The following is a 53198-nucleotide window of genomic DNA, read 5'->3' as shown; positions in this document are numbered from 1 at the left end:
GTGAACACCAGCAGGTTGGTGGTGGCCGTGCGGCCTTCGACTACACCGCCGTTGAGCGACAGGTTCACCGCCTCGCCGGTGGCCGTGTCGGTCAGCCCGGAAGGGCCGGCCGTCATGCCCAGCGCATAGGTCAGGGTGCCGGCGCCATCAGCACCAAACGCCGAGCTGAAGTTGGCGGTAAAGCTCTGGGTGGCGTCGGTTGTCAGCACCGTTTCGTCTACCGTCAATATTGGCTCGGTGCCGGTGGTGCTGATGCTTGGCCCATCGTCCTCGAACACCAGGTTCTGGCCGATGTTGAGGGTCGCCTGGGCACTGTCGCCGTCCTTGTCGGTGATGGTTGCCGTCAGGGTGACCAGGTTGTCCGCCGACAGCGTCGTCGCGTCATCGGGATTGGTGGCATCGGGATGCACCACAGCGCGCAGCTGGTCGAGGGTGACGTCACCATTGGCGGCGACGCTGACCGTGAACACCAGCAAGTTGGTGGTGGCCGTACGGCCTTCGACTACACCGCCGTTGAGCGACAGGTTGACCGCCTCGCCGGTGGCCGTGTCGGTCAGCCCCGAAGCTCCGGCCGTCATGCCCAGCGCATAGGTCAGGGTGCCGGCGCCATCAGCACCAAACGCCGAGCTGAAGTTGGCGGTAAAGCTCTGGGTGGCGTCGGTTGTCAGCACCGTTTCGTCTACCGTCAGTATGGGCTCGGTGCCGGTGGTGCTGATGCTCGGGCCGTCGTCCTCGAACACCAGGTTCTGGCCGATGTTGAGGGTCGCCTGGGCACTGTCGCCGTCCTTGTCGGTGATGGTCGCTGTCAGGGTGACCAGGTTGTCCGCCGACAGGCTCGTCGCATCATCGGGATTGGTCGCATCGGGATGCACCACGGCGCGCAGCTGGTCGAGGGTGACGTCGCCATTGGCGGCGACGCTGACCGTGAACACCAGCAGGTTGGTGGTGGCCGTGCGGCCTTCGACTACACCGCCGTTGAGCGACAGGTTGACCGCTTCGCCGGTGGCCGTGTCGGTCAGCCCGGAAGCTCCGGCCGTCATGCCCAGTGCATAGGTCAGCGTGCCGGCGCCATCAGCGCCAAACGCCGAGCTGAAGTTGGCGGTAAAGCTCTGGGTGGCGTCGGTCGCCAGTACCGTTTCGTCTACCGTCAGTATGGGCGCGGTGCCGGTGGTGCTGATGCTCGGGCCGTCGTCCTCGAACACCAGGTTCTGCCCGATGTTGAGGGTCGCCTGGGCACTGTCACCGTCCTTGTCGGTGATGGTTGCCGTCAGGGTGACCAGGTTGTCCGCCGACAGGCTCGTCGCGTCATCGGGATTGGTGGCATCGGGATGCACCACGGCGCGCAGCTGGTCGAGGGTGACGTCACCGTTGGCGGCGACGCTGACCGTGAACACCAGCAGGTTGGTGGTGGCCGTGCGACCTTCGACCACGGCGCCGTTGAGCGACAGGTTGACTGCCTCGCCGGTGGCCGTGTCGGTCAGCCCGGAAGCTCCGGCCGTCATGCCCAAGGCATAGGTCAGCGTGCCGGCGCCATCAGCGCCAAACGCCGAGCTGAAGTTGGCGGTAAAGCTCTGGGTGGCGTCGGTTGTCAGCACCGTTTCGTCTACCGTTAACGTTGGTTCCGTACCGGTGGCGCTGATGCTCGGGCCGTCGTCCTCGAATACCATCTTGGAGCCGATTTCGGCGATCGAAGTAGAAGCCTTTGTCAGCGTGAAGCCGCCGATATCAAAATCGGCATGGTCATTGCCCCTGGCGTCGACGGCCGCCCCGTTCTCGATGAGTACGCGGTTGTGATCAGCCGTTGTGGTGTATTCAATCTGGTAGCCGGCTTTAACGCCGGTGATGGTTGCAACCCCGGCAGCAGAAAAGCTGATGGTAATCGCCGGATCATTCACTGTTCCGTCTGAATTCTCGATCACCAGCCCGGTGCTGTTGTTGATGACGCGAACGTTGGTGATGGCAACCGGCGTATCGTTCGCATAGCCGTTGATGAAATTCACGCCAGGTTCAGCAGCAGTGCTGAATGCGCTGATTTTTACTACAGCACTCTTGCCGCTTTGCAGTTGCACGACGTCGAAATTGGCCGAGGTCGTATTGTAGACAGCGGTAAAGTCGATGTTGGACTCAACATCTGCTTCGGTCTGACTAAGGTGGGGAACGGTCACATCCTGCCTGGCGCCCGTGACAAACGAAAAGCGGATGCCTTCCTGTTCCACAATCATCTGGTTGTTGGTGCCGATGGTGGTCGGGCCACCCCCATGGCTGGTATTGATCGTATCGCCAGTGTTTATTTTGGCACCGCTTGACTGGTCCGCGGGGTCCTTGCCGGTGGCAATGATGGTGGGATCCGTGATCCGCACGACACCATTGATAGTTTCAGTTGCCGGGTTCAATTTCGTGAACATCAGGAACAGGTTCTGACCGGAGGGGGCATTGGCCAGACTGAAATCCAGGTCCTGAGTGGCGCCGATGAAAACCTTATCCAACAGATTGAGCGAATCATCCGGGTTAGTAGCATCTGGATGCTTGAGCGGTTGGTACTCCACGGTCCAGATCTTGCCGCCGGTGACCGGCGATCCGGTTTCTTCAATGTAGGCCGCGAACACGATCGCGCCATCTGCGCCCCCGGCTCGGCCCAGAAGGATGTTGTTGTTCGTGTCCGTATAGAGAAAGATGCTGGTGCCATCAAGGGTGTCCAGTCCGCTGTCAACGCCATTGAGGGGGGCGCCAGCGCTGTCGACGAAGCGGATATCGGTAATGCTTCCTCCGCCGGTGAAGGTGAACGCATTGGTGCCCGTGTTGCCCGCGGCACCGGTATAGCCACTCAGGGCCGCACCCGTTGCGGTACCGGCTCCAAGTGCGGTCAAGCGGGTAGAAAAGGATGCGGGCAGGGATGCCACCAGAATGTCGTTGTCGTCAGCGTCTCCTGCAGGGGTTGGCGTGGCGGTGGCGTTCTGTAACCCGGCCGTCTCGTCCAGTACAACGTCCTCGCCGGTGATTGCAATAGCCATGATTGTTCTCCCGAGCAATTGCGGTCATTGAGGTCTGACCATTGACCTCTACAACTATGACCAAGCGCCCGGAATTGCACATTGGCCGATACTCCCAAACGGGGTGGGAGTTTCGGCCTAGTGTCCTCGTCGGTAGTTTGTCGCAGGGTGCCCAGGTTGATGCGAGCGTGGGGATGTCCTATTGGAACTGCAAAAATGCGAGGGTGGTTTGTGCCACCCTCGCATCCTTTCACACGCGCGACGCCTCAGACGCTGCCAATAACGATGTCGCTAGTCAGAAGATCGACCCCCACCAAGGTGATGGTCGTGACCTGTCCGCCCGTTTCGGTAACCGTCACGATGCTGTCTGCGCCGCTTGTGTCGATCTGGACACCGGCGTTCTGATCACCGTTGAGCACCAGCGTGTCTCGCAGATTTGCATCTGCATCGAAGCCGGTGACCTGGTACTGGTTCTCGGTGAATGACAAGTCGACGTTGAAGGCATCCCGCTCACCGCCCGTGCCTACCAGCGTGTAGTCGAAGGTGCCGGTCAAGTCGTTGGCGAACAGGTTGGCGTCGAACGTACTCGTCGCCGAGTCCCCATCCCTGTCCGTTACCGTCGCGTTGAACGACAGCTGGATATCGCTGGCCAGGCTCTCGGTCTCCTGAATGAACTGGATCACCGGGATCTTGATGTCGCCTCGGCCCATCGTGAGCTGAACAGCGTCGATCAGCAGCGAGCCTTCTTGCTCAATGAGGAAGGACACCTGTCCGCCTGCCTCTGGAGTCAGGGTATTCACCTCGGTGAGGTTCGAAGTCGAGCCGTCCTCGTAGTAGATCCTGTAGTACAGGTCCTCGGTCGCTGTGTTGTAACCCGCCACGGAGTTGTCGATGAAAACCTTCATTCCCGTCAGCAGGGTCTCGGGATTGATGACGAAACTTTCATCGGTAGCGCCGATTGCCACCAGATTGTCTCCCTGGAGGACGTTATTGGCGACGCCGATACCGGACGTGCTGACGTTCATGGCCCTGGGGTCGATGTACGAGGGCAGGGGGTTGGTTTGTAGCTGGGCTTCGGTGGGGTCGGATGCTCCAAGCCCAATACCGGTCAGGATGTCCGAAGTCGACGCAAGCGCCTTCGCGGAAAAGAACACAACCTCCTCGGAAGCCGAAGGAATAGTCGGGTCATTCGTCTTCGGAATTAACAAGGTGCGCACTGGGTCCGGACCGCCGGCAGCGAGAGAGCCATCGGCAGTGCTGAGCACGACCGTCGAACTGAAGCCTTGCACCAGATCCAGTGTATAGCTGCCATTGGCATAGGCGGTCAGCGTGTAGTCGACGCTGGTATCCGCGGTTGCGGCGTTGTTGTCGAAATCACCGGTCAACGTCCCTGCAAAATGGTACGCGCCATTGCCGTCCGGTGAGGGTGACTGCTCGGTGAGCGTGCCGGTCCCGGTGGTGGTCGTGTTGTCTGGCCTGACGAGGGTGAACTGGTCATTCACCAACGAGATATCCAGACCGTTCGCATCCAGTCCGTCGGCGCCGGCCGAATGACTCCAGTACCCGATTTGTGGCAGAACGCTACCGGTGCCGATCAGGTTGCCAAAGGCGAGTGCAGGGCCGTCATCTTCGAAGATCATCTTGGAGCCGATTTCGGCGGTCGTAACAGCGGTTTGGAGCAGTGTGAAACCACCGATGTCAAAATCGGCGTGGGTATTGCCCTTGGCATCGAGGGCCGCTCCGTTCTCGATGAGGACGCGGTTGTGATCAGCCGTTGTGGTGTATTCAATCTGGTAGCCGGCTTTAACGCCGGTGATGGTTGCAACCCCATTAACATCAAAACTGATGGTAATAGCGGGATCATTCACTGATCCGTCTGAATTCTCGACCACCAGCCCAGTGCTGATGTTGGTGACGACCACATTGGTAATAGCGACCGTCGTATCGTTCGTATAGCCGTCGATGAAATTCACGCCAGATTCAGCAGTGGTGCTGAATGCGCTGATTTTTACCACAGCACTCTTGCCGCTTTGCAACTGCACGATGTCGAAATTGGCCTTCTTCGCATTGACGACGTCGGTAAAGTCGATGTTGGCTTCAACATCGGCTTCGTTCTGATCCAGGTTAGGAATGGTCACATCCTGCCTGGCACCGGTGACGAACGAAAAACGGATGCCTTCCTGTTCCGTAATCATCTGGCTGTTGGTGCCGAAGGTGGTCGGGCCACCCGCCTGGCTGGTATTGATCGTGTCGCCAGTCGTTATATTAACGCCAGTTGACTGATTCGCCGGGTCCTTGCCGGTGGCAATGATGGTGGGATCCGTGATCCGCAAAACACCACCGACATCGACAACTGTCGGGTTCTCCGTCGTGAACATCAGGAACAGGTTCTGACCGGAGGGCGCACCGGCCAGACTGAATTCCAGGTCCTGACTGGTTCCGACGAATACCTTATCCAGCAGATTGAGCGAATCATCGGGGTTCGTAGCATCTGGATGCTGGAGCGGTTGGTACTCCACGGTCCAGATCTTGCCGCCCGAAACCGGCGATCCGGTTTCTTCAATGTAGGCCGCGAACACGATCGCGCCAGTTGCGCTCCCGGCACGGCCTAGAACGATATTGTTGTTCTCTGTATCGGTATAGAGAAGGATGCTGGTGCCATCGAGGGTAAACAGTCCACTGTCCACGCCATCAAGCGGTGCGCCAGCGCTGTCGACGAAACTGATATCGGTAATGCCGGAAGCATCGGTGAGAGTGAATGCATTGCTGCCAGTATCGCCCACGGCGCCGGTGTAGCCACTCAAGGCCGCACCCGTTGCGGTACCTGCCGCAAGTGCGGTCAAACGGGTAGAGAAGTCCGAGGGCAGGGACGCCACCAGAATGTCGTTGTCGTCAGCGTCTCCCGGTGGGGTTGGCGTGGCGGTGGCGTTCTGCAATCCGGCCGTTTCGTCCAGTGAAACGTTCACGCCGGTGATTCCAATAGCCATGATCTTTCTCCAGAACAATTGCGGTCATCGAGGCCTGACCGTTGACCATTGGCCGCAACTATGGATAAGCGCTGGAGATTGCGCATCGGCCGATTCTCCCAAACGGGATGGGAGTTTCAGCCTAGTCGTCCCTGTCGATGGCCTGCCGCAGGATGAGCAGGTTGAAGCGATCCGTGCGGATCGCCTATTGGAAGTGCAAAAAAAGCGAGGGTGGTTTGCACCACCCTCGCATCCGCTTACGCGCGCTTCTCAGGCGCTGCCATAAACAATGTCGCTAATCAGAAGATGAACCCCGACCAAAGTGATGGTCGTGACATCTCCGCCCGTTTCGGCAACCGTCACGATGCTGTCTGTGCCGCTGTTGTCGATCTGGACACCGGCAGTCTGATCGCCGTTGAGCACCAGGGTGTCTCGCAGGTTGGCGCCCGCATCGAAGCCGGTAACCTGGTATTGGTTCTCAGCGAATGACAAATCGACGTTGAAGGCATCCCGTTCACCACCCGTGCCCACCAGCGTGAAGTCGAAGAGGGCGTTGGCCGCGTCATTGGCGAACAGGTTGGCGTCAAACGAACTTGATGCCGAGTCCCCATCCTTGTCCGTCAGCGTCGCGTTGAACGTCAGCTTGACATCGCTGGCCAGGTTCTCGGTTTCCTGCATGAACTGGATGACCGGGATCTTGACCACGCCCAGGCCCATCGTGAGCTGAACAGCGTCAATGAGCTTCGAGCCCTCTCTCTCGATAAGGAAGGACGCCTGTCCTCCAGCCTCCGAAGTCAGGTCAGCAGAAAGAACTTTCGTCGGTTGACCTGAAGTCGTGCCGTCCTGGTAGAAGATCGTGTAGTACAGCTCCTCGGTTGCCGGGGTGTAACCGCCCACTGAGTTGTCGATGAACACTTTCAGACCCGTCAACAACGTCTCGGGGTTAATGACAAAACTCTCGTCACCGGCATTAATGCCTGCCGTCCCGTTTCCATCCAGGTTGTTGTTGCCAATACCGATACCGGACGTGCTGACGTTCATGTTCGCGGCGCCGATGAATGCAAACCCGCCAGCTTCTATCTGCGCTTCGGTGAGGTCGTGCTCTCCCACCTCGATGGCGCTAAATATGGAGCTTGAGGTAGTGGTTGCGTTTACACCAAAAAAGACAATTTCCTCAGATGGCGAAGGAATAGTCGGCGGATTCTGCGTCGGGATCAACAATGTGCGGACGGCGTCAGGACCGCCGGCGCCGAGCGAGCCCTGGGCAGTGCTGAGCACGATCGTCGAACTGAAGCCTTGCACCAGATCCAGGGTATAGCTGCCATTGGCGTAGGCTGTCAGCGTGTAGTCGACGCTGGTATTCGCCGTGGAGGTATTGTTGTCGAAATCGCCGGTCAACTGCCCTGCGAAGTGGTACGCGCCGTTGCCATCCGGAGAGGGCGACTGCTCGGTGAGCGTGGCGGTCCCGGTGGTGGTCGTGTTGTCCGGCCTTACGAGGGTGAACTGGCTATTCACCGAGATATCCAGACCAGCCGCACCCAACCCGTCGGCGCCGGCCGAATTATCCCAGAACCCGTATTGCGGCAGGACGCTACCGGTGCCGATCAGGTTGCCGAACGCAAGTGATGGGCCATCGTCCTCGAACACCAGGTTCTGGCCGATGTTGAGCGTCGCCTGGGCGCTGTCACCGTCTCTATCGGTCTTGGTTGCCGTCAGCGTTATCAGATTGTCCGCCGACAGAGTCTTCGAATCATCGGGATTGCTGGCGTCGGGATGGACCACCGCGCGGAGCTGGTCGAGCGTGACGTCGCCATTGGCGGCCACGGTGGCCGTGAACACCAGCAGGTTGGAGGAGGCCGTGCGGCCTTCCACCACGCCACCGTTGAGTGACAGGTTCACCGCCTGGCCCGAGGCCGTGTCCACCAGCCCGGAGGCACCCGTCACCACGCCCAGTGCATAGGTCAGCGTGCCGGCGCCATCAGCGCCAAACGCCGAGCTGAAGTTGGCGGCAAAGTTCTTGGTGTCGTTGGTCGCCAGGACGGTCTCGTCCACCGTCAGCGTTGGCTCGGTGCCAGTGGTGCTGATGCTTGGCCCGTCGTCCTTGAACACCAGGTTCGACCCGATGTTGAGGGCGGCATGGGCACTGTCGCCGTCCTTGTCGGTTATGGTCGCTGTCAGCGTTACCAGATTGTCCGCCGTCAGGCTCTTCGAATCATCGGGATTGGTGGTGTTGGGATGCACCACCGCGCGGAGCTGGTCGAGCGTGACGTCGCCATTGGCGGCCACGCTGACCGTGAACACCAGCAGGTTGGTCGTGGCCGTACGGCCTTCCACCACTGTGCCGTTGAGCGACAGGTTCACTGCCTCATTCGTGGCCGTGTCCACCAGCCCGGAGGCACCCGCCACCACGCCCAGTGCATAGGTCAGCGTGCCGGCCCCATCGGCGCCAAACGATGAGTTGAAGTTGGCGGCAAAGTTCTGCGTGGCGTTGGTCGCCAGGACGGTCTCGTCCACCGTCAGTGTCGGCTCGGTGCCGGTGGTGCTGACGCTCGGTCCGTCGTCCTTGAACACCAGGTTCTGGCCGATGTTGAGGGCCGCCTGGGCGCTGTCGCCATCCCCATCGGTCTTGGTCGCCGTCAGCGTCACCAGGTTGTCCGCCGTCAGGCTCTTCGAATCATCGGGATTGCTGGCATCGGGATGCACCACCGCCCGTATCTGGTCGAGCGTGACGTCGCCATTGGCGGCCACGCTGACCGTGAACACCAACAGGTTGGTCGTGGCCGTACGGCCTTCCACCACTGTGCCGTTGAGCGACAGGTTCACTGCCTCATTCGTGGCCGTGTCCACCAGCCCGGAGGCACCCGCCACCACGCCGAGCGCATAGGTCAGCGTGCCGGCCCCATCGGCGCCAAACGCCGAGGTGAAGTTGGCGGCAAAGTTCTGGGTGGCATTGGTCGCCAGGACTGTCTCGTCCACTGTCAGCGTCGGCTCGGTGCCGGTGGTGCTGATGCTCGGCCCGTCGTCCTCGAACAGCATCTTGGAGCCGATTTCAGTTTTCGAAATAGAGGCTTGAACCAATGTGAAGCCACCCACATCAAAATCGGCGTGGTTATTACCCTTGGCGTCGAGGGCTGCCCCGTTCTCGACGAGCACGCGGTTGTGATCTGACGCTGTGGTGTATTCAATCTGGTACCCGGCCAAAACGCCGGTGATGGTAGCAACCCCACCGGATAAGGTGATACCAATGGCCGGATCATTCACCGATCCGTTTGAATTCTCGATCACCACCCCGGCGCTATTGAAGACGCGAACATTGGTGATGGCAATTGACGTATCGTTCGCATAGCCGTCGATGAAATTCACGCCAGATTCAGCAGCGGTGCTGAATGCGCTGATTTTTACCACAGCACTCTTGCCGCTTTGCAACTGCACGACGTCGAAATTGGCCGACTTCGCATTGAAAACGCCGGTAAAGTCGATATTGGCTTCAACATCTGCTTCGGTCTGATCCAGGTTGGGAATGGTCAGATCCTGCCTGGCACCGGTGACGAACGAATAACGGATGCCTTCCTGTTCCGTAATCATCTGGCTGTTGGTGCCGAAGGTGGTCGGACCACCCGCCTGGCTGGTATTGATCGTGTCGCCAGTCGATATATTGACGCCAGTGGACTGGTTTGCGGGGTCCTTGCCGGTGGCGATGATGGAAGGGTCCGTGATCCGCAAGACACCACCGTCGTCGACAACTGTCGGGTTCGCTTTCGTGAACATCAGGAAGAGGTTCTGACCGGAGGGCGCATTGGCCAGACTGAACTCCAGGTCCTGGCTGGCTCCGATGAACACCTTATTCAGCAGATTGAGCGAGTCATCGGCGTTCGAAGTATCTGGATGCTTAAGCGGTTGATACTCCACGGTCCAGATCTTGCCGCCCGAAACCGGCGATCCGGTTTCTTCGATATAGGCCGCGAACACGATCGCGCCGGTCGAGCCACCGGCTCGGCCCAGAACGATGTTGTCGTTGTTCGCATCCGTATAGAGCAAGATGCTGGTGCCATTGAGGGTATCCAGTCCACTGTCCAGGCCATTGAGCGGTGCACCAGCGCTGTCGACGAAGCTGATATTGGTAATGCTGGCTCCGGGGTCAGCGGTGACGGTGAACGCATTGCTGCCCGTGTTGCCCACGGCACCGGTATAGCCACTCAACGCTGCACCCGTTGCGGTACCGGCACCCAGTGCAGTCAAACGGGTAGAGAAGGTCGAGGGCAGGGAGGTCACCAGAATGTCGTTGTCGTCAGCGTCTCCCGCAGGGCTTGGCGTGGCGGCGGCGTTCTGCAACCCGGCCGTTTCGTCCAGCGTAACGTTCGCGCTGGTGGCCACGACGCTCAGACCGCTGTCCGTAAATGACGTTGTCGCCACTGTGTCGTCACTCGTACCGAACACACGATCGTCACCCGAAGAGGTTGCGGTGAGCAGAAACGTCGCACCAGCCGAGTCGTCTGGATTCACGTACCACGAGGTCGTGACGCTGCCGTTGACTTGGCCGTCAAGATCGCCGGCACCGCCGTCGGTCACGTACCAGGGCTCGTGTCCCTCGCCGGTGTCGGTATCGAGCACGTCGTCGGGCGTGCCCCATAGGTTATCCGCGCCGGCGCCGGTGGCGTGTTCCACATCGAGCTTCACTGTGCTGCCGGCGGCGAAGCCGCTGGCCGTAATGGTGGCGGTGCTGCCAGGCGCGTAGTCGCTCAGGTTGGTGGTGACGGTCGGAGTATATGGGGGGGCGTCGCTTGCGTTGACGTCATGGCTGATGGGTAACGAATCGGCACCGGTGTTATCGGCCTGGTTACTTGTTAGCGATGAGTTTTTCTTTTGATTAGCCATTATTTTCTCCAGAGCAACTAAGGCCATCGAGGCCTGACCGTAGACTTTGTACTGCTATGGCTTGCAACTATGTGTAAGCGCCGGGGATTGCGCATCGGCCGATACTCCCAGGCGGGGTGGGAGTTTCAGACTACTTGGAAGAGGAGCAACGGGATGAGGACGTACTACCGGTGCTCAAAACCGCCCGGGCTTTAACCTCCAGTGCGTCCAGCAGAATTTGAGCCGGCTCAGGCGGCGGGGTCGGGGGCAGCTTTTTTGATGGAGGTACACGACATCCTGCTTGCCGAAGCGCTCGTCCACTTGCTGTGCAACATCCCCGCCCGTCACCCACATGCAAACCCCGCCCGTCGAACCGGCACTAACCCGTGGTTGCGCGGTCAGTAAATGGCGCCTGTAGCGACGAGGATCGTCTCTGATAGCGGCACATCAGGTTGCGTTTAGTGTTTTCTCTAAAGCCTTAGGGCAAAAAACCAGCGATGGATTGCGTCTTGGACCGACTATTTCTTTTGCGGGCGTCACTCTATGGGTTTGCTTCTCGATCCGCGTCATGACATTGATGCCGCTTTATTAAGCTATCGCCGGGTGTTCTGGTCACTGGCCCTGTTCAGCGGGGTGATCAACCTGCTGGTGCTGGTGCCGTCGCTCTACATGATGCAGGTGTACGACAGGGTCCTCACCAGTCGCAACGAAACCACCTTGTTCATGCTCACCTTGATCGCCTTGGGACTGTTCATGTTCAGCGCCCTGATCGAGTGGGTACGGGGTGAGGTGATGATTCGCATGAGCGCGGGTCTGGACGATGCCTTGGGCGAGCGGATTTTCGACGCCGCCTTCGCCCGCAGTCTGCGCGAGCACAACGCCAACCCGGCGCAGGTGCTCACCGATCTGGCGACGTTGCGGCAGTTGATCACCGGCCAGGGCCTGATCGCCTTGCTCGATGCGCCGTGGTTGCCAATTTTCCTGCTGGTGGCGTTCATCTTTCATCCTTGGTTCGGCGTGCTGACGCTGGTTCTGGCCCTGGTGCTGATCGGTCTGGCGCTGTGGGGCGAGTTGGCGACTCGCACGCGTTTGGGCGAAGCCAATCGTCTGGGCGTGCAGTCGTCGATCTATGTAAACAGCACGTTACACAATGCCGAAGTCATCCAGGCCCTGGGCATGCTCGGGCCGTTGCGCCAGCGTTGGAGCCTGCTGCAGCAACGCATCATTGCTGCCCAGGCCCATGCCAGCGACCGCGGCGCGCGTATCACTTCGATGACCCGTTTCGTGCGCATCTCCGGACAGTCTCTGGCCCTGGGCCTGGGGGCGTTGCTGGTGCTCGAAGGCCAATTGTCGGCGGGCATGATGATTGCGATGTCGCTGCTGCTGGGGCGTGCCCTGGCACCCGTGGAAATCGCCATTGGCTCGTGGAAGCAATTCAACTCCGGCCGCCAGAGCTACCAGCGCCTGAGCCAACTGCTGGCCGAGCATCCGCGCGAGCGCCTGCGCATGCCTTTGCCACCGCCCACCGGCGCAGTGCGTTTGGAGCAGTTGTATGTCGGCCCGCCCGGCGCCTCGCAACCGATCCTGCGTGGCATCAATTTCAGCCTGGCCAAAGGTGATGTGCTCGCCGTCGTCGGCCCCAGCGCCAGTGGTAAATCAACGCTGGCCAGGGCGATGGTCGGGGTATGGCCGGCGTTGGGCGGGTCGGTGCGCCTGGACGACGCCGAGATCAGTCAATGGTCCCACGACGCCCTGGGCCCGCACCTTGGATACCTGCCCCAGGACATCGAGCTGTTCGACGGCAGTGTGGCCGACAACATTGCCCGCTTCGGCGAGCAGGATGCCGACAAGATCATCGCCGCCGGGCGTCACGCCGGCATTCACGAGATGATCCTGAGGTTCCCCAAGGGTTACGACACACCTCTGGGCCCCGGCGGGCTTGGCTTGTCCGGTGGACAAAAGCAACGCCTCGGGCTGGCTCGCGCACTCTATGGGCGCCCGTCGCTGATTGTGCTCGATGAGCCCAACTCAAACCTCGATGAAGCCGGAGAGCTGGCGCTGGTGCAGGCCATCACTGCGATCAAGGCTGCTGGCAGCACCGTGGTGCTGATTACCCACCGGCCTAATGTGCTGGCCGTGGTCGATTACATCCTGGTGCTCAAGGACGGCACTCAACAAGCATTCGGTTCACGGGACCAGGTGCTCAAGGCATTGATGCCGGGGCCAAGACCGGCCGCGGTCAAGGAGACTGGCGAAGATGCATGATCTGACCCCTGAGCAGAGGCTGAGCGTGCGCGGCGCCACAACATTGCCCTGCGCCAGTACCGACGCCGGAGGCGCGGCACGCTATGGTGTGGGTTTCCTGGTCCTGACGCTGGGCGGCTTCCTGCTATGGGCCTGCCTGGCGCCGCTCGACCAGGGTGTCGTGGGCAGCGGCACCGTGGTGGTGGCGGGCGAACGCAAGGCTGTGCAGTCGTTGGTCGGTGGGGTGGTGGAAAAGCTGCTGGTCAGCGATGGCGACCGCGTCAGCCAGGGGCAGTTGCTGGTGCAGCTCAATACGGTGCAGGCGCAATCGCAACGGGACGTGACGCTGGGCAAGTTGCTCAACGATCGCAGCGTCGAAGCGCGGTTGATTGCCGAGCGCCTGGGCTCGGCCGAGATCCAATGGCCCGCTGAACTGCTGGAACATGCCGACGAGCCGCGGGTCAAGGCCGCCATGGCCTTGCAGAGCCAGTTGTTTCTGACTCGCCGCGCAGAGCTGGGCAGCCGCTTGCAGATCATCGAACACGAAGCCGTGGCATTGCAGCAGCAATTGCTCGGCTACGAAGGCGTCAAGCGCAACTACGACACGCAGATGCGCTTCCAGCAGCAGGAGCTGGAAGGCCTGCGTGATTTGGCCCGTGAAGGCTACGTTCCGCGCAATAAACTTTTCGAGGCCGAGCGCAACGCAGCCCAATTGGCCGGGCAGATTGCTTCCGGGGTGGGCGATGTGGGCAGGACCCGCCAGGCGATCAACGAAAGTCGCCTCAAGGCCTTGCAGGCGCAGCAGGAATTTCGCCGCGATGCCGAAACCCAGCTCAGCGAGGTCTCTGCCGAGGCGGCAGGTTATGCCGATCAGATTCGTGCCTTGCAGTTTGAAGTCGACAACGGTGCGATCCGTGCGCCGGTGTCCGGGCAAGTCATGGACGTGAGCCTTCATACGGTCGGGGGCGTTGCGCAGGCCGGCCAAACCCTGATGCAGGTGGTGCCGCTGGATGCGCCGATGGCGATCACCGCGCGTTTCGAGCCGCTGATGGCCAATAAGTTGCGCCCGGGGCTGCCGGTGCATGTGCATTTCACCGCGCTGCAACGGGTGGATACGCCGACGGTCACCGGTACGGTGACTACGGTGTCGGCGGACCAGTTGATCAATGAACAGACGCACCAACCGTACTTTTCCGCCAAGGTCGAAATCCCCGCCGACACTGTCGCCTCGCTCCAGGCCGCCGGCCTGCTGGTGCGCCCCGGCATGCTCGCCGATGTCACGGTGGTGACGGGGGAGCGCACCTTGATGAATTACCTGATGAAACCTTTGCGTGAACGCTTGCTTGCAGCCTTCAAAGAGGAATGAGCATGACCGATCGTTGTCGCTATCGCTCCCGTGCATTGCTGGGTTTGTATATCAGTTGGGCCGCGATCAATCCCGTATGGGCCGCCGAAAAAGGCCTGAGCCTGACCGCGGCGTACGACGCCTCGCGCGCCAATGACCCGACCGTGCAATCAGCGACCCATGCCTTTGATGCTTCGAAGCAGGAGGAGGCGATTGGCCGCGGGGGCCTCTATCCGCAAGTGTCGTTGACGTCGCGCTACGGTTACGGTGGGCGTATCGATGGCGGCGACGACCGCAGCTACGTCAACAGTAATGATTACCAGGCAAACAACGTCACTCTGGCGGCGCAACAACCGCTGTATGACAAGGGGCGCTGGGCGGCGTATCAGGAGGGCAAGGCGCGGGGACAGTTGGGTAACCAGCTATTCGACGTTGCCGGCCAGAGCCTGTACGACCGGGTCGCCAAAGGCTACTTCGACGTCGCTCGGGCTGAAAACGAGATCAAGTTGATCAACCAGCAAAAGGCTGCCATCAGTGGATTGGTGACGCAGAGCAAAAAGCTTTATCAGGGCGGCCAAGGTGCGATCACCGATATTGATGAGGCCCAGGCGCGGCTCGATCTTGTCGAAGCCCAGGAGACTGAAGCCCAGGCCCGCCGCGTGGCTGCGTTGCGGGCATTGTCCGGTCGCGCCAGCGTGCCCATCGATGACATCCAGCCGATGCGCGAAGAACTCGCCGCCGGTAGCCCGATCCCGCCGGAGCAGGATTTGCCGTACTGGACGGCGGTTGCCCGTGACGCCAGCCCCGAGCTGGCAGCCCGGCTGGCAGCGGTGAAAGTTGCCGAGGCGCAAGCCGACAGTCAGCGCGCCGGGCATTATCCGACCTTGTCGCTGACCACCCAGCTAACCCGCCGGGAAACCCGCCAGTACCAGGAACTCGATCCGCGCCAGGACAGCTATTACGTGGGGGTGCAGCTGGATATTCCGTTGTATCGCGGCGGGGCGGTACGCGCCTCGGTGGCGAAGGCCGAAGCGCAATTGGCCGGTGCCCAGTCCGACTACGATGTGCAGCGTCAACAGTTGGCCGAGGACATCGAAGCCGATTATCTGGGCGTCGTGGCCGGGTTCACCAAGAGCAAGGCGATGCAGCGGGCGGTGGAGTCCAATCAGCGGGCCCTGACCTCGACGGAAAAAGGCTTTCAGGGTGGAGTGCGTTCCACGGTGGATATTCTTGATGCACAGCAGCGGGTGTTCCAGGCCCGCCGAGACCTGCTCAACACCAAACTCGACATGCTGCAAAGCTATGTCAGCCTGCACACCCACACCGGCCAGATGAGCCGCGGCGTCCTGGAGCAGGTGCAGAACCTGTTCTGAGCCGTAGGGTTGCGACCAGGTTCAAGACTGATGCCTATGTGGCGAGCAGGCCCACACACATTTGATCTGTGGCTGTCCTCGATTTTTGGGCTCTGCAAATCCCCTGTGGGAGCGGGCTTGCTCGCGAAAGCGGTGGATCAGCCTGCATCAATGCTGACTGTGCCGACGCCTTCGCGGGCAAGCCCGCTCCCACATTTGATCTGTGGTTGTCCTCGATTTTTGGGCACTGCAAATCCCCTGTGGGAGCGGGCTTGCTCGCGAAAGCGGTGGGTCAGCTTGTATCAGTGCTGAATGTGCCGCCTTCGCGAGCAAGCTCGCTCCCACATTTGATCTATGGTTGTCCTCGATTTTTCAGGCACAGTAAATCCCCTGTAGGAGTGAGCCTGCTCGCGATAGCGGTGGTTCAGCTTGCATCAGTCCTAGATGTGCCGCCGTCATCGCGAGCAGGCTCGCTCCCACATTTGATCTGTGGTTGTCCTCGATTTTTGTGGCACTGCAAATCCCCTGTGGGAGCGGGCTTGCTCGCGAAAGCGGTGGATCAGCCTGCATCAATGCTGACTGTGCCGACGCCTTCGCGGGCAAGCCCGCTCCCACATTTGATCTGTGGTTGTCCTCGATTTTTGTGGCACTGCAAATCCCCTGTGGGAGCGGGCTTGCTCGCGAAAGCGGTGGATCAGCCTGCATCAATGCTGACTGTGCCGACGCCTTCGCGGGCAAGCCCGCTCCCACATTTGATCTGTGGTTGTCCTCGATTTTTGTGGCACTGCAAGTCCCCTGTGGGAGCGGGCTTGCTCGCGAAAGCGGTGGGTCAGCTTGTATCAATGCTGAATGTGCCGCCGCATCGCGAGCAGGCTCGCACACGTCAGGCTGTAAAGTCGCTGGCGTGCAGCTCCTTGACGCCCACCAGTTCGAATTCGAACTCGGGGGTGGCGTCGGCGTTGACACTGCCGGAGAGAATGCCATCGGCAAAGCGCAGTTGGCCGGTGGCGTTGGCAGGGTCGAAGGCGTTGCTGCCGATGAACGTGAAGGCGTCGATATTGGCGGTCAGCGGGTTGGCGTCCAGGCCGGTGAAGTCCAGATGATCACCCTCGGTGGTCTTGAAACCGTTGACCACATCGCGCAAAGCCCCGACGCCCATGTCCGACAACGCACCAAACGCGTAAGTGTCCGCGCCAGTGCCGCCGGTGAGGTTGTCGGTGCCAGCACCACCGATCAGCCGGTCATCGCCCGAACCACCCACCAGCGTATCGTTGCCCGCACCACCGTTCAGAACGTTCGCGGCGCTGTTGCCCGACAGACTGTCGGCGTAGGCGCTTCCCGTCAGGTTTTCGAAGAATTTCAAGGTGTCGAGCCCGGAGCCCACGGTGTTTTGTTGCGCTGACGTCGAGAGGTTTACGGTAACCCCGGACAGGGCGCGTTCAAAAGACACTGTGTCGTTGCCATCGCGTCCGTCCAGCACGTTGTTGCCGGCTCCGGCGAACAGTGTGTTGTCCAGCGCGTTGCCCGTGCCATTGGCGGCGCCAGTGCTATCGATATACAGACGCTCGACGTTGTTGGCGAGAGTATGGGCCGCCAGGCTGCTGTGCACGCTGTCGATCCCTCCAGGCACTGCATTGCTGTTGGTCTCGATCACGATGTCGTCGGCGTTGTCGACATAGTAGGTGTCGTTGCCATCGCCGCCGCTCATGCTGTCGGCCCCTGCAGCACCATTGAGCACGTTATTGGCGGCATTGCCGGTGATGAAATTTTGCCGCTCATTGCCGGTACCGTTGATGTCCGACGTGCCGGTGAGCACCAGGTTCTCGAGATTGGCACCCAGGGTCCAGCTGACCGAGGCCTGCACCGTATCGATCTGCGAGGTCGAGGTGTTGGTTTCCACGACGCGGTCGGACGCGTTATCGACCACATAGATGTCGTTGCCATCGCCACCGGTCATGGTGTCGGCGCCCAGGTGACCATCGATCGTGTCGTTGCCCAAAGTGCCCACCAGGGTATCGGCCTGGTCGGTGCCGGAAATCATGTTATGAGCGTTGTCGAAAATGTCCTGCACGCTGTTGTTGTCGTTAGGGTTGCCCTGGAAGCCGAGGTCACCGGCAATATAGTCGGCCAGGCGCTGGCCGACGATCTCCGCTGACTCCTCGTGCAGGTGCCAGACGTCGTCGGGATACGCCTGCGGATCGACTTCGTGGCGCAAGGGGAGGTCGGTGTAGTCCACCGCCAGCTTGACGTCGGCACGCTCGGCAGCGATGGCTTCCTGGGCGGCGCGGACATAGCCAACCCCCTCGACGATGGAGGCAATCTTCTCCTCCGAATAACCACGGATACGCGCCGCGTCCTGCTCGTAGTGACCGGTTTCCATCAGGTACACGCTGAAGCTGCCGAACTGGGTATGCAGGTAATCAAACACCTTCAGGGTCGCGGCCTTGTAGGCCGCTGCTGCCGCCGCTTTGTCCGTGGCGCGGCCGATCTCCTGGGCGGCTTCCTCGCCCTGGCCCCAAATGATGCCCATGGTGACGTTGTCTATGGATTGCAGTTCGGTGAGCTGGTCCCGCAGCAGCGTCACGGCGCGCAACAACGCAGGCCCGGGTTGGTTGGTGTCGGTCAGCCACCAGCACAACTTGAGTTCCTCGGCGCTGAGTGTCGACAGGCCAGTGACCGTGCTGCCGCCCACCGCGATGTCGATGCCGTTGCCATCGGCGTCGTTGAACTGGCTGCGCACGTCATAGGTGGTGTAGCGGTCCAGGTCGTTGACCAGCATGGAGGTGCCGGATTGATTGTCGTCCTCCGTCATGCGCAGCAGGCGTGCGTTGGATTGGCCTAGGGTGGGCAGGTAGAGGATGTCCTGCTGGGCGCGCTCGCCGAACACGAAATCGCTGGCGGTCAGGGTGTTGAGGTAGTTGCCGCTGAGGGCGATTTCGAAGCGATTGCCATCGGCGTCGGTCTCGGCGGATTTGATGTAAGTCTTGTCGCCGGCCGCGTTGAGGGTCATGTACAACGTGCCATTGCTGCCATCGCCGAGGCCGAGAATGCCAAGGCCCGAAACATCGATCTTGTCGACGCCAACGGTGAAATCATAAATCGTGTCGGTGGCCGTGACACCGCCGGTGTCGTAGTCGCGATAGCTGTCGAGTACGTTGGTGTAGCGGAAGGTGTCGGCACCGTCGCCACCGTACATCGAATCACGTCCGGCGCCGCCATCGACGATGTCCGCGCCGGTGCCGGCCTTGATGGTGTCGTTGCCACCGAGGCCGAGGATCAGGTCCGCGCCCGCCGTGCCATTGAGGGTTTCGGCGTTGTTGGTGCCGGTGATGGTGTTGGCGGGCGCATCGGCCACCGCCAGGGCGAAGCTGTCGCTGACCGATGCACCGGCCGGGTCCGTGGCTTTGACCAGCACGTTGTAATTGCCGGAGGCGGTGCTGGTCGGCGTACCGGTGAAGGTCAGGTTGGTGGCATTGAAGCTCAGCCAGGCGGGCAGGGCGCTGCCATCGGCCAGGGTCGCGGTGTAGCTGAGGCTGTCGTTATCCGGATCGGTAAAACTGGTGGACGGCACCGCGTAGTTGAACGGGGTGTTTTCGGTCGCGTTCTGATCCAGCAACGCCGTTGCCACCACCGGCGCATGGTTGACCGTTGGCGACGTGGCGAAGACGAAATTGGCACTGGTCAGCTTGTTGAGGTAGTTGCCGTCCAGTGTCACTTCGAAGCGGTTGCCATTGGCGTCGGCGGTCAGGGACTTGATGTAAGTCTTGGTGCCGGTACTGTTGAGCACCACGTACACGGTGTTGTTCTTGCCATCCCCCAGGCCGGTGAATCCAATGGCCGAGAGGTCGATCTTGTCGGCGGTGATATCGAAATCGGTGATCACGTCGCTAAGATTGGCACCGCCGGTGTTGTAGTTGCGGTAACTGTCCAGGCGATTGGAGAACGCAAAGATGTCCGCGCCAGTGCCGCCGGTGAGGGAGTCCATGCCGGCACCGCCGTCGAGCTTGTCGTCACCCGCGCCGCCACTGAGGCTGTCGTTGCCCGCCAGGCCGAGCAGGGTGTCGGCCGAGTCGCTACCCAAAAGCGAGTCGCTGCCGCTGGTGCCGGTGATCACCCGATTGAAGATGAAATTGCTGGCGGTCAGGGTGCTGGCCAGGTTGCCCGAGAGAATCAACTCGAAGCGATTGCCGCTGGCGTCGGCATCGTAGTCCTTGATGTAGGTGCGGTCGTTGCTGGCGCTGTAGCTGACCTGCAGGGTGCCGCCACGGCCATTGCCCAGGCCGGTGAAACCGAGGCCGGCGAGGTCGATCTTGTCCTGGGTGACGTCGAAGTCGGTGATGGTGTCATCGAAGCTTGCAGTTGCGTTGCGGTAACTGTCGGACTGAGCGACGAACCGGAACGTATCGGCACCGGTACCGCCGGTGAGTTTGTCGATGCCCGCGCCGCCCACCAGAATGTCGCCACCGGCACCGCCATTGATGGTGTCGTTGCCGCCAACGCCGTAGAAAATCTCGCTGGCGGCACCGCCCAGCAGGGTGTCATTACCAGCCGTACCTTGCACGGTGGTCATCGGCACCGTGGCGCTGACGTAGCTGCCGTCGCCATAGACCAGCGTGGCACCGTTGCTGGTGTGGCTGATGGTGTTGCCGATGATGGCGTTGCGATCGGTGCCGTCTTCATTGCGCTCTGCAACACCGTAGGTCGACAGATTGCTGCCGGTGATGATGTTGCCCTGGATCGTGTTATCGCTGCCGTTGAAGTACTTGCCGGACACGCCCAGGGTGTCGTTGTAGGACTGGATGATGATTTCCGGTACGGGGTTGCCCAGGGAGTTGTTGCTGAGCGTGTTGTCGATGATCTCGACGTGGTTGCTGCCGTAGATGCGGATCCCGGCGCTGGTGTTGTCGTGGATATCAACGCCGCTGACCGTCACCTCACTGGACATTTTGATCAGCACCCCTTCGGCGCCGTTGCCGTACACCTCGCCACCGGTGATGGTGATGTTGCTGGGGGAGGGAATGTCCTCGCTGCCGCGCTGCACCACGATGCCATTGCCGCCGTTGTCGTAGGCGACGTTGTTGGTCATGGTGAAGTCGTGGGTGCTGGTAACGACATTGAAGCCGTGGCGGTCATTGTCATAAGCGACGTTGTTTTCGAAGGTGCTGTCGCTGAGGAAGTCCGCAACGAAGCCGTCCAGGCCATTGCCGTGGGACACGCTGTTCTTGATGACCATGTTGACGGTCTGCTCGTGGGGGTCGAAACCGTACCCGGAGCAATCCTTGATCTCGACGCTGTCGAGAGTGACGTTGGAGTCGTAGCCTGCCTGGCCGGGAATGTAGCCGTTGAACCAACCGTCGATCTTGCCCGTAGTGTGATCACGGTTGCCGTCGATGGTGAGGTTGCTGACGCCAAAGTCATGGGTTTCCTCGCCATAGGCGGAGCGGATGACCCCCGTGATCTTGGTGTCGGAGCCGTCAGCCACTTTGACAGTGGTTGCGCCCATGCCATCGCCGTACAGGTAGACGTTGCTCTTGAGCATCAGGCAGCCGTCCGAGGGTTCTACACCTCCCGAAACGATATAAGTTCCGGTCGGCATATACACCTGCCCCCCACCCGCGGCGGCCGCTGCATCAATGGCACTTTGTATCGCCGCCGTGTCGTCGGTGATGCCATCTCCTTTGGCGCCAAAATTTTGTACGTTAAAAATCATGAGCTTATCTCCGTATCAGCCTAAAACCTCGAAAGATGCCAATATTCCATCGACAGCCACCGTGTTATGACCTAGCGGAGCGCAAAAGTTGTGACCGCACATCGGGGAAGTGTCAAAAAACCGAACAAACTGATCAGTGGTTATGCGGTATTTCGAGAAAACAACGTTCTGTTGACGCTCATTCAGCTAGCGAACAATCCCGCTCCCGCAGGTTCCGCGATTACTGGCGTCGCGCTCGAAAGCCCGGCCGCCGCAAACAGAGTCAGAAAAAGTGAGCTGAAGCTTCAGGGTTGGTTTGTCTGGCAAGACTCGACCGTTGAGCGGTTGAAGGCGATAGCAGGTCAAGGCATCGACAGTCAGGCCGATAAAGCCTGTAGTCGTTGTACCGCCTGGAAGCCCTATGAAAAGCAAGCCACTTGCCCATCTGCCGCAGAAGCAAACCTCCAATCTTTCCCTGACCCGCATGTCTTTGATGGCCTTCTCTTGTCTGTTGTTGTCGATCTTCCTGTTGGCCAGCACCTTGATTGTTTACATCGCCTTCGAGCAAAACCAGGACGCCGAGCGCCGCAGTCGCTTCTATACGGAAAAGGCCGTGCAATCCCTGGAGAAGTCGGTTCTTTTGACGATCAAGGACTACGCATTCTGGGGCGATGCCTATGAGCACCTGCACAGGAAGGTGGATATCGACTGGGCATTTGTCCGCCAGAATGCCGGCTCGTCGCTGTTTAAGGACTTCGGGTTTGAGGGCGTGTTTGTGATCGATCCGACCGATCGTACGGTGTACTCGGTCATCAATGGGCAGCTGGAATCGGTCACCGCTGAAGACTGGCTGAAACAACCCATCACCGCGCTCATCGAACGTGCACGCATTGATGTCGAAGGCGAAACACCCATCAAGGCGTTTCTCGATGTTGACGGCACCCCGGTGTTGGTCGCTGCCGCGCCCCTGACGCCTGGCACCAACCTCCAGGTCGAAACGGATGACAGGCCAGCCTCAATACTGTTGTTCGTCTCCAGGCTCGATGCTGCCCGATTGAGCACCATGGCCAGTGATTTCGGGATTGCTCAATTGCGCGTGGCCCCAGGTGATAGTGCAGCGCTCGGCACATCGTTTTTGCGCCTGGGGGAAAGCGGTACGGCGGGCACCCTGCAGTGGACACCGGCGCAACCGGGGCATCGGTTGATGATCGTGGTGTTGCCGCTGATCGGTATCGCGGGGCTGATTATCGGACTGATGACCTGGCTTTTTCAGCGCCGTACCACGGCAGCTGCGCAAGTGATGGATGCCAGTTACACCTCCCTGCAGGTCAGTCGAACGGCGTTGGCGGCCAGTGAGGCGCGGTTTCGTGATGTCGCCGAGGCGTCCTCCGACTGGATTTGGGAAATCGATACCGGGTTGCGCTTCACCTACCTGTCAGAACGTTTCGAAACCGTGACGGGACTGCGCAGGGCCGAGTGCCTTGGTCGTCCTATCGATGACTTGCTGGTGTCTGATCAGGGCCCACTTTCCCAGTGGTTGAAAAACCACTCGCGACGGGCCAACGCCATCTTGCAATGCAGTTATCTGTCAGGGGATGGGCAAGCCAGGATTTTCCGTCTTTCCGTGCGAGAAATGGAGGGGCTGGGCTATCGCGGCACGGCCAGCGATATCACCGAAGAAGTGGCGGCCCGCCGACGGATCGAATACCTGTCGCAACACGATGCGCTGACGGGCCTGGCGAATCGCGCCCGTATGCAGGAATTCCTCGATGGCAAACTCAAGGCTGCGCCGACCCTGAGTGATCCGTTGGTCATGCTCAGCGTCGACCTGGATCGCTTCAAACCGGTGAATGATTTGCTCGGGCATGCCGCAGGCGATCAGGTGCTCAACGAGGTCTCCAAAAGGCTAGGGCAGTGCTTGCGCTCCGACGACCTGGTCGCGCGAATCGGTGGCGATGAGTTTGTGCTGGTGGTGGCGAATATGGTTTCTCAGGATGAGGTCGAGCACCTGTGCCAGCGCTTGATCGATTGCATCGAACAGCCGTTCCAGATTGATGAGCATGAGGTGTTTATCAGTGCCAGCATCGGCATTGCCATGGCACCGGCTGACGCCACCCTGGCCGACGAGTTGCTGCGCTATGCCGACATCGCGCTGTATGAAGCCAAGGATGCTGGACGCAACACCTGGCGTTTTTACGCGGGCGACATGAATGCTCGAATTCTCGATCGGCGTCAGTTGGAAAGCGATCTGCGTCACGCGATCAAACATGATGAGTTGCGTCTGCACTTTCAGCCGCGCTATCAGATTGCCGGCAGGGTCATGGCCGGTGCCGAAGCGCTGGTACGCTGGGAGCACCCGGTGAGAGGGCTGTTGTCGCCCGACGTTTTCATTCCCATTGCGGAAGAAACCGGGTTGATTCTGCCGCTGAGCAACTGGGTGCTGCACACCGCTTGCAGGGCCGCGTCGACCTGGCCCGAAGAGCTCTTTGTCTCGGTGAACCTGTCGCCGACAGAGTTTCAGCGTGGGCAGCTGGTGTCCAGGGTTCAGGCGGTGTTAACGCAGACCGGTTTGAATCCAGCCCGGCTGGAATTGGAACTGACGGAGAATGTCATGCTCGACGACGCCAAGGGCGCACTGCAGATCATGCACGACTTGAAAGCCTTGGGTGTTCGCCTGGCAATGGACGATTTCGGCACTGGGTACTCGTCATTGAGCTACCTGCGTTCATTTCCTTTCGACGGGTTGAAGATTGATCGCAGCTTTATCTCCGGGCTGGCCGCCAGCGGTGACGATCAGTCGATCATCGAGGCCATCGTCGGGCTGGGCAGGGCACTGTCGCTGACAGTCACGGCGGAGGGGGTGGAAACGATCGAGCAACTTCAGGCCTTGCAGGATGCCCGGTGTGATGAGGTTCAAGGGTATTTCTTGAGCCGGCCTATGGATGCGCAGGCGATTGGACACCTGATTGGCGTCCACGCGAAGCATTCAGGGCTGCGAACGCTGGCCGAAAGCGCTTACGCTGAAAGTTGACACGTCAGCGGCGCACGCTTTACTGCACCAGTTGCTCGACCAACTCTGGCGTCACGTAGTGCGGCCCGTCGAACAGGTAGAGCGGATATCCGCCGTAGGCCGCCAGTTGCGGCTTGAGCTCGGCAGCGGTCGCAGAGCGGAAGCCGCCACCAAAGTTGGGGCGGAAGGCTTCGACGATGATCCGCACACGATCTTTGCCCAGGCGCTGGCTCAGGGCGTCGGCGTAGGTTCGCGCGACCGGTGCCGTGCGGGCGTACACGCCGACACCGTCCTGGAAGAACACGCCGATGTCATCCGGCAGCCATTGCTTGAGCCATTCGGCGGTGGCGACGGGGCCGATATTGGCACCGTCATAAACGCTGATCCACAGCGGTCGCGGCAGCTTGGCCAGCAGCGCGGGCAGTTCTTTGGCACGGGTCCAGCTGGGGTCGACTTCAGCCGGGAAATACCAGCCGGTCACGTGTAACGGCGTAGGCAATTTGGCGATCCGTTCCGAGACGGCGGCCAGCTGTTCGATGTTGTCCCGTGAGCGGTTCTCGCTGAAATAACCCGCCAGTCCCAGGATCACATCCTGCGCCCAGGGTGCCTTGGCGATGCGCGCCCAATCGGGCAGCACCGGTACGGCGGGCAGGCCGGTACTGGGAATGAAGGCCTGATCGTCGACAACTGTCCATTGCACCAGCAGCTCACGCGCTCCCAGTTTTTCCCAGTGTCCGCTGATACCGACGGTCTTGTTGTCCGGCTGCCAGACGATGCCGACAATCCCCGGGGCCAGGGCCTTGGTTTTCGTCACGTAGAGCATGCTGGTGCCTGCGCCGACGGTGACGGCAAACAAAAGGGCCAAAACGGTCGCGCGACTGGCGGTGTAGCCGAAAATGTTCACGGAAGTGCCTTTTGGAGACGTTGATGCCATTGGCTCAGCGAGGTAACGCCTTTGGCGTTCCAGTTGGCTGCCGCATCAGGGCCAAGGTGGAACTGGCCCTCGTTGAATTGCCAGACGATCACTTGCGGCTTGTGTTCGGCAAAATCCGCCGACTCCAGGTATTGCAGCAGCGTAGCCCACGGACCGACGTCGCCGGGGTTCCAGGTCAATGCGACGGGACGGTCCAAGGCATTTGAGAGCTTCTGCGTAAACCCCAGGTAAGGCTGGACAAAGCTGTTGCCGATCACTTGGACCGGTGCCGGCGCATCGTCGATCAGCAAGTCGTTTTCGGCCTGATGGCGAACGGTGTAGATGTCGCGACCAATCGCCTTGCGCTTGATCGCGGGCAGAAAATTACTGGCCAGATCGCCGAACGCGCGTCTGTCGAACCATTGGCCCAGCGCCGCGCCACCACCGGGGTCACCTTGCAGGCGATAGCGCTCGGTAATCAGTTGCGCCGTGGCGTCTGCGGTGTTTTCGGCGCTCCAGGCTGTCCAGTGGTAGTCGGCGCGGTAAAACGCGGTCTGTTTGCCTTGCTCGGTCCGGTGCAGGATTGGCTTGATGTTCAGCGTGGTCAGGCCTGCTTGGGTCAAGTCGTTTTGCAGGTGGTCATAACGCTGCATCACGGCCACGCTCAAGGGTTGATCGACGGGCAGGCGCTGAGCATAAAACGGCGCTTTCATCGGCACCACCAGCACGACCAGCCCAATGTGTTCGCGTTGAAGTTGCTGCTGGAGTTCCCTGACCAGGGCAATGCTGCGGGCAGTACCGCTGTTGTCGACCTTGCTCAGGCTTTCCCAGGCCGGGAATAACCAGCCATCGTTGCCGGTGATCACCGCCGAGGCTGCTTGAACGCCGGTGCCTGGCAGGCTCGAAAGCAGGCCAGCGATCATGGCGGTCATCGACAATCGACGGATAAAACGTTCGGGTCTGGATTGAAGGTTCATGGGGCGGTCTGGTCGACAAGGCCAATCAGCCTTGGAGCCTGGCGGGAGCCGATCAGGAACAGGCTATAACGATCCCCGGCCTTGAAGGGCGCCAGCTTCAACGGCAGGCTCGCATTCTCATTGCAGCTGGCGACCAGCGTCGCCTGCACCGGGTTGATCGTGCGCTGGGCTTGTCCGTTGAACGGCAGCTGGTTGAACACAGGAGCACCGTTGGCGAGTTTGACCTCGGCCTTGTCGCAACCGTTGGCCAGGTTGTAGACATTCAGTTCGGCGCGCAGGTCTTTACCGCGCAGCGGCGGGTCGATGACCAGGCGTGGCGCCCGTGCCGGGTCGCTGTCGAGAATCAGCGTGACCCACGCACTTTTTGGTGCGCTGAGGCCTTTTATCTCGCGACCATTGACGGTCACGTGCAACGGCTGTCGCGAGTCCACGACCTGAAAGGGACTGGCCACTGCGGTCTGTGCGGCAAGGGCAAAACCCGGGCCTTGGCCCACCTGGACCTGCATGGCGGTATCACCGGGATTGACCACTCTCACCCAGGCGGAACCCTCGGGCAGTTTTGGCGCATACAGCTGCGCGATTTCAGGGGCGGCCTGTGCCCACATCGGGACCAGGCCAAGACCTAACCACAAACACATTCGAACGTTCATGCAAGTCCTCAATAGGAATAAGTCAGGCGAGCGAACACGCCTTCAGCGCGATCATCGCCCAGCACCTTCACGCGGTACTGCAAAGAAAAGTCCACATAGGAGCGGGGGGCGTTGTACGCATCTTCGCGGAACCAGTATCGGACGTTGTTGCCGATACCAACGCCGCCGGCCTTGCCCGATGATGAGTCCGTGCTGCCGTCGGTGTCCGTCTTGCTGTTCATCTTGGAGTCGTAGTCGAACGCGGCCACGACGTGGGGGAAACTCACCCAGCGCGAGCCTGCACCGCCGATGGCGTAGCTGCGACCCACCTGCCATTCGCTGTTGAAGTAGTCACGCGAGTCGTTGACGTAATGACCGGCTTCAGCGAACAACTGCGAGGTCCACCAGCTGGAGGCATCCACCCGCAGATCGGTGCCGATGCTTGAGCCGTAGCCCAGACGCACCAGCCAGTCACCGTCGACGTCCGACGATCCCAAGGGGAATGTACGCTCGACGGCGGCCATCACGTTCAGCGATGTAAAGGGTTTGATCCGGACGCCCACGGCGCCTTGCAGCGCATCGAAACCGGTATCCGAATCACCGTTCTTGCTCCACAGCGTGTCGGTGATGCGTCCGTAGAGTTCGACAAAACGTGCGTTGCGATAGCCCAAGGGACGCCAGGAAAGCTCGGTGCTGTTTTGCAGGCTGTCATTGCTGTTGCTGCCGCTACTCGGGGCTGAGCTCAGGCCACTGCTCGAACTGTTGCCGCGATAACTGGTGGTGTTGGTCAATCCCCAGGTGCGCGACACATCGGCCACCGCGCGACGGGTGTCGAACAGCTGCTGCGGGGACATGTCGAGTTCACCGGCATTTTTTGCGTCGATGACTCGCTTGAAGTAGGTGACGGCTTGTTCGTCGTCATTGACCCGCATGGCGGTGTACGCCGCATCCTGCGTTGCTGTCGGCGGGAGTCGGGTGTCGGCATCGGCCTTGCGGAAGGACGTGTGGGCACCGTCATCGTCGCCGGCCTGGACCGACAAATAAGCGATCTGCAGGTCGCTCATCGATTCCAGCTCGCCCGTGTCCCGCGCTTGTTGCAACCGTTCGCGCGCGGTTCGGCGCTGGCCGATGGCGGCATACAGACTGGCTTCTTCGTAGGCGGGAAGGCTGGCCAGTGCCAGTGCCTGGGTAAAGTCCCTGCGCGCCCCGGCATCGTCACCCGATTGCTGACGCAGACGGCCGCGCTGGGCGAGCAGACGAGCGTCATCGCCCGTGAACTTGAGACCTTCGCTGGCTGCCGCGATGGCTTCGGGCACACGTTTCTGATCACTCAGGGCGCTGACCAGCAGTCGGCGGTACGCCGGATTCTGTGGCGCGCGGACAATGGCTTGGTTGGCCAGAACCACCGCCGAAGCGGCGTCTTTGCGGGCCAGGGCCGCGTAGGCTTGGCCGGCCATGTCGGTTCCGCCATCACGCTGGTTGCCCGGCCAGATATCACAGACCAGGCCGAAAGCCGTTTCCTGACAGTTCAAGGCCGGAGCAGGGAAGTGGGCAATAACGTTCGCGCCGTTGTTTTTCTGCCGCAACGCCAAGCGGGCATTGGTGCGTCGGCGGGCCACTTCACCGCCTTCATCGTCGGCCAATGGCTGCAGATGATCGAGCGCTTGCTGAGGCTCGCCGTGGGCCAGTGCGGCATCGGCGGCGAAGAAGCGAATGTCGCGATTTTCCGCTTCCAGCAAACCATCGATGGCCAGGGCATGCTTCAGGTCAGCCTCGGCCGCCTGGGTTTTACCCTGACGATCACGAGCGTAGCTGCGCAAAATCCACGGAGCGATTTCCCCATCGTCTTGCGCCAAAGCGCCTGACGCGGCCTGTTCGGCCCCTGGATAATCCTTGGCCGCGAGCAGGGCACTGATCAGCAGTTGCTGATTGGCGCCGATTTCCGGAGCCCAGGCGACGGCTTTTCTGGCCTGGTCCACGGCCAGGGACACCTGGCCTTGCTCCAGGGCACGATAACCCTCAACCGCCAGCGGAGCGGCCAATTGACGACGAATCGCTTCGCGACGCATCAGCAAGGTATCGTCGTCCGGGAACACCACAAGCGCCTGGGTGGTGGCTTGATCCGCTTCCTGCAAGTGCTGCTGGCGCTGCAAAGACTCGATCAGCAGCAATCGGTAATCCATGCGTTTGGGCGCTTGGGCGATGGCTTTGCGTGATGCCTGGGCAGCCGTGCCGAAGTCATCGCGATCGTAGGCCTTGAACGCCTGGGCCGCGGCGCCGAAGCCGGGGGCCTGACGCGATTGGGGGTAGCGTTTGGGATGATCACGCAGTTCCTTGTCGCGCTGAGCCAGCACAATCAAGGTGTTCAAACGGGTGATGTCAGCCCGCTGACGCAAGGCCTCGCGGGCCTTGGCGATGGCCAGGTCGTAATCTTTGCGCGCGTAGGCGCTGTAGGCCTCGTTGGCGGTGACATAGGCCGGGCCAGTCAATGGCAGCGGCAACGTCTCGGCAAGAGCAAGCCCAGGTAACAGGCTTAGCCCCGTGGCCATGAGGGTCAGGAAGGGGCGTTTCATGCCGGAAGCTCCGCAGGGTAGTGGCTGTGCTGACGCGCCACGGCCTTTTCGATGGTGGCGCGGGGCAGCACGCCGCTGTCGACCAGATAGTCGCCGATGCGTCCGTGACGCTGCGGGCGGTACTGCAACATGGTGCGATTGAATACGTCGCGATCCAGCAGGCCCATTTCGATCAACAAGTCACCCAGCAGTGGCGCGCGAGCATCCGGCACGGACTGGCCTTCGCGCACGTTCAGTTGACGTAACTGCGCGACGATTTCGCTTTCCCGGGCAATCAGCTGCACCGGTTCGCTGCCCAGTACCTCGCTGACTTGTTGCAGACCTTCGGCCGGCAGCGGGCTGGCCACGGCAAGTTGTGCTCGGCCGTCGGCATTCAAGCCGACCGGCACCACGCGCCAGCGCAGAGCGAATTCATCGTCCAGGGTAAGGGTCGACGCCTGCGCCTTGTTGGCCACATTGAACACCCGCGGCAGATCGTTCTGGAAGGCGATGGCTTCCGCCAGTGTCTCGTCGTCCAGCCAGCCATTGCTGAGCAAGATCCGTCCCAATGGCATGTGCCGGGTTTTCTGTTCGTGGAGAGCGCTTTGCAGGTCGGTTTCGTTGATCGCCTGCCAGGACAGCAACACGCTGCCCAACTTGCGAGGTGCGAAGGCAACCAGGTCGGTCGACGGGAAGTCGTGCATGGTTTTGTCCCACACCAGTTTGCGGTTCATTACCTTGCCGACGATGAACATGCGCCAGGCGCGTGATGCAGCCATGAAGTTGACAAAGTTGCCCACCACCATGCGCGGGATGGACAGCAATCCATGCTGCCAGCCGTACAACACGGTGGTGAAATAGCAGCGGTGCGCGATACGCCAAGCCAGCGCGATACCGTTCGCCAGCAGCAGGTATTTGATGAAGCCGTTGGTTTCAAACGGCGTCGGGAAGCTCACATCCCACAGGCCACTCTGGCGCAGGATAACCAGGCCCAGCAGCTGCACCAGAATCACGTAGGCGATGATGCTGACGAACGCCGTCACCACGCCCTTGCGGTCACGAAACAGCAGATAACGGTTGGCCAGCGAGCCGTTCCAGCCCATTTGCTCCCAGCCTTGCAGCCCGATGCCCAGCGTCCAGCGGGCTTTCTGGCGGAATGCGGTGCGGAAAGTATCGGGAAAGAATTCCCGCACGCACAGCGGCATCTTCAGGGTCGATTCGTAAGGTTTGCGAAACCAGGATTTACGCAGCACGCGAAACTGCACCGGGAAGCGCACGAAGATCGCGTTCATGCCGACCTTGGCCAGGCGTGCGCCGACGTCATAGTCCTCGGTGAGGCTGTCCGTGTTGAACGGCTGGTTCTGGGTTTCCCCGGCCAGCACTCGCAGGGCTCGGTGGGAGAAACAGGTGCCAACCCCGGCAGACGGCACCGTGTCGGTCATGCTTTCACGCACGACCAAATCCTTGCCATGCCATTCGGCGAATTCGTCCATGTAGGTGCCCGCCACCCATTCGTACCAGTTGCGTTCCAGCGAAACCACGGGTAGCTGAATCATGTCCTTGCGCGGCAGCAAGTAATTGAACAACCGCAATTCCAGCGGGTGCAGTACGTCCTCGCTGTCGTGCAATACGACGCCGGCGAAGGTCATGCCGTGGGTTTTCTCGTGCAGGAAGATCGCCTGGATCACCCAGTTCAGGCAGTCGGCCTTGCAGGTTGGCCCGGCATGCGGGACTTCCACGCGATGCAGCTGCTTGTAGCGCCGACGCATGCGTTCCACTTCATCGATGGTGCGCTGGTCATTGATGTAGGTGCCGACGAAGACGACATAGTTCTGGTAATCCAGGGTCGACACCATGTTCTCGATCATCGGTGCGATGACGTCATATTCCAGCCAGGCCGGGACCATGATCGCCAACGGCTGTTCATCCCGGGCCATCAGTTGCTCGGCGGTCAGCGGCCGGTATTTGCGATCCACGGTGAACTTGCGAAACAGGCGGCGAGACCAGTACCACAGGTCAATGAACAAATCGTCCAGGCTGGAGATCAGGATCAGCACCGCGATCACGATGGTCGAGATTTCCAGGAAGCTGTAGTAGTGGGCCAGCCAATAGGGCCAATAGAGCGACGTCATCGGAAGGTTCCGTTACTGGCGATTGCGACGGGCGTTACGGCCGGCCAGCAACAGGATGAGGGCCAACAGGATTCCACCCGGAATCAGCCACAACAACGACGGCTTGCGCCAGGCGTCCAGGCCCTTGGGTTCTTCGTTGTCGATCAGTTGGCTGCCACTCGGGTCCTGAGTGTCGAAGGTGGTCAGTGCACCGTTGTCACCGAGGATGGCCACGTCGCCGCGGGTCAGCAGAATCTGCCTGGCAAAGCGGGGCGCGTCATTGCCCAGGGCGCGATAGACCAGACCGTGCTGGCCGCCGGCATCCACCACTTGCAACGAGGCCAGGTGGTTGAGGGGATGCACGTCCAGCAGCACCTGATCCTTGTGATTGATGCGCAGGCGACCCTGCTCATCGACCTGCACCGACTCTTTGCTGTCCTTGATCGGCAGCTCGAAGGCGAGGAAGGCTTTGTCCGGTGCGACCAAGGCTTTCGGGTCGGCACTGACGTTCAGTTGCGCCCGCAGCGGCGAAACACCGGCGGCGTCAGCCACCGAAATTACGTGTGGCAAGCTGCTCGCTGGATGCTCGAGGTAGGCCTGTGGCACGAGGATTTGCGCGTCCATGGCAAAGCGCGCGGCCATGCCGGAGAAGTCATCACCCAGGGCCGTTTTATCCAGCACGATGTGGCTGGTCGGCAGCACCGAGACCGGGAAGGCCTGTGGCGTTTCCAGGCAACGATCACTGACCGGCTGACGCTGGAACGACACGCGCAAAACGTTCTTCGAACCCAAGGCGTAACGAGGGATTCGTGCTTCGATGCGTTGCTGTTCACCGTTGGCCACGAGCTGTTGCGCGCCAATCAGGTAATCGTTGAGAAACAGCGAGGCCACCGGCGCGGTGTCCGAAGCACCGGGGGCGGCAGACACATCGACTACCGCCTTCACCGGCAGACGACCGTCGTAAGCCACGCTGCCAAGAGGGAACGAAGTGCTCCAGTCGGATTTGGCCAGCACGTCAATGGCGCCGGGGTTACCACCCAGGCGCGACAAGGCCACACGACCGTCGGCGCTCAAGGGCATTTGTGCTTCGCTGACGGTCAATTGGCGGCTGCGTGCCAGTGCGTTCCAGGCCGTGCTGAACAGGGCCAGCGCCTTACCGGTTGCTTGCGGCGCGATCATCAGCACCGGGCGGGTGCCCAGCAATGCCAGGCGCACGTTGTCAGTGCCGGTGGCGGCCAGACCTGCATTGATATGCCGCTCACGCCATTGCGTGAAGGCGTTGGCGGCTGTGGCGTCGAGACCTTGAACCTGGCTCTGCAGCGCGTCCAGCGATTCGTTGACGGCTTTGAGCAGTTGCGGGTCGTTGATTGCCAGATCCGCCTGGACGCTCGGCGTTTGCCCCAACATCAACAGCGCACCGATTTGCGCCGGGTTGGCCAGCACGAGCGGGCCTTTGCCATTGAGGCTGGCGAACGCTGGAATAGCCAGCAGTTCGGCCGGGATGCGCAGGCTGGTCAGGTCGACTGTGTCCTGTACGGCGGGGAAGGGCAGAACGCGGCTGTGCTTGCCAATCCGCTCCAGCGCGACACCGAGACGCCAGGCCGCATCGTAGCTGTCGGCGGACAAGGTGCCCGGCGCGACCATGATTCCCGGCTTGCCGGGCAATGCCGTCCAGGCGGCGCCGACGTCCTGTAACTGGCTGGCGTCGTAGCTGTAATTGAGGCGGGTGTCCGGTTCGATACGCAATACATTGCCGATCGCGCGTTCGTCTTCGCACAGCACACGGGACACGATTGACGACCAGGCAACTCCGAGGCGCAACGAGCCGTTTTCGCGTGCTTTCTTATCCACGCCGAGCGTGACGCTGGCGTCACCCTGGGGTTCGCTGAGCCCTTGCGCGCGCACCGGATAACCGTCCAGCGACAACAGCAGCGTGTTGCGACCGCCCTCGCCATTGAGGTAGCTGGCGTCGAAATTCAGTGTGGCATCCGTCAGCGGCACGCCCGCCGGCACGGGCAGATACAGCTCGCGTCGGGCGTCGGTGGAGCCGAGGATGATCGGTGCATCGATCCCCAGATCGCTCAAGCGGATCTCACGCTCTTGTCGCGTGTCGGCGTTGAGTCGGTTGATCGCCTGGGTGAGCGGGCTGTCCGCGGCCAGGGCGAAAGTCGGCATGAGCGCGAGCAGGCTCACGCCACAGGCAAGGGCGCTGAGCGTGCCCGTATGGATGGCAACGGAAGACTTCATTCAGGTAGATCTCGAGCTGATAAGGGGAGGAGCGGTTTGGTTTATAAAGATGTGAAAGCCGGGAGACTTTTCTCGGGTACAGCTAGCCCTGACGGGTGGTGCTGGAACTTGGGCAATCGCACCCCAGTGACGACGAAATCATCGACCGGGCGCCCCATCAGGGCATCGACGATGCGCGCACTGGCCTTGCCATCGCCGTAAGGGTTGGCCGCCTGGGAGCATCGACGCCACAGCAGGTCGTCATCGAACAGTGCGTTGACGCCAGCGATGATCGAGTCCGGCGAGGTACCGACCAGCCGAACGGTACCCGCGGCGACAGCTTCGGGGCGTTCAGTCACATCGCGCATGACCAGCACCGGTTTGCCCAGCGACGGCGCTTCTTCCTGCACGCCACCGGAGTCGGTGAGGATCACATGCGCACGTTGCATCAGGCGCACGAAGGCCAGGTAGTCCAGCGGCTTGATCAGGTGCACGTTGGGCAAATCGCCCAGCTGCTCGGTGACCGGGCCCATGACATTGGGGTTCAAGTGCACCGGATAGACGATCTGGATATCCGTGCGCCGGGCCAGATGGCTCAGGGCCTTGCAGATATCCAGGAAGCCTTCGCCGAAGTTTTCCCGGCGATGCCCGGTCACCAGCAGAACCTTGCGGCCGGCTTGCAGGAACGAGAACTGTTGGTCCAGGCTTGCCCGCAGGTCAGCGTCTTGCTCAATGCGCCGGGCCGTCATCTGCAAAGCGTCAATCACCGTATTGCCGGTCACGAAAGCGCGACCTTGAAGGCGTTCGTCGAGCAGGTTCTGGCGCGATTCGTGGGTCGGCGCAAACAGCATGTCCGCACTGAGGTCGATGCAGCGGCGGTTCATTTCTTCCGGCCATGGGCTGTAGATATCGCCGGTTCGCAGTCCGGCTTCGACGTGACCAACCGGGATGCGTCGATGGAACGCAGCCATTGAGGCAACCATGGCCGAAGTGGTGTCGCCGTGTACCAGCACCCGGTCCGGGCGGGTCATTTCCAGCACGGGGTCAATCGCCCCGTAAAGCGCCGCGGTCAACGAGTTGAGCGATTGGTGCGGCGTCATCACATCGAGGGTGTAATCGGCCTTGAGGTCGAACAGATCCAGCACCTGCTTAAGCATGCTTTGATGTTGGCCGGTGATGCATATCTGCGAATGAATGCCTGGTTCCGCAGCGAGGGCTTTGACTAAAGGCGCCATCTTGATGGCTTCTGGACGGGTACCAAAGATCGAAAGGATTTTAATCCTTGAATGATGGCGAGCGATGATGTCTTCCTTGCGCAGTTTTAGTGCGCAGCACAACAACGGCCCAAGTTTTATTGAACTTGAGCGCGCCATCGTTATTTGAATTGAGTAAAGACCGGGATAATCAGCGTGAGATCTGATGTTCACTTCATGTGAGGTGGTGCGCTGCCCAAGAACCCGGAACCGGCCGGATTATTAGCATTGATAGCGAATCTTTCAAAGCGTTATATGTGTAATTCGTTTTAATGATTAACGGTTGAAACTTTTATGTTTGTGATCGGTCTTGTTTAGTTTTTTCATGATTTCAAGAAGGTTTTTCCTGATTATCACTATTCATTTAACTCATTGCTTTTTATGACTATTATTTATTTTATCCCCGTTCGTCAACTTTAATGAATTATTCATTCGTTATAACGGTCGCGATCAATGCGCTAGCGGTCTGGCTTTCTAGCGTGAGGGTTATGATAGTCACTGAACTGACGCCTGTATATTGTCATGATGCAATAAGTGTTATTTCGGACTAATAAATGAACTTTCCCTCTGCCTTCAATTATTGATAAGCCCTGCGCCTATATTGGTCAGGCAGATAACTCGAAGAAGGGGATCTTTGAGACAGGCATTTTGTACCGGGATTGCGCATGGCGCCGGGGCGAGGATGCCGGTTACCTCGGCGCAAGGGTAGATTGGGTATTCCCAACCACCGGAGGATGCGCAAGCAAGTCTGGTCCTGCTCTGGGGTGGGGAAGGGCAATAAAAGCATCTCAGCCTGCCGGCAGGCAGCATATGGAGCTGCTAGTGTTAAATCCGCATGCCGTCAAAGTCTCTGCAGTCGGGTGGGTGTGAGCCGCAGTTTTGTTCGTGACCAAGTCCTGCCGCTGTTGGTCGTTGGCAACGGTGTAATCCAAGATCTTCCTGATCCATCGAATGGCACTTAATCGAGGAAAAAATCATGGCGAAGGTACTGGTTCTCTATTACTCAATGTACGGTCACCTCGAAACGATGGCTGGCGCAGTGGCCGAAGGCGCACGATCCGTCCCCGGCACCGACGTGACGCTCAAGCGTGTCGCCGAAACCATCCCGGCCGAACAGGCAGCAGCCATTGGCGTCAAACTTGACCAGAAGGCTCCGGTGGCGACACCTGACGAGCTGGGCAATTACGATGCCATCATCTTTGGTACACCGACGCGCTTTGGCAATATGGCGGGACAGATGCGCACGTTTCTCGACCAGACCGGCGGACTGTGGATGAGCGGCGCGCTGGTCGGGAAAATCGGCAGTGTCTTTGCGTCGACCGGCACCCAGCACGGTGGTCAGGAAACCACTATTACGTCGTTCCACAGCACACTCCTGCATCAGGGGATGGTCATCGTGGGTGTGCCTTACACCTGCGCAGGGCTGACCAACATGAGCGAGATCACCGGCGGTACGCCCTATGGCGCGACCACCCTGGCAGGCGCCGACGGTAAACGGCAACCGTCACAAAACGAACTGGATATTGCGCGTTTCCAAGGCAAACACGTCGCTGAGCTTGCAAAAAAGATCGCGGGTTAACGCAGCACATCAATGGGCACATGCTGCAGGACAGGGGTCCAGCTTCGCTGGCCTGCGTAATGCCGGGGCGGAGTTCACCACCGCGCTGCCGATGCTCGCGGTTGGCCTGGCGATTTCATTGAAGAAGACGTAAGCGTTTCTGGATTCAGCGGAGCGACGCTCTAACGAGGTCGCTCCTAATCCCGTCAGTCAAACTGACTTATTCGGCTTTTGCCTGATTGGGAAGGTTCGGTGGAGCAATCGCCATTGGCACTCCGCCATACTGGAATGACCTGGGTGATGTCAGCAATAGCTGCAAATCAGGTTAGAGTGTTCATCAATGTCTGTTCAGAAGGGCCCTCCACTCGATTCGCATAGTCGCGCCAAGCGGTTTCAGCGAACGAACCGGGCAAAAAAAACCGTATATCAATCGTTATGTGAAGAATGAATCCTCCGCTGTTTATTTCTCTAGATGGGCCCAAGGGAGCCGGCAAAACCACACTGTTGGAGGCCGTTACGAAAGCACTGAGGGCAGACAACAAAAAGGTGATCCGACTTTGCGAGAGTAAAAGCGATCCCTACAGGGGTGAAACAATGGCCCTCGTTAACAAACTCGTCAGAAATCCCACCCGGGATTTGGAGTTGGAGGTTTGTGAGCGTTTTGCTGATAGCCGTACCTGGATTTCCCAGCACGTGCTGGCTAAACAGCCACCAGGCAGCATCATCCTGATCGATCGCTGGTACCCGTCTGATGCCGCGTTTCGCCGGATAGTCCCGTTTACTGAGATTCTACAGTTGAACATTGATCGGAACGTGCGAGTGCCAGACCTGCATGTCGGGGTTGTCACTAATCCTGAAATTTCATGGGCAAGGGCAGCGGCACGACGGCGTGGGTTGAGCAGTACGGTGATCCATAAGCTGGAAGAACATGTCGCATGTACCCAAGCGTTCGAGCAAGCGATTGCAGATCACGGCTGGGTTTTATGCCGTAATGAAGGAACGCTCGAAGACGCAACGATGCAGGTGATTTCTGAGATCTATAGCGTCCTTTGATGCGCCACAGCGGTCGCGGGCTGACGCTTTGATCTGGGTGCCTGTCATCGATTGCTGGAGATGTAATGCCAAGAGGAAAGCGGACAGGACCTATGCGCAGCTATAGAGCAATACATGATTTAACATAATATACATTACACGTAACAAGATATTTCAAGATTAGCCCGGTTACGCACAGATTTTGAAGCATCAATTCGCCTCAGCCCTCATTTTCCCGTCAGCCTCTCAAACAGCTGCGAATGTTCGGGAAATTGCTCGCTAAGCTTTTGCCGACTGCCCAACTCCATATCTGCAAAATCAAACCCCGGTGAAACCGCTTCACTGATCAAACCGTATCCCGCCAATCCATTTGTAAGCTGCGAAGCTTTCCAGACGCCACCCGGCACATGTAGCTGCAGACATTGTCCGGCAATTATATCGCTGCCCATCACAACCGTTTTTAATGTGCCGTCCGGAAAAATCAGGCTGTACTGAATTGCATCTCCCACATGGTAGTAATGCACGATGTCCGATTGGTTCAGATGAAAATGACCTATTGGCGAATCCTTGGTCAGCAAGTAGTAAATGGATGTCATCAGGTAGCGCCGGCCACCAGTGGTCTCAACCATCGTGTGGTGATCGGTTTGAAAGGTTCTGCGGTAGAAGCCGCCTTCCATGTGGGGTTCCAGGTTCAGTGCTGCGATTACAGCCTCAGCGTTGGGAATGTGTTTATCAAAGGTGTTGGTCGTCATGTTGATTGAGCCCTCCAGCCTTTGAAATAGCGAGCCGTTAATGCGCTATCTCTATTATGATTATGAAAACAATTAATAATAACTATGCTAAATAGCTCTTTAGTAGAGCTAGCTAATAGAGCGTGAGCATACGAGTACTCACCCCTCGCCCGCTATTGTTGTTCACACTGCACTTGTGTTTGCGACCCGAGCCGTGCGAATAAACAAGGCGCGCACTTTCTCCCAGAAAAATAGATTCGATGGCGCTTAAAAAGCGTAGCAGTCATGTGCCCATTTGGACGGCTATGCTCCAGTGAACTTTGTTGGTCGGGACATGCGTAATGCATCCAGGTACAACCCTGCTGAAGTGGCCAGGCCGGCTCGTGCTGCTCGGCGTACTCGGCCTCAGTGGCTGCGTACGACTTGGGCCGGGCTTCCAGCCACCCGGCGAAGAATGGGTCAAACACTGGAACACCCCTGCCCTTGAGCAATCCAGCCAGCGGAGCCTGAACCCGGACATTCGTCAGTGGTGGCAAGTCTTTGCCGATCCGATCCTCAATCATTTGATTGCCCAGTCGGATACAGGTAACTCCAGTCTCAAAATCGCCGGCCTGCGCATCATGGAAGCCCGTGCCCAACTCGGCATTGCTCAAAGTGGTCTTTACCCGCAACTGCAGCAAGCCAGCGTCGACAGCCTTTACTTCAACCGCAGGCAATCCGGAGGGGCCAACCCGCAAGACAGCCATTTCTGGCAACACAGCGCGGGGTTCGACGTAGGTTGGGAGTTGGACTTCTGGGGCCGCTTCAGTCGCGCCATCGAGTCGTCCGATGCCAGCTACTTCGCCGCCCAGGCCAACTATGAAGACGTACTCGTACTGCTGCGCGCGCAAGTGGCCGATACTTATTTTTCGCTGCGCACCACCGAAGCTCGTTTGCGTGTCGCCCAGGAAAACGCCAAACAGCAAAAACGCAACTTCGAGATCACCGAAAAGCTCTTCAACAGTGGCCAAACTGCCGAACTCGACCTGCAACAAGCCAGAACCCAGTACCTGGGCACGTTGAGCACCATCCCCAATTTCGAAGACCAGTTGCAACGAACCCGCAATGCGTTGGCGGTGCTGATTGGTCAGCCGCCCGGCGCACTGCCACAACTGCTCGAGTACGAGGGATTGATCCCGCTGGTCGACCGTGCCGTGTTGCAAGATGTACCGGCCAACCTGCTCCTGCGTCGGCCCGACGTGCGCGCCGCCGAGCTTAACGTCGCCGCGCAGTCTGCGCTGATTGGCGTGGCCGAGAGCGATTTCTATCCGTCGCTGACCTTGCTGGGCAGCATCGTCTGGTCAACCGACACGCTCAGTGGCACACCCCGGAATCTGGATTTAATTGGCGGCCCCAGTCTGCGCTGGAATCTGTTCGATCACGGCCGGATCAGCAACAACGTGCGCGTGCAGGATACGCGGTTGCAGCAACTGATCGAGGCTTACCGCGACAAGGTTCGCCAGGCAGCACGCGAGGCAGACGATGCGGCCTATGGCCTGATCAAATCCCTGGAGCGCGAACGCATCCTGCGCGAGGCCGGAGTGGCGGCCAAGCGTTCGCTGGTGCTGGCCAGCGTGCAATATCGCGAAGGTTATTCGGACTTCCAGCGGGTGCTGGATGCGCAACGTGCCTTGCTCGAACAACAGGACAATTACCTGGTCGCCCGCAGCAATGCCGTCAGTAATGTCATTGCCTTGTACAGGGCCATGGGCGGTGGCTGGTACAGCGCCCAGCCGAGGGTTGATCCGACCTCCCGCCAACAGATGGAAAAACGCACCGACTGGGGCGATCTGCTGAAAGAACCCGCCACTGCACAGCCTGCCATTCCAATGTCTTACAAGGTAAAAGACCAATGAGTGAAACCGCCCCTCCCTCGTCCGCGCCCCCAGTCGCCCAAGCACCGGCGCCGACTGCCGACCCGGCGAAAAAAGGCATCAAATGGGTCCTGTTACTGATCCTCCTGAGCCTGACCTGGTACCTGTTGGCGGATCGTTTCACACCCTATACACAACAGGCCCGGTTGGGTGCCTTTGTGATTCCGGTTGCCTCGGAAGTGGCAGGCCGCGTGACCCGGGTGAACGTGCGCAATAACCAGGACGTCAAGGCCGGCGAAATCCTTTTCGAGTTGGACCCTCAGCCGTACCAGATTGCCGTCGACCGTGCGCGCGCCGACCTTGAATCGACCCGCCGACAGATCGGTGCAAGCACCGCCGGGATCGCATCGGCCCAAGCCAATCTGCGCGCAGCCCAGGCCAATGAACTCAAGGCGCGTCAGGACAATCAGCGTCTTGAGGGGTTGTATCGCGAAGACCCAGGCACCATTTCCGTACGACTGCTCGAAGTGTCTCGCGCCAACCGCGAACAGGCGGTCAGCCAAGTGGCCGCTGCCCGCGCCGAAGTGCAGCGCGCGCGAGAGCAGGAAGGTGGCAGCGAGGAAGACAACGCTTTGCTGCGCAGTGCCGCCACGGCGTTGTCCAAAGCTGAACTGGATCTGTCCAACACGCAGATCCGTGCTCGTTCGGCCGGACTGATTACGGATCTGCGTACTGACGCCGGGCAATTCGCCGCTGCCGGTAGCCCGGTGATGACCCTGATCGCCATTCATGATGTGTGGATCAGTGCGGACATGACCGAGAACAACCTCGGTCTGGTGAAGCTCGACACACCAGTGTCGATTGTTCTGGATGCTCTGCCGGGCGAGGTCTTCGAGGGGCGCGTGCGCAGCGTTGGTTACGGTGTCAGCGTGGGGCAGACACCCGCGCCTGGCACCTTGCCCAGCGTGCAGAACAGCCGCGACTGGTTGCGTCCGGCCCAGCGTTTCCCGGTCATTATCGAGTTTTCGCCAGACTCATTGAACACGTTGCGTGACAGTCGGGCGATCCGTGCCGGCGGGCAGGCCGAAGTCATGGCCTTCCCCTCCGAGGGCAATCCGCTGAACCCGCTCGGCCGCGTGTTTGTGGGGTTCATGAGCTGGCTGAGCTATGCCTATTAAGGGCATGTCTACTCGGCGCACGCCGCGGGATCAACGCGCACTGCGCCTGGCCACCGGTACAGCGTTGTGCCTCACCGCCAGTTTCGGCCTGGGCTTGCCGATTCCCTTTCTGGCGCCGGTGCTTTGCCTGCTATTGCTGGCTTCGGTCAATCGCCCGCTGCCGTTCAAGGCCGGACTGGTTCTCGCACTGGCCGCCCTGTTGACCACCGGAATCGGCCTGCTATTGATCCCGGTCCTGCGTTATTACCCCATCAGCGGCGTGCTATTGATCAGCGTCGGCTTGTTCCTGGCCTTCCGCTTTGGCCTACGCGGCGGCAACACCTTGATCATGACCTTCCTGGTGATTGGCCTGACCATGATTTCCTCGGCCGGTATCGCCGAATTCGATCTGGCGGCGATGGTCATCAACGCACTGGTCAAGGGTTTGCTGCTCGCCGTTGTTGTCGTGGCGTTCAGTCATGGGTTATTCCCTGATCCACCCAACGCCCCTTCTCCGCCGCCTGCCCCACCCCTGCCGGCAGAAGAGGTCAGTCGGGTTGCGCTGCGTGCAACCCTGATCGTATTACCGGCATTCCTGCTGGCGTTGATCGACCCGGCCGGTTATTTGCCCATCATCTTGAAGGCCGTCAGCCTGGGCCAGCAAAGCTCCACGACAAACGCCCGCATCGCTGGTCGAGAACTGCTCGGCTCGACGTTACTCGCAGGCCTGTTGGCAATCCTCTTTTGGAGCGCCCTCAGTCTGTTTGTGCATCTGTGGATGTTCTTTCTGTGGATGTTGCTGTTCGGCCTGGTGCTGGCGCGCAAGCTGTATGCCCTGAGCCCGACGCGGTTTACCCCGGGGTTTTGGCTCAATACCCTGATCACGCTGATCATCCTGTTGGGTCAGTCGGTACAGGACAGCGCAGCAGGCAAGGACGTTTACACAGCGTTCGCCATCCGCATGGGTTTGTTCATCCTCGTGACGTTGTATGCCTGCTTGATGGTTCATCTGCTCGAACAACGGCAAGAAAACGCTCAAGGATTAACCTGATACCCCTTCCCTTGCAGGCAACTGGTATAGGCCGTTGAACTGGTCGCCGCACTGGTTTTCTCTTGCGCCCGGCGTTCCTGACGCTGACGCGAACCTCCGACAACCGCTCCTGCGGCGGCGGTTTCCTTGGCGCGATTCTGACGATAGTCCTGCTTGCGGTCTTCATCGACCTGATCATAAAACTCGTCATGTTGTCGTCCCCGCACCTGCGCCCCCGCAGCCCCTGCGGCAGCGCCCGCGGCGGCCCCCTTCAATCTTCCACCGGAAGGAGGCGGTGCAGTCGAGGTGCTCTGACTGGCCGCGATGTTGTGGCAATCGGTGATGTCCGCCTGGGTTTGTTGCGAACTCTGCCCTTTCATCGGCACGACCGTTTCGGCCCATCCCTGGGTCCAGGAAACCGACAGTGCGATGCACAGGCTAATGAATGACAGCCTTTTCATGATGACCTCCGACAGGGCCCGGCACTCTGCAAGCACACTGGGTCGGTAGACAGACCGCTCAATACATCACACCTCGTGATCCTGAGCGTGGTTCAGCATAAAAGATTGTAGATCACACCTTCTCAACCGCCCCCCTTCCCTATTCGTGGCCCGCCTCGCAGAACTATTTTTCGCGCCTGCACACGCCATGACCTAACCTGAATGGCTACAGCCGCTGGAGGCATGCCTATGCGTCCTGCATTGAAATTACTCTTATTCGTTGTGTTCGCGCTGATGGGGGCGAACATCGGCGAGCTGTCGGCGGATGAACTACCCAACACATCTAGAAACGGTGAGGCCAGCGCCACCTCTACCGTGTCAAAAAGCGATTTGGAAGCACTGCAATTGAGGCTGGACAACCTTAAACAGCAGGTGTCACTGACCAGTAACTACACCCAGTTGATAGGCTTTCAGGACAACGTACAGTTGCTCTTCAGTGATGTGGACAAGTTGGCGGCGGTGTTACTTCCCGAGCAAGCGCAATTGCAAGCGCAACTCAGTGTGCTCGGGACGTCATCCGCCACCAGCGTTGCCATGGAAAAGTCCGATCTGGTGAAACAGAGGTCCTATCTCAGCGCACAAAAAGACAAGGTGGATAACGATCTCAACATACTGCAGGCCATCAAAGAAGGTGCTGCTAACCTCATCACTCAGATTGCCAGCATTCGGCGTACCCAACTGGAAACCGAACTGGCCCAGCGCACCGCCAGCGTCCTCAACCCCCGGTTCTGGTTGCCGGTGTTTTCTCCACTGGAGGAGGATAAAAGCCGTCTGAGGTTTTTGATCGACCAGTCCAACAATGTCATCCAGTCCGTCTGGCAACCCGGCCGGCGTACCGCGACCGTCACGTTGTTATTATTGGCCCTGGCCTTCTGGACGCTGGGGCGACGACTGGCTGAACATGGTTTGACATGGATCTGTATCCATCGAGTACCCGAAGGTCGCCTGCGCAGAAGTTCATTGGCGATAGCGACGGTAGTTGCCACGATGTTGAGCGCAGGTTGTGCAATAGGGCTCATCTCCGCAGCGGCTAGCCGTCTTCAACCATTGCCGCAGCCCCTGCAAGGTTACTTCGACGATGTCGAGAAAGTCGCATACGCCTGCGCCCTGATTATCGGTCTGAGTCGGGCCCTGTTGTCTAAACGCAATCCCTCATGGCGGTTACCTGGCATCGCCGATGAAGTAGCACTTGCAATAAACCCTTTTCCGGCGCTGCTGGCCGGATCAATGCTGATACTCATCTCGCTGATACAAGTCACCAATGCGACGGGTATGAGTACGCAAATGGTACTTTTCAGCCGGGGCGTGGTGTCACTCGTCGTCATCCTGATTATTGGTGCGCTATTGCTACGCGTCAGTAGAACCCGCCGAGCGATGGTCATTGCCGGGGAACACCCCGAATCAGGTACTACCCTGGCGGGGGTGATTTATACCGGCCTCAGTATCGCCGTGTTGATCTCGATTTTTGGCCTGCTGGTCGGTTACATCTCCCTGGCCCGGTTCATCACTTACGAAGTTGTCTGGCTCTATATCGTTATTGCCAGCTTCTATTTGCTGATGCAGTTGTTCAGAGACTTGTGTGATTACCTGTTTTCGCCAAAACAACCAAGCGGCAAGGCGATCAAACAGCTGCTAGGCATCGGCGACGTTCGGCTTGAACAAATCGAGGTTGTTGTGGCGGGTATTGGCAGAGCGGCATTACTGCTCATTGCCGTGATTACAACGATTGTGGGGGGGATTGGAGCGACCTTTGGCCAACTGACTGACAGGGTTTCAGCGATCCTCGGCGGCGATGGCTTGCGCAAGCTGAACATCATTCCGGGCAATCTGTTGAATGCGGTCCTCGCGCTGTTGATCGGTATTTATCTGATTCGATCGCTGCGCAGATGGCTGGATAACGAGTTCCTGCCGAAAACCGATATGGACCCCGGCATGGGAGCGTCGCTGAGCACCCTGTTCAGTAATATCGGGTACGTACTGGTCATTCTGATGGCGTTGTCTTCATTGGGCGTCAAATGGACCAATCTGGCCTGGATCGTCAGTGCGTTGTCAGTGGGGATCGGCTTCGGTTTGCAGGAGATCGTCAAGAACTTCGTATCCGGGTTAATCCTGCTCACCGAGCGTCCGGTCAAGGTCGGCGACCTGATCAGCATCAGTGGGGTCGAAGGCGATATCCGGCGAATCAATGTCAGGGCCACGGAGATACAGCTCAGTGATCGCTCGATCGTGATCGTGCCCAACTCGCAGCTTATTTCCCAGAACCTGCGCAATATAACCATGGGCGGCAGCGCCCAAGGGGTGGCCACACTCGAACTGGTGTTCCCTCTGGATATTGACCCCGAGCAAGTCAAAACCCTGCTGTACACCACCTATTGCGAACATGAAACCATCCTCGACAAACCCTCCCCCGTTGTTCGATTCAGCAATCTGAGCCCTGAAGGCATCACATTGACCATCACCGGCTATGTCAGCAGCCCAAGGATTGTCAGTACGACCAAGAGCGATCTGCTCTTTGAAATCCTGAAGCGATTGGGTGAGGCCGGCATTGAATTAGCCAAGCCTGTTCCTCCTGCGTAATACCCATCAATAGCCTGCCTGGCGCCTGAACGTGCTCGTGATCACACGGGAGCGTTGTGAATTTGTGCGCCTCGGAGTGATACGTTTATTTTCATTGTGTTGCATTATGAAATAAATCATGTCATTTATAGCCACGCAAAATCATCAGGACTGATCCACCGTGCCAGATCGGATGGCCTGTACCACCCCAACGCCCCTCCAAGGAGTCAACAATATGAACAAGACAGAACTTCTAGGTGCTCTGGCACTGTGCGCCGCAAGCTTGCTGGCACACGCCGACGAAGACAGCCTGCGCATCGGTATCGAAGCCGCCTACCCCCCCTTCTCTTTCAAGACGCCGGAGGGCAACGTCAGTGGTTTCGATTACGACATCGGCAATGCCCTGTGCGAAGAAATGAAGGTCAAATGCGAGTGGGTCATCCAGGAATTCGACGGCATGATCCCATCGCTGAAAGTGCGCAAGATCGATGCCGTGCTGTCGTCGATGTCGATCACTGAAGACCGTATGAAGTCGGTCGACTTCAGCAAAAAGTACTACCACACGCCGGGCAAGTTCGCGATGAAGGCCGGCAACGTGATCAACGACCCGCTGGTTGATCTCAAGGGCAAAAAAGTCGGGGTGCAACGCTCATCGACCTACGACCGTTTTGCCACCGATCAGCTTGAAAAAGCCGGGGTCGAAGTGGTGCGCTACGGCTCGCAAAATGAAGCCTTCCTCGATCTGGCGTCGGGTCGACTGGACGCGACGCTCGCCGACATCGTCAACACCGATGAGAGCTTCATCAAAACACCGGCGGGCAAAGGCTTCGCGCTGGTGGGTCCGGACATCAGCGACCCGAAATATTTCGGCCGAGGCGCCGGGATCGCAGTGCGTAAAGGCGACAGCGTGAACGTTGCACGTCTGAGTACAGCGATCGACGCCATCCGCGCCAACGGCAAGTACCAGCAAGTGATGGCCAAGTACTTCGCGTTCGATATCTACGGCGAATAAGCCTTACCTGTAACCCTGTGGCGCCGGCCTCTTGCGGGCGCTTTTGGGCTTGTCTCGCGCGCCTTTTGGCGCTCGTTTGAGGACTTTCATCATGCTTCACGGCTACGGATCGAGCATTCTCGATGGCGCCTGGCTGACCATTAACCTGGCCTTGACCTCCATGAGCATGGCGATTGCTTTGGGTCTGATCGGCGCAGCCTTTCGATTGTCGCCGCTCAAATGGCTGGCGGTGCTGGGCGAAGGGTACACCACCCTGATTCGCGGTATTCCTGACCTGGTGTTGATCCTGCTGATCTTCTATGGCGGCCAGGATCTGGTGAACCGCATCGCCCTGGCGCTCGGTTACACCCACTACATCGACATCAACCCCTTTATCGCCGGCGTCTGCACCATGGGTTTCATTTTTGGTGCCTATCTCTCGGAAACCTTTCGCGGCGCGTTCATGGCGATTCCTAAAGGTCAGGCCGAGGCCGCTGTGGCGTATGGCATGAGTGGTAGCCAGGTGTTCTGGCGGATTCTGGTGCCGCAGATGATTCGGTTCGCCATCCCGGGGTTCACCAACAACTGGCTCGTGCTGACCAAATCCACCGCGCTGATTTCGGTGATCGGCTTGCAGGACATGATGTTCAAAGCCAAGAACGCGGCGGACGCCACCCATGAGCCGTTTACGTTTTTCCTCGCGGTGGCGGCGCTTTATCTGATGCTGACCAGCGTGTCATTGCTGGTGCTGCGTTACCTGGAAAAACACTACTCGGTCGGCATCAAAGCCGCCGAATTGTGATTGGGAGCAACCCCATGATTCTCGACTACAACCTGATCTGGGAAAACCTGCCGCTGTATTTCAATGGCGCCTTGTTGACCCTCAAAGTCCTGCTGATTTCCCTGGCCTTCGGCCTGGTGCTGGCGATTCCGTTGGCATTGATGCGAGTGTCCCGATCGCCCCTGATCAACGTCCCGGCGTGGCTCTACACCTACGTGATTCGCGGCACGCCGATGCTGGTGCAATTGTTCCTGATCTATTACGGCCTGGCGCAGTTCGCAGCGGTACGTGAAAGCGCGCTCTGGCCGTACCTGTCCAGCGCAACCTTTTGTGCCTGCCTGGCCTTTGCGATCAACACCAGTGCCTATAGCGCGGAACTGCTGGCCGGCAGTTTGAAGGCCACGGCCCACGGCGAGATCGAAGCCGCCAAGGCCATGGGCATGTCGCGCTTGACCCTGTACCGCCGCATTCTGCTGCCATCGGCCTTGCGCCGGGCGTTGCCGCAGTACAGCAACGAAGTGCTGATGATGCTGCAAACCACCAGCCTGGCATCGATTGTCACCCTGGTGGACATCACCGGGGCCGCGCGTACGGTCAGTGCGCGGTTCTATCTGCCGTTCGAGGCGTTCATCACGGCCGGCCTCATCTACCTGGCCCTGACCTTCATTCTGGTTCGCCTGTTCAAGCTGGCCGAGCGTCGCTGGCTGGCGTACCTGGCACCGCGCAAGCACTAAGGAGCTGTTATGGAGCATATTGAATACCTGTTGCCGTGGAGTGCTTCGGGCACTGAACGGAAACTGTCGCTGTTTCGTTTTGGCAGCGGACCGCGCAAGGCCTACATTCAGGCGTCCCTGCACGCCGACGAGTTGCCGGGGATGCGCGTGGCGGTTGAACTCAAACAACGTCTGCGGGTGCTGGAAGAACAAGGTCGCCTCAACGGCGTGATCGAGTTAGTGCCGATGGCCAATCCGATTGGTATCGCCCAGATGTTCCAGGCGACCCATCAGGGGCGCTTCGAGTTTTCCAGCGGAAAGAATTTCAATCGGGACTTCCCGGAGCTGACCGAAGCCGTGGCGGCGCTGGTGAAAGACCACCTGGGCGACAATGCCGACGTCAACACTGCACAGATCCGTCGGGCCATGGCCGATGTCCTCGCCGACATGCCACCACCGATGTCGGAACTCGATGGCTTGCGCCGCCTGTTGCTGCAACATGCCTGTGACGCCGATGTAGTGCTGGACCTGCACTGCGATTTCGAGTCGATCATGCTGCTTTACGCCATGCCGCAAAATTGGCCGCGATTGCGTTCGTTGGCCGCTCGACTCGGTGCCGGCGCCGCGCTGCTGGCCGAGGGTGCGGGCGGCAGTGCCTTCGATGAGGCCTGTGCGATCCCTTGGTTGCGCTTGGCTGAGCTGTTTCCTGAAGCCAATGTTCCGCTGGCCTGCGTGGCCACCACCATCGAGTTGCGCGGCATGGCCGACACCGAACGCGAACAATGTGTCGATAGCGCCGAGGCCATTCTTGGCTATCTCGCCGAACAGGGCCTGATCAGCGGTGACTGGCCAGCAGCGCCACCGACCTGTTGTGAAGCGACGCCATTCGCCGGCGCGCAGTACGCCTATGCGCCGCACCCGGGGGTGGTGAGTTTTCTGCAACCGCTGGGTGCCCGGGTCAGGGTGGGCGATCCGCTGTTCGAAGTGCTGGATCCGCTGACCGATCGCCACAGTATCGTGCGCGCCAGCACCGACGGCACCCTCTATGCCCGAGAACGCCTGCGCTTTGCCCAGCCCGGTTTGTGGCTGGCCAAAGTCGCCGGCACCCGTCTTATTCGCCAGGGTCGCTTGCTCAGCGACTGATTCCAGAGAATAAAAACCATGTACAAACTAGAAGTTCAGGATCTACACAAAAGCTATGGCAGCCACCACGTGCTCAAGGGCGTGTCCCTGGAAGCGAAGGCCGGTGATGTGATCAGCCTCATCGGCTCAAGCGGCTCGGGCAAAAGCACCTTCTTGCGCTGCATCAACCTGCTGGAGCAGCCCAACGCCGGCAACATCGTGCTCAATGGCGAACAATTGAAACTGGTGACCAACAAACTCGGCGGGCTCAAGGCCGCCGAGCCCAAACAGCTACAACGCATGCGTTCACGGCTGTCGATGGTGTTTCAGCACTTCAACCTGTGGTCGCACATGAGCGCCCTTGAAAACGTCATGGAAGCCCCGGTGCATGTGCTTGGCATGGGCAAGAAAGAGGCCCGGGAAAAGGCCGAACACTACCTGAACAAAGTCGGCGTGGCGCACCGGATGGACGCCTGGCCAGCCCATATGTCCGGCGGCGAGCAGCAGCGTGTGGCGATTGCCCGGGCACTGGCGATGGAGCCGGAAGTGATGTTGTTCGATGAGCCGACCTCGGCACTCGACCCCGAACTGGTCGGCGAAGTGCTCAAAGTCATGCAGGACCTCGCCCTCGAAGGCCGCACCATGGTGGTCGTGACCCACGAAATGGGTTTTGCCCGCGAGGTTTCCAATCAACTGGTGTTCCTGCACAAGGGGCAGGTCGAAGAACGTGGCGACCCGCGCGAAGTGCTGGTCAACCCGCAATCCGAACGCCTCCAGCAGTTTCTTGCCGGGAGCTTGAAGTAATCCGCCCAGCTTAACTGACTGACATTACCGACTCTTGGCAGCGCTGCACACCGAGGGTCGGCTTCGGATACACTCCCGCCAGCTTTATCAACCCTCAGGAAATGTTGAGCCGGATATGCCGACCCCATCGAACAACACCACGGTCTATGCCGCACCGGTTATGCGCAAACTGGCGGAGATCGTTGGCGATTTGCAGCCGTCCCTGCGCAAGGTGGCGGACTTTATCCTGCGTCACCCGCTGCGGGCCGCGACGCTGACCATCGAGGAGATGGCCCACGAAACATCCACCTCGCCAGCCGCAGTCAACCGTTTGGCCAAGGCCCTGAACCTGGGTGGCTACACCGGCATGAAAGCCGAACTCGTCGCGACATTGCAGCAAATGGTGTCGCCGGTCGACAAACTGCGCAACGAACTGGCACATCGTCCTGGCGGCGCGTTTGGCCTGCATGAGCAAATCCAAAGCGCCAGCAGCAACCTCGCGACGGCGGCGACCAACAACCACGCAGACACCTTTGAAGCGTTCGTGACCCGCCTGACCCAGGCGCGCAAAATCTACATCCTGGGTTTTGGCAACAGCGTGTACTTCGCCGGCCTCGCCGCCTCGACCCTGATGCCCTTCTGCGCCGACGCCACCGCCATCAGCATGGAGGGCGGCAACGAAAACGCCGCCTACCGTCTGGCCGCGATTACCGATCAGGATGTGTTGCTGGCAATCTCCCTGCCGCGCTATTCCCTCGACACCCTGCAACTCGCCCGTTTCGCCAATGAACGGGGTGCCACGGTGTTGGCAATCACCGATTCACCCGCCTCGCCGCTCACCAGCATTGCCGAACACGTGCTGTTTGCTCCCGCCGACCATCCGGTATTGACCAGTTCCAACATCGCGGTGCTCGCCTTGATCGAAGGCTTGGTGGCGGGCGTGATGGCGCGCAATAAAGAAGCCGTCAAACTGGCGACCGAACTGACCGAAAGCGTGATGGCTTACCTGCACATGCCGGGTAACAGCAAATCGTCGAAAGCCACAAAGCCGCGCTGACGTATCCCCGACTTACCCGCGACCTGTTGCGCCACAGGGTGTGCGGGCGAGCGTCTGACTGGGAAGTTCGTTGAACAACGCGCGATAGCTGCTGGAAAATCGCCCTAAATGCCAGAACGACCAGTGCATCGCCACTTCGGCAACGGTGGTGTCCATCGCTGTGCGGCTGAGCAACTCGCGGCGTGCGCTGTTGAGTCGGCGCAAGCGCAGCCAATGGGTCGGGGTCATCCCGGTATAAGCCTTGAACGCATGCTGCAATTGCCGCAGAGAAACCCCGGCGACCTGCGAAAGCTCCAGCAGGTTCAGGGTGTCTTCCGGCGCATCAGCCGCCCACTCACCGATGCGTTTCATCACCGCACGCTCTTCGGCGCGGCGCTGTAACCCTCCGCGATCAAGGCAAACACACGCGTTGTCGAGGATGTACAGGCAGTCTTCGAGCAACTGCTGAGTCAACGCCTCCTTGCTCGGCGGATCGAGGGTCTGCGCCAGTCGGGTCAGCGTCCCGCTGAGCCAGCGACTGAACAATGCATTCTGCCCCGAGTTCAGCGGCGCCATGAACAGGCCTTCGAGCCTGGCCACGTTCAAACCGTGACGCTGCACGAACGCCGGACCGAACACCACGGCAATTTCCTGGTAGTTCTCCGGGGTGATCCAGATGTTGCGACTTTCGCCATTCAACACGTACAGCGCGTTGTCGCTGCGATCGAAACAGAACGCCAGCGAACCTTCGGGCGCGCTGAAATTCTGCTCGACCCGGGTGTTCATCTGTTCCTCGTAAATCTCCACGCCTTGCAGGTCCAGGTAGCGCACGCGCCCGGCGAAATGCCCCGGTGACATTTGCTGGTAATGCTGAACCCAACCCGGTGTGGCGCGGATTTGCTCGGCGACATCGGCGGTGTCGAACGCTTGGACTTGCAGGGGATTGCACGTTGTCATGGGTGACCTTACGCACTCGTTTGGTGCGTTTTGGTGCTGCTGAAAGTGGATAGATGGAACCTCAAGGCTCGCCCAAGATAGTCGTCAACGCGCCACAGGGGAAGTGTGTGGTGGATGAAACCAGCCTCCCCGGCGTTAATAAAACCAATAACGAGGTCTTTATGAATGTCCCTTTCGATCAGCTGCTCACGTGGCTGAAAGATCACAAGATTACCGAAGTCGAGTGTGTGGTCAGCGACTTGACCGGCATCGCACGCGGCAAAATTGCACCCACCAACAAGTTCCTGCATGAGCGAGGCATGCGCCTGCCGGAAAGTGTGCTTTTGCAAACGGTAACCGGGGACTTTGTCGACGACGACATCTACTACGACCTGCTCGACCCGGCCGACATCGACATGGTGTGCAAGCCCGTCTCCGACGCGGTGTACGTGATCCCATGGGCCATCGAGCCCACCGCCATCGTGATCCACGACACCTTCGACAAGTTCGGCAACCCGATCGAGCTGTCACCGCGCAACGTGCTGAAAAAAGTCCTGCAGTTGTACACCGACAAAGGCTGGCGCCCGATTGTCGCGCCGGAAATGGAGTTCTACCTGACCCAGCGCTGCGAAGACCCGGACTTGCCGCTCAAAGCCCCGCTGGGTCGTTCGGGCCGTGCGGAAAGTGGTCGTCAGTCGTTTTCCATCGACGCCGCCAACGAATTCGATCCGCTGTTTGAAGACGTGTACGACTGGTGTGAACTTCAGGGTCTGGACCTCGATACCCTGATCCACGAAGACGGCCCGGCGCAGATGGAAATCAACTTCCGGCATGGCGACGCACTGGATCTGGCCGACCAGATCACCGTGTTCAAGCGCACCCTGCGTGAAGCGGCGCTCAAGCACAACGTCACCGCGACCTTCATGGCCAAACCGATTGGCGATGAGCCCGGCAGCGCCATGCATATCCACCAAAGTGTGGTGGACATCGCCACCGGCCAGCCGATTTTTGCCGATGCCGACGGGAAAATGAGCGAGCTGTTCCTGCACCACATCGGCGGCCTGCAAAAGTACATCCCCAAAGTGCTGCCGATGTTCGCACCCAACGTCAATTCGTTCCGCCGCTTCCTGCCAGACACGTCGGCACCGGTGAACGTCGAATGGGGCGAAGAAAACCGTACCGTGGGCCTGCGTGTGCCGACCTCCACGCCGGACGCGATGCGCGTGGAAAACCGTTTGCCGGGCGCCGATGCCAACCCTTATCTGGCGATCGCCGCGAGTCTGTTGTGTGGGTATCTGGGCATGGTCG

Annotated in this window: 31 protein-coding genes (1 of these 31 only partly in view); 17 read left to right on the top strand and 14 right to left on the bottom strand. The window is 59.7% G+C overall.

Translation table 11 applies throughout. From position 1 onward, the window contains the following. The 3 genes from DFS28_RS23620 to DFS28_RS23610 form a co-directional block, all read right to left on the bottom strand. A partial coding sequence (locus DFS28_RS23620) for a DUF5801 repeats-in-toxin domain-containing protein (protein ID WP_256596901.1) occupies window positions 1-3011 on the bottom strand: 3011 nt, incomplete at its 3' end. Window positions 3012-3256: 245 nt separating this feature from the next. Then, window positions 3257-5977 carry a DUF5801 repeats-in-toxin domain-containing protein gene (locus DFS28_RS23615; protein ID WP_111451670.1) on the bottom strand — a complete coding sequence of 907 codons (2721 nt, stop codon included), beginning with the start codon at window positions 5975-5977 and terminating at the stop codon, window positions 3257-3259. Window positions 5978-6226: 249 nt separating this feature from the next. Further along, a complete protein-coding gene (locus tag DFS28_RS23610) occupies window positions 6227-10831 on the bottom strand; it encodes a DUF5801 repeats-in-toxin domain-containing protein (RefSeq protein ID WP_111451669.1) in 4605 nt (1534 codons plus the stop codon). Window positions 10832-11353: 522 nt separating this feature from the next. Between DFS28_RS23610 and DFS28_RS23605 the strand changes: the two genes are divergently transcribed. Genes DFS28_RS23605 through DFS28_RS23595 form a run of 3 tightly spaced genes read left to right on the top strand, consistent with a single transcriptional unit; the run spans window position 11354 to window position 15772 of the window. After that, window positions 11354-13075 (top strand): type I secretion system permease/ATPase, encoded by a 1722-nt coding sequence (locus DFS28_RS23605; protein WP_111451668.1) that lies wholly within the window; start codon window positions 11354-11356, stop codon window positions 13073-13075. Beyond that, complete coding sequence (locus DFS28_RS23600; protein ID WP_111451667.1) at window positions 13068-14420, top strand: HlyD family type I secretion periplasmic adaptor subunit; 1353 nt, start codon at window positions 13068-13070, stop codon at window positions 14418-14420. Before DFS28_RS23605 ends, DFS28_RS23600 begins: the two co-directional genes overlap by 8 nt. Window positions 14421-14422: 2 nt before the next feature. Further along, the gene (locus tag DFS28_RS23595) at window positions 14423-15772 is read left to right on the top strand and encodes a TolC family outer membrane protein (protein WP_111451666.1); all 1350 of its coding nucleotides are present in this window, start codon (window positions 14423-14425) and stop codon (window positions 15770-15772) included. 862 nt (window positions 15773-16634) lie between these two features. Here DFS28_RS23595 and DFS28_RS23585 read toward each other — a convergent pair. Continuing rightward, complete coding sequence (locus DFS28_RS23585; RefSeq protein ID WP_111451664.1) at window positions 16635-21461, bottom strand: glycosyl hydrolase family 28-related protein; 4827 nt, start codon at window positions 21459-21461, stop codon at window positions 16635-16637. Between the two features lie 400 nt (window positions 21462-21861). On the opposite strand from DFS28_RS23585, the gene DFS28_RS23580 reads away from it, so the two are divergent. Continuing rightward, window positions 21862-24471 carry an EAL domain-containing protein gene (locus DFS28_RS23580; RefSeq protein WP_111451663.1) on the top strand — a complete coding sequence of 870 codons (2610 nt, stop codon included), beginning with the start codon at window positions 21862-21864 and terminating at the stop codon, window positions 24469-24471. Window positions 24472-24490: 19 nt separating this feature from the next. Here the strand turns inward: DFS28_RS23580 and DFS28_RS23575 are convergent, their stop codons facing one another. The 7 genes from DFS28_RS23575 to wecB all read right to left on the bottom strand — a co-directional run bounded on the left by DFS28_RS23575 (window position 24491) and on the right by wecB (window position 35159). Further along, window positions 24491-25273 carry a hypothetical protein gene (locus DFS28_RS23575; protein WP_256596903.1) on the bottom strand — a complete coding sequence of 261 codons (783 nt, stop codon included), beginning with the start codon at window positions 25271-25273 and terminating at the stop codon, window positions 24491-24493. Between the two features lie 77 nt (window positions 25274-25350). After that, window positions 25351-26340: a twin-arginine translocation pathway signal gene (locus tag DFS28_RS23570; RefSeq protein ID WP_111451661.1), complete on the bottom strand. Its 990-nt coding sequence runs from the start codon at window positions 26338-26340 to the stop codon at window positions 25351-25353. Continuing rightward, on the bottom strand, window positions 26337-26990 hold the full coding sequence (locus DFS28_RS23565) for an alginate O-acetyltransferase AlgF (protein ID WP_111451660.1): 654 nt from the start codon (window positions 26988-26990) through the stop codon (window positions 26337-26339). The genes DFS28_RS23570 and DFS28_RS23565 overlap by 4 nt, the downstream gene beginning before the upstream one ends. A gap of 8 nt (window positions 26991-26998) precedes the next feature. Beyond that, window positions 26999-29542, bottom strand: a complete 2544-nt coding sequence (locus DFS28_RS23560) for a bacteriophage N4 adsorption protein A (protein ID WP_111451659.1) — start codon at window positions 29540-29542, stop codon at window positions 26999-27001. Then, the gene (locus DFS28_RS23555) at window positions 29539-31653 is read right to left on the bottom strand and encodes a glycosyl transferase family protein (RefSeq protein WP_111451658.1); all 2115 of its coding nucleotides are present in this window, start codon (window positions 31651-31653) and stop codon (window positions 29539-29541) included. The genes DFS28_RS23560 and DFS28_RS23555 overlap by 4 nt, the downstream gene beginning before the upstream one ends. A 12-nt stretch (window positions 31654-31665) precedes the next feature. Then, window positions 31666-33879, bottom strand: a complete 2214-nt coding sequence (locus DFS28_RS23550) for a hypothetical protein (RefSeq protein ID WP_111451657.1) — start codon at window positions 33877-33879, stop codon at window positions 31666-31668. A gap of 41 nt (window positions 33880-33920) precedes the next feature. Further along, window positions 33921-35159 carry a non-hydrolyzing UDP-N-acetylglucosamine 2-epimerase gene (gene wecB / locus DFS28_RS23545; protein WP_111451676.1) on the bottom strand — a complete coding sequence of 413 codons (1239 nt, stop codon included), beginning with the start codon at window positions 35157-35159 and terminating at the stop codon, window positions 33921-33923. 928 nt (window positions 35160-36087) lie between these two features. Here wecB and wrbA point away from each other — a divergent pair. Continuing rightward, window positions 36088-36690, top strand: coding sequence for an NAD(P)H:quinone oxidoreductase (gene wrbA, locus DFS28_RS23540; RefSeq protein WP_008155417.1), 603 nt, complete (start codon window positions 36088-36090; stop codon window positions 36688-36690). A gap of 423 nt (window positions 36691-37113) precedes the next feature. Beyond that, window positions 37114-37722 (top strand): dTMP kinase, encoded by a 609-nt coding sequence (locus tag DFS28_RS23535; RefSeq protein WP_111451656.1) that lies wholly within the window; start codon window positions 37114-37116, stop codon window positions 37720-37722. A 206-nt stretch (window positions 37723-37928) separates the two neighbouring features. On the opposite strand, the gene DFS28_RS23530 is transcribed toward DFS28_RS23535, so the two are convergent. Continuing rightward, entirely contained in the window at window positions 37929-38453 is a 525-nt protein-coding gene (locus DFS28_RS23530) for a cupin domain-containing protein (protein WP_111451655.1), read from the bottom strand. A gap of 320 nt (window positions 38454-38773) precedes the next feature. On the opposite strand from DFS28_RS23530, the gene DFS28_RS23525 reads away from it, so the two are divergent. From DFS28_RS23525 to DFS28_RS23515, 3 genes are read left to right on the top strand one after another with little or no spacing between them, the layout of a single operon-like run. Continuing rightward, entirely contained in the window at window positions 38774-40327 is a 1554-nt protein-coding gene (locus tag DFS28_RS23525) for an efflux transporter outer membrane subunit (RefSeq protein ID WP_111451654.1), read from the top strand. Then, window positions 40324-41463 (top strand): HlyD family secretion protein, encoded by a 1140-nt coding sequence (locus DFS28_RS23520; RefSeq protein WP_111451653.1) that lies wholly within the window; start codon window positions 40324-40326, stop codon window positions 41461-41463. The genes DFS28_RS23525 and DFS28_RS23520 overlap by 4 nt, the downstream gene beginning before the upstream one ends. A 4-nt stretch (window positions 41464-41467) precedes the next feature. Further along, window positions 41468-42493 carry a DUF2955 domain-containing protein gene (locus DFS28_RS23515; protein WP_111451652.1) on the top strand — a complete coding sequence of 342 codons (1026 nt, stop codon included), beginning with the start codon at window positions 41468-41470 and terminating at the stop codon, window positions 42491-42493. On the opposite strand, the gene DFS28_RS23510 is transcribed toward DFS28_RS23515, so the two are convergent. Next, the gene (locus DFS28_RS23510; protein WP_111451651.1) at window positions 42478-42933 is read right to left on the bottom strand and encodes a YMGG-like glycine zipper-containing protein; all 456 of its coding nucleotides are present in this window, start codon (window positions 42931-42933) and stop codon (window positions 42478-42480) included. The two genes, DFS28_RS23515 and DFS28_RS23510, sit on opposite strands and share 16 nt — an antisense overlap. 228 nt (window positions 42934-43161) lie before the next feature. Between DFS28_RS23510 and DFS28_RS23505 the strand changes: the two genes are divergently transcribed. From DFS28_RS23505 to DFS28_RS23475, 7 genes are all read left to right on the top strand, one after another. Then, complete coding sequence (locus DFS28_RS23505) at window positions 43162-45549, top strand: DUF3772 domain-containing protein (protein WP_111451650.1); 2388 nt, start codon at window positions 43162-43164, stop codon at window positions 45547-45549. Window positions 45550-45763: 214 nt separating this feature from the next. Then, complete coding sequence (locus DFS28_RS23500; protein ID WP_111451649.1) at window positions 45764-46540, top strand: ABC transporter substrate-binding protein; 777 nt, start codon at window positions 45764-45766, stop codon at window positions 46538-46540. Between the two features lie 91 nt (window positions 46541-46631). Further along, on the top strand, window positions 46632-47321 hold the full coding sequence (locus DFS28_RS23495) for an ABC transporter permease (RefSeq protein WP_111451648.1): 690 nt from the start codon (window positions 46632-46634) through the stop codon (window positions 47319-47321). 14 nt (window positions 47322-47335) lie between these two features. After that, a complete protein-coding gene (locus tag DFS28_RS23490; protein ID WP_111451647.1) occupies window positions 47336-48034 on the top strand; it encodes an ABC transporter permease in 699 nt (232 codons plus the stop codon). A 9-nt stretch (window positions 48035-48043) separates the two neighbouring features. Continuing rightward, window positions 48044-49156 (top strand): succinylglutamate desuccinylase/aspartoacylase family protein, encoded by a 1113-nt coding sequence (locus tag DFS28_RS23485; RefSeq protein WP_111451646.1) that lies wholly within the window; start codon window positions 48044-48046, stop codon window positions 49154-49156. An 18-nt stretch (window positions 49157-49174) separates the two neighbouring features. Next, on the top strand, window positions 49175-49939 hold the full coding sequence (locus DFS28_RS23480) for an ABC transporter ATP-binding protein (RefSeq protein ID WP_111451645.1): 765 nt from the start codon (window positions 49175-49177) through the stop codon (window positions 49937-49939). A 115-nt stretch (window positions 49940-50054) separates the two neighbouring features. Beyond that, the gene (locus tag DFS28_RS23475; RefSeq protein WP_111451644.1) at window positions 50055-50975 is read left to right on the top strand and encodes a MurR/RpiR family transcriptional regulator; all 921 of its coding nucleotides are present in this window, start codon (window positions 50055-50057) and stop codon (window positions 50973-50975) included. Window positions 50976-50987: 12 nt separating this feature from the next. On the opposite strand, the gene DFS28_RS23470 is transcribed toward DFS28_RS23475, so the two are convergent. Beyond that, window positions 50988-51911 carry a helix-turn-helix domain-containing protein gene (locus DFS28_RS23470; protein ID WP_111451643.1) on the bottom strand — a complete coding sequence of 308 codons (924 nt, stop codon included), beginning with the start codon at window positions 51909-51911 and terminating at the stop codon, window positions 50988-50990. A gap of 161 nt (window positions 51912-52072) precedes the next feature. Here DFS28_RS23470 and DFS28_RS23465 point away from each other — a divergent pair, with 161 nt between their 5' ends. Continuing rightward, window positions 52073-53198, top strand: the 5' portion of a protein-coding gene (locus DFS28_RS23465; RefSeq protein ID WP_111451642.1) for a glutamine synthetase family protein. 233 nt of this gene lie beyond the right edge of the window; the window shows 1126 of its 1359 coding nt (coding positions 1-1126); its start codon is at window positions 52073-52075; its stop codon lies off the right edge, out of view.

It is taken from the genome of Pseudomonas sp. 478, assembly GCF_003254125.1.
Taxonomy (GTDB): Bacteria; Pseudomonadota; Gammaproteobacteria; order Pseudomonadales; family Pseudomonadaceae; genus Aquipseudomonas.
Note: the sequence above shows the minus strand (reverse complement) of the source record. Positions and strands in the feature narration are given on the sequence as shown.

What these genes read in the sequence shown, in the direction of transcription:
- DFS28_RS23615 (WP_111451670.1), bottom strand. Translation starts at nt 5,977, where the DNA reads ATGGCTATTGGAATCACCGGCGTGAACGTTTCACTGGACGAAACGGCC.
- DFS28_RS23610 (WP_111451669.1), bottom strand. Translation starts at nt 10,831, where the DNA reads ATGGCTAATCAAAAGAAAAACTCATCGCTAACAAGTAACCAGGCCGAT.
- DFS28_RS23605 (WP_111451668.1), top strand. Translation starts at nt 11,354, where the DNA reads ATGGGTTTGCTTCTCGATCCGCGTCATGACATTGATGCCGCTTTATTA.
- DFS28_RS23600 (WP_111451667.1), top strand. Translation starts at nt 13,068, where the DNA reads ATGCATGATCTGACCCCTGAGCAGAGGCTGAGCGTGCGCGGCGCCACA.
- DFS28_RS23595 (WP_111451666.1), top strand. Translation starts at nt 14,423, where the DNA reads ATGACCGATCGTTGTCGCTATCGCTCCCGTGCATTGCTGGGTTTGTAT.
- DFS28_RS23585 (WP_111451664.1), bottom strand. Translation starts at nt 21,461, where the DNA reads ATGATTTTTAACGTACAAAATTTTGGCGCCAAAGGAGATGGCATCACC.
- DFS28_RS23580 (WP_111451663.1), top strand. Translation starts at nt 21,862, where the DNA reads ATGAAAAGCAAGCCACTTGCCCATCTGCCGCAGAAGCAAACCTCCAAT.
- DFS28_RS23575 (WP_256596903.1), bottom strand. Translation starts at nt 25,273, where the DNA reads ATGCTCTACGTGACGAAAACCAAGGCCCTGGCCCCGGGGATTGTCGGC.
- DFS28_RS23570 (WP_111451661.1), bottom strand. Translation starts at nt 26,340, where the DNA reads ATGAACCTTCAATCCAGACCCGAACGTTTTATCCGTCGATTGTCGATG.
- DFS28_RS23565 (WP_111451660.1), bottom strand. Translation starts at nt 26,990, where the DNA reads ATGAACGTTCGAATGTGTTTGTGGTTAGGTCTTGGCCTGGTCCCGATG.
- DFS28_RS23560 (WP_111451659.1), bottom strand. Translation starts at nt 29,542, where the DNA reads ATGAAACGCCCCTTCCTGACCCTCATGGCCACGGGGCTAAGCCTGTTA.
- DFS28_RS23555 (WP_111451658.1), bottom strand. Translation starts at nt 31,653, where the DNA reads ATGACGTCGCTCTATTGGCCCTATTGGCTGGCCCACTACTACAGCTTC.
- DFS28_RS23550 (WP_111451657.1), bottom strand. Translation starts at nt 33,879, where the DNA reads ATGAAGTCTTCCGTTGCCATCCATACGGGCACGCTCAGCGCCCTTGCC.
- wrbA (WP_008155417.1), top strand. Translation starts at nt 36,088, where the DNA reads ATGGCGAAGGTACTGGTTCTCTATTACTCAATGTACGGTCACCTCGAA.
- DFS28_RS23535 (WP_111451656.1), top strand. Translation starts at nt 37,114, where the DNA reads ATGAATCCTCCGCTGTTTATTTCTCTAGATGGGCCCAAGGGAGCCGGC.
- DFS28_RS23530 (WP_111451655.1), bottom strand. Translation starts at nt 38,453, where the DNA reads ATGACGACCAACACCTTTGATAAACACATTCCCAACGCTGAGGCTGTA.
- DFS28_RS23525 (WP_111451654.1), top strand. Translation starts at nt 38,774, where the DNA reads ATGCATCCAGGTACAACCCTGCTGAAGTGGCCAGGCCGGCTCGTGCTG.
- DFS28_RS23520 (WP_111451653.1), top strand. Translation starts at nt 40,324, where the DNA reads ATGAGTGAAACCGCCCCTCCCTCGTCCGCGCCCCCAGTCGCCCAAGCA.
- DFS28_RS23515 (WP_111451652.1), top strand. Translation starts at nt 41,468, where the DNA reads ATGTCTACTCGGCGCACGCCGCGGGATCAACGCGCACTGCGCCTGGCC.
- DFS28_RS23510 (WP_111451651.1), bottom strand. Translation starts at nt 42,933, where the DNA reads ATGAAAAGGCTGTCATTCATTAGCCTGTGCATCGCACTGTCGGTTTCC.
- DFS28_RS23505 (WP_111451650.1), top strand. Translation starts at nt 43,162, where the DNA reads ATGCGTCCTGCATTGAAATTACTCTTATTCGTTGTGTTCGCGCTGATG.
- DFS28_RS23500 (WP_111451649.1), top strand. Translation starts at nt 45,764, where the DNA reads ATGAACAAGACAGAACTTCTAGGTGCTCTGGCACTGTGCGCCGCAAGC.
- DFS28_RS23495 (WP_111451648.1), top strand. Translation starts at nt 46,632, where the DNA reads ATGCTTCACGGCTACGGATCGAGCATTCTCGATGGCGCCTGGCTGACC.
- DFS28_RS23490 (WP_111451647.1), top strand. Translation starts at nt 47,336, where the DNA reads ATGATTCTCGACTACAACCTGATCTGGGAAAACCTGCCGCTGTATTTC.
- DFS28_RS23485 (WP_111451646.1), top strand. Translation starts at nt 48,044, where the DNA reads ATGGAGCATATTGAATACCTGTTGCCGTGGAGTGCTTCGGGCACTGAA.
- DFS28_RS23480 (WP_111451645.1), top strand. Translation starts at nt 49,175, where the DNA reads ATGTACAAACTAGAAGTTCAGGATCTACACAAAAGCTATGGCAGCCAC.
- DFS28_RS23475 (WP_111451644.1), top strand. Translation starts at nt 50,055, where the DNA reads ATGCCGACCCCATCGAACAACACCACGGTCTATGCCGCACCGGTTATG.
- DFS28_RS23470 (WP_111451643.1), bottom strand. Translation starts at nt 51,911, where the DNA reads ATGACAACGTGCAATCCCCTGCAAGTCCAAGCGTTCGACACCGCCGAT.